This window comes from Catellatospora coxensis, assembly GCF_016862635.1.
In the GTDB taxonomy this organism is placed as follows: domain Bacteria; phylum Actinomycetota; class Actinomycetes; order Mycobacteriales; family Micromonosporaceae; genus Catellatospora; species Catellatospora coxensis.
In genome coordinates, this window is record NZ_BONI01000048.1 from 1 (window position 1) to 54,324 (window position 54,324).

A 54,324-nucleotide genomic window follows, 5' to 3' on the forward strand; every position below is an offset into this window, starting at 1 on the left:
GACGCCGTGGCTCATCTCGTGGCCGGCCACGTCGAGGGAGACCAGCGGGCGGCTGTTGCCCGAACCGTCGCCGTAGGTCATCTGCGCGCCGTCCCAGAACGCGTTGACGTACGCGTTGCCGTAGTGCACCCGCGACGGCACGCCGGTGCCGTTGCCGAAGATGCCGTTGCGGCCGTGCACGTTCTTGAAGTAGTCGAACGTCGCCGCGGCGCCGAAGTGCGCGTCGACACCGGCCGACTGCCGGTTGGCGTTCGTGCCGTTGCCCCACGCGTTGTCCGCGTCGGTGAACGTGGTGCAGGTCGACGTGCCGTTGTTCATGTCGCAGGTGCGGCCGTTGCCGTGCGACGGGTCGATCATCGAGTACGTCGAGCCCGACAGGGTCGTGTCGACGGTGACGGTGCCGGAGTAGATGCTGGCGCCGGTGCCGTTGACCATCTTCACCTCGTCGAACGAGCCGAGGTGTGCGCCGGTCAGCGCGTCGGTGATGACGTGCAGCTCCGACGGGGTCTGCTGGTCGGGGCGCATGCCGGTGACGACGGTCTCCCAGGCCAGCCGGCCCTTGCCGCTGCTGGCGTCGACGAACAGCTCGGGGGAGCCGACGGTGGCGACGGTGCCGGAGAACCGGCCGCGGGCGGCCTGCGCGGCCTTGGCGGCGGTGACCTTCGGGGTGGTGGACAGGGTCAGCGGGGCCTCCAGACCGACCGACGATCCCTTGTAGACGCCGTTGGGGGCGGTGTGCACGACGAAGTCGCCGCCGTACACCCGCAGGCCGTGGAACGTGCGGGCGTAGCGCACGTGGGTGCCGCTGCCGTCGCTGACGGTGCGGTCGATGCGGTACGCGTCGCCGCCGGCGGCGCGTACGTCCGCCGGGTGCTCGGCGAGCGCGCGTTCGGCGGCCGCGAGGCCGACGGGCGACGAGGGGCCGCTGGGCGCGGCACTGCCGGAGGTTGCCGACACCGACAGCATGGCGCCCACGAGTAGGGCGACACTGCCGGTCGCGAGGGTTCTTTTCACGAGTCCTCCCCGACTCAGTGGAGTGTGACGGTAGTCACTGAAAGCCATATATATAGAAGTCGGGAGAACTTTGGAAGTCCTTCACATCCTTATCTGTCGATGAAAGATGTTTCGTGAACGCCGGTCTGGGCGGCCGGTAAGGGGCGCTGTCTCGGAATCGCGTGATCGACTCGGGGCGACGGGTGGATCGCGTGTCCGGTAGGTGACAGCGGGGGAGTGACGTCGCAAGATTGTAGAGAAAGCTTTCTAAAGCTATCTTTAGCATGTGACCGAACCCGTGGTGGACCTCACCGACCCCGTCGCCATGCGCGCGTACGCCCACCCGCTGCGCATCTCCCTGGTCGGCCTGCTGCGGCGGGAGGGTCCGATGACCGCCACCCAGGCCGCGAACCGGCTGGGCGAGAACGTGCCCAACTGCTCCTTCCACCTGCGCCAGCTCGCCAAGTACGGCCTGGTCGAGCGGGCCGAGGGGGCCGACGCCCGGGAGAGGCCGTGGCGGGCCACCGCCCTGATGACCCGGTGGGGCCGCGAGTCCGACGACGCCGAGACCCGCGCCGCCGTCGACCAGCTCGACGCGGTGATCATCCGCCGCTTCTACGAACGGGCCATGACCTGGCTGGCGGGCCGCGCCGACGACCCGCCGGAGTGGCGCGCCGTCACGGGCCCCGGCGACGACCTGGCCTACCTCACCGCCGAGGAACTCGCTGAGCTGTCCCAGCGCATCGACGCCCTCTTCGAGGCGTACCGGCCCCGCCGGACCGACCCGTCCCTGCGGCCGCCGGGCGCGCGGACGGTCCACGTCAGCTACTACGTGACCACCATCGACCAGCAGCCCTGACCCCGGAGGCGCACACCCCCATGACCGCCACCGCCACCCCCGCCACCCGCCGCTGGCTGCCCCCGCTGCTGCGGCAGACCCCGTTCCGGCGCTACTGGACCGGCCAGAGCGTCTCCCTGCTCGGCGACCAGATCACCGAACTGGCGCTGCCGCTGTTCGCGGTGCTCGTCGCGCAGGCCGGCCCTGCCGAGATGGGTTACCTGACCGCTGCCGCGCTCGCCCCGAACCTGCTGTTCTCGCTGCTGTTCGGCGGCTGGGCCGACCGCCGGCCGTACAAGCGGACCATCATGGTCGCCGCCGACGTCGCCCGCGCGGTCGCGCTGCTCGCCGTGCCGGTGCTGTACCTGCTCGACGCGCTCACCATGACCCAGCTCTACCTGGTCGCGTTCACCGTCGGCACGTTCAGCGTGCTGTTCGAGGTGTGCCGCACCACTCTGTTCGTCTCGCTGGTGCCGCGCGAGGACTTCCTGCCCGCCAACGCGCTGCTCAACGGCTCGCGGGCGTTCTCGTCGGTGGCCGGGGCGAGCCTCGGCGGCCTGCTGGTGCGCCTGGTCGGCGCGCCGTTCGCGCTGCTGCTCGACGCAGTGTCGTTCCTGTTCTCCGCGGTGATGATCGCCCGGGTGGAGGTCACCGAGCCGACGCCGAGCCCCCGGCGCGGCCTCGGGCTGCGCGAAGGCCTGTCCTTCATCGCCCGCCACCCGGTCATGCGGGCGGCCGTGAGCGCCAGCAGCACCCTCAACCTGTTCAACTTCATGTACCTCGCGCTGGTCATCCTGTACGTCACCACCGAACTGCACATCACCCCCGACGTGCTGGGCCTCGGGCTGGGCCTGGCGGCCGTCGGCGCGCTGATCGGCGCGGCCGTCGCGCGGCCGGTGGCCGAGCGCTTCGGCGTCGGACCGCTGTACGTCTTCGGCTACCTGCTGTTCCCAGCCCCGCTGATCCTGATCCCGCTGGCCCAGGGACCGCACTGGCTGGTGCTGACGATGGTGTTCTGCGCCGAGTTCCTCTCCGGCCTCGGCGTGATGCTGCTGGACACCGCGGGCGGCTCGCTGCAGGCCAGCGTCATCCCCGACGAGCTGCGGGCCAGGGTGACGGGCGCGCACCGCACCATCAACTACGGCATCCGCCCGATCGGCGCGGTCATCGGCGGCGCGCTGGGCACCGCCCTGGGCGTACGCGAGACGCTGTGGATCGCCACCGTCGGCGCGCTCCTGGGCGTGCTCTGGCTGCTGGCCTCACCCATCCCGCGGATGAGACGCCTCTGAGCCGGTGCTCGCCCACTGGGATGGATATTGTCATGTGGGAATCGATCGATCTAATCTTGGACGCGTCCGGGCAACGACATCAGGCTTCACCCTGAGGAGACCTTCATGTCCTCTGCCCGATTCGCCGCCGTGACCCTGGCCCTGTTCCGGGTCGTGCTCGGCCTGCTGTTCGCGTTCCACGGCGCGGCATCCCTGTTCGGCGTGTTCGGCGGCAACCGCGGCTCCGGCCACGCCGTCGAGTTCGCCGCCTGGCCCGGCTGGTGGGCGGCCCTCATCCAGCTCGCCGGCGGCATCCTCGTGATCACCGGCCTGGCGACCCGCCCCGCGGCCCTGCTCTGCTCCGGCTCCATGGCGTACGCCTACTTCGTCGTACACCAGACCCAGAGCCTGCTCCCACTGAACAACGGCGGCGAAGCGGCCGCCCTGTTCTGCTGGTCCTTTTTCATCATCGCGGTCCTCGGCCCCGGCGCCTTCTCCCTCGACGCCCTCCTGCGCCGCCGCGACCCCGCCCAACCCGCCCCCCTCGCCACCGCCTGACCCAAGCGAAAAGAAGGGCACCTTCACAACGCTCCGCGTTGTGAAGGTGCCCTTCTTAACCTCATCCCGCCCTGACCAGCCAGTTCCTGGCCGGTCAGGCGAGGGCGGGCTCCGGTGCCGCGGCTTGCGTCCGAGCCCGCCGCGCCCAGCGCACGGTGGCCGGCACCGCTGCTCCGCTGGCCGCGAAGACCAGGCCGAACAGCAGCCAGCCGGGCCAGCCCCAGCCGACGACGACAGTGGCCAGCAGGGCGGGCGCGACCACGCCCGCCAGCGCGAACCCGGTGCCGTACAGGCCCTGGTACTGGCCCTGGGCGTGGTCCGGCGCGAGGCTGAACGAGATGCCCCACGAGCCCGCGGCCTGGCGCAGCTCGCCGAGCACGTGCACGAGCGCCGCCGCGACCAGGGCGGCGGTGGCGACCCAGGCGGTCTGCCCGGCCGCGAGACTGTAGAGCAGGCACGCGCCGAGCAGCAGCACCCCGGACGTCCGCTGCGCGACGGCGGCCCCTTCGGCGGTGGCGGTGCCCCGGCTGGCGCGGATCTGGAACAGCACCACGACGGTGGCGTTCAGCAGGCCCAGCATGGCGACGACCCAGGCCGGCGCATTGGTGCGCTCGACGACCCAGAGCGGCACGGCCACGTTGAGCATGCCGTAGTGGATGCACAGCACGCCGTTGAGCGCCGCGAGCGCGAGGTACGGCCGGTCCCGCAGCACGATCAGCGCCGGACCGGACGCGCGCCGGGGCTGCGGCTCGACCTTGGGCACCCGCATGACCAGCGAGGACGCCAGCGTCGCCAGGCAGGCGCAGAGCACGAGCACGGCGACGTACGCGGGCCTGGTGTCGTACTTCAGCGCCACTCCGGCGAACAGCGCGCCGACGCCCCAGCCCACGTTCGTGACCGCCCGCAGCATGGCGCGGGTGCGCACCCGGTCCTCGGCCGGGATCGACCCGGCGATGAGCGCCCCGTTGGCCGCGCCGAAACCCGCCTCCAGCAGCTGCACCCCGGCGGCGACGACGACGAAGCCGGTGAAACCCTGCACGGCCAGGTAGCCCAACATGAGCGCCGCCCGCGCCAGCCCGAAGCCGACCATCACCCGGCGCGGGCCGACCCGGTCGGCCAGATGCCCGGCGGGCACCCCGGCGAGCAGGCCGACCACGGCGGCGACGGTCAGCCCGAGGCCCACCTGCCCGGCGGACAGTCCCACCGAGCGGGTGAAGAAGATGACGCTGATCGTGATGAACAGACCGCGTGACGTCGAACCGGCGAGGGTGCTGAAGACCAGGGCACGGGTGGCCGGGTGGGCGGGCAGCAGGTTGATCATCCGGGAGAGCACGCTGGGCAGGCTAACCCGGATGCCCGGCCCGCACGCACCGGTTTTCCGTGCTCCTCGTCACGCGGGGGAGTGCGCCTGCGGTCGAACGAAGATCGCCGTTCCCGGCCGGAACCCGCGGTGGCACCCGAGGTTCTGACCGGAAACGGCGATCACGGACGGGCCGCCGCCGCAGACGGTGGCGGCGGCGGCCCGTGGCGCGTCAGCGCGCGCCGAGCAGGTGCTCCAGGGCGAGCTGGTTGAGCTGGACGAACGCGCCGCCCTTGGCGGCCTGGGCGTCGACGTCGAAGTCCTCGAACGACGACCGGTCGGCGAGCAGGTCGCTGTAGGTCTCGCCTGCGCCCAGGGTCGGCACGCCCAGCTCGTCGTAGCGGGCGGCGGCACGGGCCTCGGCGACCCGCGGGTCGGCCCGGAACGCCGCGGCGCGCTCCTTGAGCAGCAGGTACGTGCGCATGTTCGCGGCCGCCGACGCCCACACCCCGTCGAGGTCCTCGGTGCGGGAGGGCTTGTAGTCGAAGTGGCGCGGGCCGGTGTACGCCCGGCCGCCGTCGGCCGCCCCGAACTCCAGCAGGTCGACCAGGAAGAACGCGTTGACGATGTCGCCGTGGCCGAACACCAGGTCCTGGTCGTACTTGATGCCGCGCTGGCCGTTGAGGTCGATGTGGAACAGCTTGCCGTGCCACAGCGCCTGCGCGATGCCGTGCAGGAAGTTCAGGCCCGCCATCTGCTCGTGCCCGACCTCGGGGTTGAGGCCGACCATGTCGCGGTGCTCCAGGCTGTCGATGAACGCGATCGCGTGGCCGATCGTCGGCAGCAGGATGTCGCCGCGGGGCTCGTTCGGCTTGGGCTCCAGCGCGAACTTCAGCCCGTAGCCCCGGTCGATGCTGTACTGCGCGAGCATGTCCAGGCCCTCGCGGTAGCGCTCCAGCGCGGTGCGCACGTCCTTGGAGCCGTCGTACTCGGTGCCCTCGCGGCCGCCCCACAGCACGTAGGTCTGCGCGCCCAGTTCGGCGGCCAGGTCCATGTTGCGCATGACCTTGCGCAGCGCGTACCGGCGCACGGCGCGGTCGTTGCTGGTGAAGCCGCCGTCCTTGAAGACCGGGTGGGTGAACAGGTTGGTGGTGGCCATCGGCACGACCAGGCCGGTCTCGGCGAGCGCGGCCTGGAAGCGCTTGATGATGCGCTCGCGCTCGCTGTCGTCGGAGCCGAACGGGATCAGGTCGTCGTCGTGGAACGTCACGCCGTACGCGCCCAGCTCGGCGAGGCGGTGCACGGACTCGACCGGGTCGATCGCCTCGCGGGTGGCGTCGCCGAACGGGTCGCGCCCCTGCCATCCCACGGTCCACAGGCCGAACGTGAACTTGTCGGCCGGAGTCGGCTGCGTCATGTCATCTCCCTGAAATCTTGTTTGTTCAGCCATTGAACTTATAGGGTGTGGCATTGTCAAGACCATGCCGCCCCGCCCGCCGCGCCGAGACGATCCGGTGCGCCAGCGCAGCCTGCGCGACCACAACCTCGCGCTGGTCCTGCGCCATGTCACCGCCGCGAACCGGCCGCCGTCCCGGGCCGAGATCGCGGCGGCCAGCGGGCTGACCAGAGCCACCGTCTCCACCATCGTCGACGAGCTGATCGCCGGCGGGCTGGTCGCCGAACTGGAGCCCGTGTCGCGCTCCGGCGTCGGCCGCCCCGGCACCGGCATCGTGCCCGCGGGCACCGGCCCGGCCGGGCTCGGCATGGAGGTCAACGTCGACTACCTGGCCGTGTGCGCGGTGGACCTGACGGGAGCCGTACGCCATCGGCAGGTGCGGCGGCTCGACCAGCGCGAGCACCGCCCGGCGCAGACCTGGCAGGCGCTCGCCGAGCTGGCCGACCAGGCGGTGGGCGCGGTCACCGCCCTGGGCCTGACCCCCGCGGGCGGCGTGATCGCGGTCCCGGGCCTGGTCGAGGGCGACACCATCCGGATCGCCCCGAACCTCGGCTGGCAGCAGGTCGCCCTGCCCCGGCCCGCCGACCTGGGCGGACTGCGCGACCTGCCGCTCGACGTCGCCAACGAGGCCACCCTCGCCGCGCTGGGCGAGCGGCACGCCACCGGGCTGCGCAGCTTCCTCTACGTCTCCGGCGAGATCGGCATCGGCGGCGGCATCGTGCTCGACGGCGAGCTCTTCGGCGGCTCGCACGGCTGGGCGGGGGAGATCGGCCACGTCACCATCGACCCGCAGGGCCCCGACTGCCACTGCGGCTCCCGGGGCTGCCTGGAGCAGTACGCGGGCGAGGAGGCCATCCGGGCCGCCGCCGGGCTGCCCGCCGGCGCGGCCGTGCTCGCCGACCTGGTCGGCGGTGCCCGCGCGGGCCGGGGGCCGGTGCTGGACGCCCTCGACCACGCCGGTACGGCGCTCGGCGTGGCGCTGTCCGGGGCGGTGAACCTGCTCGACATCGGCACCGTCGTGCTCGGCGGGCACTACGCCGAGCTGATCGACTGGCTGCGCCCGGCCATCGAGCGCGAACTGTCCCGGCGCGTGATCACCGCGCGCTGGTCCCCGGCGAAGGTGCGCGCGTCGGCCCTGGGCTCGGATGCCGCCCTGGTCGGCGCGGCGCGCGCGGTCACCCAGGCCATCCTCGACGACCCGGCCCGCTTCCTGGCGACCCGCGCGGCGCCCGCCGCCTAGGCCCCGGTCACGGCTGCCTGCCCGTCCGTGGTGGCGGCGGCACGCGCGCCGGAACGGTTCAGTAGCCGAGTCCCGCGGACCACTCGCCCCGGCCGCCGGGGGTGAGATCGAGGACGTGCCACACCGGGCACAGCAGATCGATGCCCCGCTCGTCGAGGTCGTCGGACATCCGCGGATGGGCCGAGTAGACGTGCCGCACCGAACCGTCGCCGTCGCGGGTGAACACCGACACGGTCGAGTCCTGCTCCCCGTCGGCGTCCTCGCTGCCCAGGTCGTACTTGAAGCTGCTCGCCCCGGCGCTGAGCAGGCGCAGACCGGTCCATCCCCGCGACCGGGCATGCGCCCGCAGCGCGGGTGGATCCGCCGCCGCGACGACCGCGAAGTCCACGGTCTGCGCCACGTGCCGGGCGACGCCGTTGAGCCCGTCGAGCCACATCGTGCACATGGGGCACGGCTGCGTCTGCCGCTTGCCGTACATCATCTGGTAGACGACCAGGTCCCGGTCTGGCGCGGTGAACAGCTCGCTCAGCCGGACGGTCGTCACCGGCTCGTCACCGGCGGCCAGGTCCACTGGGCCGGTCAGGAATTCGTAGTCGTCCACGACCGGGCCCGGTGGCAGCCGTCGGCGCAGCTCGGCCACCTGCTCCCGGTGTCGCATCAGCTCGATCTCGGCCAGCCGCAGCCGCTCCCGGGCCTGCACGTAGTCGGCCGACTCCGCGGCGAGATTCGTCTGGCGCATGATCATCCTCCACGGGCTGGCGGCCGCGGCCCCGATGACCGGCGACGGCGGACCGGCTGCGGTTCGGCGGGATGTCCGCCGCCCAACCTATCGCTGGTGCGCGGCCGAAACCGCCGAACGCCCGATCCGGCTCCGGGGTCGCCGACCAGGCCTCGGCGCGGCCGCGGCGGGCATAGCCTGTAACCATGGGTGCGATCACGGTTCTGCGACCGCTGGCGCTGGGCATGGCCACCGGGATGCGCTCGCAGCTCGGGCTGGCCGCACTCGCGGTGGCGATGAGCCGGGGCGGCAAGAAGGGCAGGAAGGGCCACGGTTTCGCCTCGATGGTGCAAGGCCAGGTGCTGTCCAGCCCGCTGGTCCGCAAGAGCCTGGTCGCCACGGCCGCCACCGAACTCGTCGCCGACAAGCTGCCCAGCACGCCCAGCCGCCTCAACCGGGGCTCGCTGGCGGCCAGGCTGGCCCTCGGCACCCTGGCCGGCGGGCTGCTGGGCTGGTCCGACGATCGCGGATTCGGCCGCGCGGTGGCCGGTGCGGCGCTCGGCGCGGCGGGCGCGGGCCTGGGCGCGTTCGGCGGCTACCACCTGCGCGCGGCGCTCGACCAGCGGACCAACCTCCCCGACCGGTACTGGGCCGTCGCCGAGGACGTCACCGCCGTGGGTCTGGCCGCGTTCGCCGTCGCGGTCACCGACGACAGCGACACGCGGCAGACCGAATCGCTCCCGGCCCGCCTACGCGACCCCGAGTACGCGGACGCGTCCTGGGCTTGACCCGGCCTGACGCCTTGCCGTGGCACCGGAGCGCGGTGCCGACAACGCGGCCGTCCCCGCGTCACGGGCCGCCGGCCGACCATTGTGCACACCCGCCGGAGCTCCCGTGGTACGCCGTCGGTGTCCACTTGGTGACCATGGGCGAGTTCGCGATCTCGATTCTGTTGTGTCCGGCAACAAAACGGTAACCGGCGTTGACAGGCCTGTGACGAGGGGGGAAGTCTGGGCTGGCGCGTGAGACAACGATGTCAAGACTCAGATGGAGGAAGCATGCGTCTTTCCAGGCGAGTGGCAGCCCTGGCCGTCGCTTTCGGAACGATGTTCGCGACCGTGGCCTGCAGCAGCACTGAAGAGCCCGGCGCCGGCAGCAAGAAGGTCGAGGTCTTCACCTGGTGGGCCGACGGCGGTGAGAAGGCCGGTCTCGACGGCCTGGTGGGTGTCTTCAAGACCGACTGCGCGGACTACGAGTTCGTCAACGGCGCGGTCGCCGGCGGCGCGGGCAGCAACGCCAAGCAGGTGCTGGCCTCGCGGCTGCAGCAGAACGAGCCGCCGGACACGTTCCAGGCCCACGCGGGCGCGGAGCTGTCCGACTACATCAACGACGACCAGCTCGAGGACCTGTCGGCGCAGTACACCGAATGGGGTCTGGGCAACGCCTTCCCGAAGGGCCTGATCGAGAACCTGACGGTCGACGGCAAGATCTACTCGGTGCCGGCCAACATCCACCGCGCCAACGTGCTGTGGAGCAACAAGACGGTGCTGGCCAAGGCCGGCATCACCAAGGACGCCGACACCCTCGACGGCTTCTTCGCCGACCTGGACAAGCTCAAGGCCTCCGGGGTGGCCACGCCGCTGGCGCTGGGCAAGGACTGGACGCAGCAGATGCTGTTCGAGGCCCTGCTGATCTCCAAGCTCGGCCCGGAGAAGTTCAACGGGCTGTGGAACGGCGGCACCGACTGGAAGGGCGCCGACATCACCGCGGCGATCAACGACTACAAGAAGCTGCTGACGTACACGAACAAGGACCGCGACACCTTCGACTGGACCGACGCCGAGAAGCTGCTCATGGACGGCAAGGCGGCGTACCAGCTGATGGGTGACTGGGAGGCGGCCGACCTCGACGCCAAGGGCTTCAAGGACTACGGCTGGTCGGTGTTCCCGGGCAACGGCAACGTGTTCCAGTGGCTGGCCGACTCGTTCGTGCTGCCCAAGAACGTCAAGAACGCCGAGGGCACCAAGTGCTGGCTGAAGACGGTCGGCAGCGCCACCGGCCAGGCCGCGTTCAACCAGAAGAAGGGCTCGATCCCGGCCCGCACCGACGTCGGCACGGACGGCTTCCCGGCGTACCAGCAGGCCGCCATGGGCGACTGGAAGACCGCGACCCAGGTGCCCAGCTGCCCGCACGGGTCGGCGTGCGCGCAGGGCTGGCAGGGCGCGGTCGGCTCGGCGCAGGGCAAGTTTTCCGCCGACGGTGACGTCGCCGCGCTGCAGACGGCGCTCGCGGCCGCCGCGGCGGAGTTCGGCTCGAAGAAGTAGTCCGCCGCAAGGCCGAGAAGGGCGCCTTCCATAAGGAGGGCGCCCTTCCTTACCGAGGAGGTCGCGTTGCGCCACCGGAGGCGGACCTGGATACCCGGGCTGCTGCTCATCTCACCGTCGCTGATCCTGCTGGCCGTGTTCGTGTACGGCCTGATCGGCTGGACGGTCAACCTGTCCCTGCAGGACCGCCACAACGCCCGCCCCGCCAAGGGCTACGTCGGGCTCGACAACTACACCAAGCTGTTCACCAGCGACATCAACGACCGCTTCGCCCACTCGCTGCAGAACCTGGTCGTCTTCACGCTGGTGTTCATGGTCGGCACGATCGTGCTCGGCCTGGTCTGGGCGCTGCTGCTGGAGCGCCGCGCCAAGGCCGAGGGCTTCTGGCGCACCGTCTACCTGTTCCCGATGGCGGTGTCGTTCGTCGCCTCCGGCGTGGTCTGGCGCTGGCTGATGAACACCGGGCAGGGTGACGACGCGGGCGGCATCAACGCGATCTTCCACGGGCTCGGGCTGGGCTTCCTGGAGAGCCCGTGGTGGACCGACCCCGACTGGGGCATGGCCGCGATGGCGATCCCGGCGATCTGGCAGCTGTCCGGATACGTGATGGCGCTGTTCCTGGCCGGGTTCCGCGGCATCCCCGAGGAGCTGCGCGAGGCCGCCGTCGTGGACGGGGCCACCACCTTCCAGCTGTACCGGCAGGTGCTGTTTCCGCAGCTGACGCCGACCATCCTGTCGGCGCTGATCATCACCGGGCACATGTCGATGAAGATGTTCGACCTGATCATGTCGGTGTCCGGGGCGCAGTGGCTGACCGAGGTGCCGGCCGTGTACGTCTGGCAGACCCTGCTGACCCGCGACTACGCCAAGGCCGCCGCGATCTCGGTGTTCCTGCTGCTGATCGTCGCCGTGGTGGTCGTGCCGTACCTGATCCACGTCAACCGCTCGGAGAAGCGCTCATGAGCACCGAGACCGTCGCCGCCCCGCCCGCCGCCGCGCCGCCGCGTCCGGCGCCCGCGCCGCACCGGGGCCTGCCGAAGCCGGTGGCCCGCGCCCTGCGGTACGGGCTGCTGATCCTGTTCGTGCTGATCGTGCTCATGCCGCTGTACGTGCTGCTCGTGACGAGCTTCAAGTCCGGCCGCGAGATCGGCGTCAACGGGCAGTGGAACCTGCCCGAGACGTGGACCTTCACGTCCTGGGAGAAGGCGTGGACCTCGCTGGGCCCCTCGTTCGGGCGCACGTTCCAGCTGGCGGTCCCGGTCGCGCTGATCTCGTCGCTGATCGGCGCGGCGAACGGCTTCGTGCTGTCGCGCTGGCGCTTCCCCGGGGCGGACGTGGTGTTCACGCTGATCCTGTTCGGCATGTTCATCCCGTACCAGGCGGTCATGATCCCGCTGCGCGAGGTCGTGCTGTGGCTGGGCATCGCGCCGGGCATCCCGACGCTGATCTTCGTGCACACGGTGTACGGCATCCCGATCTGCACGCTGATCTTCCGCAACTACTACGCGACGATCATCCCGGAGGAGCTGATCGAGGCCGGGCAGATGGACGGGGCCGGGCTGCTGCGCACGTTCCGGTCGCTGATCCTGCCGGTGTCGCTGCCGGGCTTCGTGGTGACCGTCATCTGGCAGTTCACCTCGTCCTGGAACGACTACCTGTTCGCGATCTTCCTGTCGAACACCCGCAACGGGCCGATCACCATCGCGCTCAACGCGCTGGCCGGGGCCCAGTCGCCCGACTACGCGGCGGCGATGGCCGGTGCGCTGATCACCTCGCTGCCGACGCTGCTGGTGTACGTCCTGCTCGGCCGCTGGTTCATCGGCGGCATGATGGCGGGCTCGGTCAAGAGCTGAACCCCGGATGCGGGACGCCCGAGCGGCGTCCCGCATCCGGCGCGGGACACTAGCCGCGCCGGGGCCAGACGGGGCCCTGCTCGGTCCAGCTGACACCCCTGTTGCGGCAGAGGCAGAACGGGTGGCCGACGGGGTCGGTGTAGACGCGGAAGCCGTAGCCGTCGGGGCCGGCGTGGTCCCGCTGCAGGGTCGCGCCGAGGGCCAGGACGCGGCGCTGCTCGGCCTCGATGTCGTCGACCTCGAAGTCGAGGTGGAACTGCTTGGGGTGCTCGCTGTCGGGCCACTGCGGGGCGCGGTAGTCCGCCACCCGGGTGAAGGCCAGTTCGAGCTCGCCGAACCGGATGCCGGCCCAGTGCTCGTCACTGCCCTCCTTGACCGGGAGCCCCGTCACCTCGGCGTAGAAGGCGGCCAGCTTCATCGTGTCCGGGCAGTCGATGATGAAGTCGGTTAGTCGTAGCATCCCGTGATCTTGTCACAGGGCAGGATGAGCCGGGCAGGCCTAGTCGAGCAGCCAGACGAGCAGGGTCTGCGCCTGCGGGGTCAGCGACGCCGCGACGACGAGCACGGACAGCAGGGTGCTCGCCGCCAGCGCCCGCCAGATGCGGCGGTCGGCGCGCAGCCGGGCGGAGGCGAGCTGGACGGCCGCGTACAGCGCGGTGAGCCCGGCGAGGATCGGCGCGATGCTCAGCACGAAGGTGATCGCGAGCCATGCCGCGCCCAGCGCGCCGGGCCAGATGTCGGCGTTGCCGGTGGCCTCGTCGCCCTGGTGCGGCAGGTAGAGCCGCCCTGCCAGCTGCGCCGCCCGGCCGAGCGCCACGGCGACGGCCAGGAAGTACGCGGCGGCGAGCACGAACTGGACCCGGGCCGCGACGCGGCCGGACAGGCTAGCCGTGCCGCTGGCGGCGGCGGCATCGAGTTCGCTCGACATGGCCGCAGTCTACCGACCACCCCGCCTGTCTGCTGTCCCGCAGCCGGCGCCGGGCGTCGCGTTAAGAAGGTGCCCTTGCGCCACGTATTCCGATGTGAAGGTGCCCTTCCTTCGGTGGGTGTAAGGGGTGGAGGGCGGTGCGGTACTGTCTGCGGCATGGCGGAGCAGCGATTCCACACCGGTAGCCACGACCTGCCCGTGTCGGCGGCACTCGACGAGTTCATGCGCACGGGCTGGCTCGACTCGGAGCAGCACGACCTGCCGCGGGCCGAGGTCGCGGCGTGGACGCCGGCTCGGCGGGCGCGGCTGCACCAGGCGTTCCCGGGGCACCGGATCGTGGTGCCGGCGGGCTCGTTCAAGGCGCGGTCCAACGACCAGGACTACCGGTTCCGGGCGCACTCGGCGTACGTGTGGCTGACCGGGGACCAGTCCAGCGACGGGGTCGTGGTCGTGGAGCCGGACGGGGAGAGCGCGCTGTACCTGCGGCCGCGGTCGGCGCGCGACAACGGCGAGTTCTTCCGGGACCGCCGCTACGGGGAGCTGTGGGCCGGACGCCGGCCGACGCTGGGGGAGAGCACCCGGGCGCTGGGCGTGACCACCCGGCACCGCGACGAGCTGGCCGCCGCGCTCAAGCCGGACACCCCGACGCTGGTGCTGCGCGGCCTGGACGCCGAGGTCGACGCGGCGGTCGCGCCGGTCGACGGCGACGCCGAGCTGAAAGCCGTGCTGGCCGAGCTGCGGCTGGTCAAGGACGCGTGGGAGATCGCCCAGCTGGAGGAGGCCGTCGCGATCACCACCCGCGGCTTCGCGGACGTCGTGCGCGCCCTGCCGCAGGCCAAGGCCACCTCCGAGCGGCTGCTGGAGGGCGTGTTCTGGCAGCGCGCCCGGCTGGAGGGCAACGAGGTCGGCTACCACTCGATCGTCGCCGCCGGGGCGCACGCCGCCACGCTGCACTGGATCGACAACGACGGCCCGGTCCGCGACGGCGACCTGCTGCTGCTCGACGCGGGCGTGGAGACGCGCTCGCTGTACACCGCCGACATCACCCGGGTGCTGCCGATCTCGGGGCACTTCACGCCGCTGCAGCGCGACCTGTACGAGCTGTGCCGCAAGGCCAACGACGCCGCGCTCGCCGCGCTGGTGCCGGGTGCGGCGTACCGCGACTTCCACCGCGCCGCGATGCGCGTCTACGCGTACGGCCTCGCCGACCTGGGCATCCTGCCGGTCTCCGCGGAGCAGGCCCTGGACGAGGACAGCGGCTTGTACCGGCGCTGGACCCTGTGCGGCTCGGGGCACATGCTCGGCCTGGACGTGCACGACTGCGCCGCCGCGCGGGCCGACCACTACCTCGACGGGACGCTGACCCCGGGGCACGTGCTCACCGTGGAGCCGGGCATCTACTTCCAGCCCGACGACGGGCTGATCCCGGCCGAGCTGCGCGGCATGGGCTTCCGGATCGAGGAGGACCTGCTGATCACCGAGACCGGCTACCGGATGCTGTCCGACGGCCTGCCGCGTACGGCGTCCGACGTGGAGTCCTGGATGCACCGGCTGGCTTCTTAACATTTCGTTCACGGGTCGGCAATGGACTGACGTGGTCAGCATGCTGACTGCGTAGCGGGGCTGCCGCGGGGGACCGTGGAGACCGCGCCGTCACACGGCGTGACTCCCGGTCCCCGACGAAAGCGAGCGCCTGTGAAGACCGTACGACGTCTGTTGTCCGTATCGGTGGCTGCCGCCACCGCGCTGGTGGTGGCGCTGCCCGCCGCGCCGGCCTCGGCCGACGGCGGGCTGCACGCCGTCGACCTCGGCACCCTGACCGGCACGTGCTGCAGCCAGGCGATCGCGATCAACGACCACGGCGTGGTGGTCGGCGAGAGCCAGGTCGGCACCGGCGAGAACCCGCCGAGCCGCGCCTTCCGCTGGAAGGACGGGGTCATGACCGACCTCGGCACGCTGGGCGGCCCGACCTCGGCGGCCACCGCGATCAACAACAACGGCTGGATCGTCGGCTACAGCACGCTGGCCGACGGCGTCACCACGCATGCGTTCCTGTGGCGGCCCGGTCTGGGCATGATCGACTTGGCTCCGTCGACCGTGACCAGCCTGGCGTCCGGCGTCAACGACAGCGGCATGGTCGTCGGGCGGTACGTCACCGGTGGCGAGCTGCGCGGCTTCCGCTGGGTCAACGGGGTGTTCAGCGACCTGAACACGCCGGACGGATCCGGCTTCGACGCCAACGCCGTCAACAAGCACGGCAAGATCGCCGGCACCCACGTCAGCCAGCCCGCCACCTGGAAGAACGGCATCACCGTGCTGTCCGGGCTGGTCGGTGAGGGCATGGCGATCAACGACAGCGGCGACGTGACCGGCCATTACAGCCTGTCCGCGGCCGGGGTGTTCCTGTGGCGGGCCGACGGCACGGTCCTGGCGCAGACGCTGCCGCCGAACACCGCCGTCGCGCGCGCCACCGGCATCAACGAGAGCCGGCACACGGTGGGCTACCGGATGACCCCGAGCGGCAACTTCCGGGCCGTGTACTGGTCGGAGTTCGGCACGCCGAACCTGCTGCCGGGGCTCGTGCCGGGCGGGCAGTCGATGGCGTGGGGCATGAACCGGCTCGGCCAGACCGTCGGCCTGGCCCGCCTGAACACCACCGGCAGCGAATACCACGCGGTGCTCTGGACCCGCTGACACCAGCGCGGACGGCCCGCCGAGCGGGAAGGCTCGCCGGGCCGTCCGCGCGTCCGGGTCTGCCCGGCGCAGGAATCCTCCATCGGGCGGCCTGGTGCTTAACATTTCTGTCACATGTCGGCAATGGACCGTCGTGGTCAGCATGCTGACTGCGCGAAAGGCGTCCGGCAGGGGACTGTGGGGGTTCACGCCGTCACACGGCGTGATCTTACGTCCGATCCGAGAAAGCGAGCGCCTATGAGAACAGTCCGAAGGCTGCTGTCCGTGTCCGCCGCGGTCGTTCTGGCGGCGGTGACCCTGACGGCCGCCCCGGCGGCCGCGGCCGGCCCGCACATCGTCGTGCTGGGCACCCTGACCGGCAGCTGCTGCAGCCAGGCGTTCGCCATCAACGACCACGGCGTCGTGGTCGGGCAGAGCCAGGTCGGCACCCAGGAGAACCCGCCCGAGCGGGCGGTCCGCTGGCAGAACGGCGTGATCACCGACCTCGGCACGCTGGGCGGGTCCCGGGCGGTGGCGCTCGCGATCAACAACAACGGCTGGATCGCCGGTTACAGCGAGCTGGCCGGCGGCGCGGTCCACGCGTTCCTGTGGCGGCCCGGCCTCGGCATGACCGACCTCGGCACGCTGGGCGGCGACAGCGTCGCCACCGGCGTCAACGACGGCGGTGTCGTGGTCGGCCGGTCCGTCGTCAACGGCCAGCTGCACGGCTTCCGCTGGGCGAACGGCGTGATGTCGAAGATCGTCACGCCTACCGGCGAGGGTTTCGACCCGGCCGGGATCAACAAGAACGGCAAGATCGGCGGCTCTCTCAACGGGGAGTACTCCGGTCAGCCGGCCTGGTGGAAGAACGGCCAGACGGTCGCGTCCGGGCTGGTCGGCCACGCCGGCGCGATCAACGACAGCGGCGACGTGGCGGGCACGTACTGGGATGGGACCCAGGGCGCGTTCGTGTGGCGTGCCGACGGCACCGTGCTGAACCTGACGATGCCCGCCGGGGCGAAGTTCGCCGAGGCGGCCGGGATCAACCTCAGCCGGCACGCGGTCGGCCGCCGCACCACCGAGGACGGGCACGTCCGCGCGGTGTACTGGTCGGAGCTCGGCACGCCGCGCCTGCTGCCCGGACTCGTGCCGGGCGGGCAGTCCTCGGCGTTCGGGGTGAACCGGCTCGGCCAGACCGTCGGCCAGGCCAACCTCGGCGCCACGGGCGGCGGGTACACCGCGGTTCTCTGGACCCGCTGAACGCCGCGCGTCAGCCGGGCGTCCGGGCCCGCCGCCACGGCGGCCGTCCGGGCGCCCGGCCCCTGTCATCAACCGAAAGGCCGAGCTGCCTGTCGACAATGGATGGTGGGCCCGGTCGGCAATCCGATTGCGCGGTAGACGGATCGGAGGAGACTTCGTGGATCAGGCCCCACGGGGGGCGTGAGTCTCCGTCCGACTCGAGAAAGCGACAGCCTGTGCGTAGACCTCCACTTCGCGTGCTCATCGCGACCCTGTCCGTGCTCGCCGCCGGCGCGGTGGCCCTGCCCGCCTCGCCCGCCGCCGCCGCGACGCCGCGGGTCGTCGACCTCGGCACGCTCGGCGGCGCCTGCTGCAGCACCGCGACCGCCGTCAACGACAACGGCGTGGTCGTCGGCTACAGCGGCGCGCCGAGCCAGACCGCCCCGATGCGCGCGTTCCGCTGGAAGAACGGCGTCATGACCGACATCGGCAGCCTGGGGGGCACGCGCACCTACCCGGCCGACATCAACAACAACGGCTGGATCGTCGGCTTCGGCACGCTGGCCGACAACGTCACGATGCACGCGTTCCTGTGGCGGCCCGGGGTGGGCATGACCGACCTCGGCGCGCTGGACAACAACTACAGCTCCGCCACCAGCGTCAACGACAGCGGCGTGGTGGTCGGCCGGGCGATCGTCGACGACACCTCGACGAGCTTCCGCTGGGCGAACGGCGTGATGACCGAGCTCGACCACGACGCCGCCGGCTATGGCCTGGATTTCGACGCCATGGACGTCAACAACGGCGGCGTCGTCGCCGGTGATCTCGGCGACGGGATCGCCAGGCTGGTCAACGGCGTGTCGACGCCGATGCCGACGCCGCCGGGCAACGGCTCGTACACCGAGGGGATGAACAACGCGGGCGACATCGCCGGCCAGTACTACGGGATGAGCGAAGCCTCCTTCGTGTGGAAGGCCGACGGGACCATGGTGGCACTCGGCGTGCCGGCCGGGGCCACCTCCGCGTACCCGTCCGGCATCAACGACGACGGTGACACCGTGGGCACGAGCCTGACCACCGGCAGCCCGGACCGGGCCGTGTACTGGTCCGAGACCGGCGTGCCGCACCGGCTGCCGAGCCTGGTCACCGGCGCGGGCGCGCGGGCGCACGGGGTAAACAAGTTCGGCGTGACGGTCGGCACCGCCCAGGTGTCGGTCGGCGGCGACTGGCACGCGGTGATCTGGACCAGCTGACACCGCGCGCAGGGCCCGGCCAGGCGACACCGCACGCCTGGCCGGGCCCTGCGGCAGCACGGAAACGGCGCGGCGCGGCCGGACCCGCTCGACTAGGCTCGCCGTTCGTGACCGTGGTGTTCTGCTCCGATCCGCTCACCCCGACCCGCGTCGACGCGCACTTCGCCGCCCAGGCGCGCGCCGTGCGTGACACCGGCGCCGCCGTCGCCCTGCTCGACCATGACGCTCTGCTGTCCGGCGACCCGGCCACCGCCGTCCGCCGCGTGCCGCGCGACCTCGGCGACGTCTGGTACCGCGGCTGGATGATCCCGGCCGACCGCTACACCGAACTGGCCGACGCGCTCGCCGGGCGCGGCGTCACCCTGCGGGTGCCCCCGGCCGCCTACCGTGCGGCACACGAGCTGCCCGGCTGGTACGCCGCCCTGGCGCAGGTCACCCCGGACAGCGTGTGGACGCCGTGGCAGCCGGGGAAGCAGCCGACCGTGGACCAGGTCGCCGAGCTCGTCGCCCCGCTGGGCGGCGGACCCGCGATCGTCAAGGACTACGTGAAGTCGCGCAAGCACGAGTGGGCCGAGGCCTGCTTCATCCCCGATCTTGCCGACGTCGCGCAGGCGCACCAGGTCGTGGCCCGCATGGTCGAGCTGCAGGAGGAGTCCCTGCAGGGCGGCATCGTGGTACGCCGGTTCGAGCGCTTCGCGCGGCAGGACGGCCGCACCGCCGAGGCCCGGGTCTGGTGGGTGCACGGCGAACCGGTGCTGATCGGCCCGCACCCGGACACGCCGGGCCTGTCCTGCGACCCCGACCTGACGGCGATCGCCCCGCTGGTGGCCGCGTTCGGGCACCCGTTCGTCACCACCGACGTCGCGTTGCGTGACGACGGGACCTGGCGCGTGGTCGAACTCGGCGACGGTCAGGTGAGCGATCTGCCGACCGGCGTCGATCCGTCGGCCGTCCTCGACCATCTGACCTGAGTATCAGCAGGTCACAGCTCCGGTACCGGTTCCGTGGCCAGTGCGGAGGTCCGGAAGGCGGGCAGCTCCGCGGTGCGGGCCGCACGCCGGTTGCGCTGGCCCGGGATGCGTCCCACCGGCGGCGTGCTACCCCGGATGACCAGGGAGGTCTCGAACACCTCCGGCTCGTCGGAGCCGGGCTCGCCGCGCAGGCGATCGATGAGCGAGCGCGCCGCGGCCCCGCCCATCTCCTCCCACGGCACCCGCACCGTGGTCAGCGCCGGCACGGTGTACGCGGCGGGCGGGACGTCGCCGAAACCGACCACGGCGACCTCGCCGGGCACCTGCCGCCCGGCCTCCTGCAGCGCCCGCAGCGCGCCCGCGGCCATCGCGTCGCCGTGCGCGAACAGGCCGTCGAAGAACAACCGCGCACGTAGCAGCCGCTGCACCGCGTCGTAGCCGCCCTGCTCGGTCCCGTCGGCCTCGGTCACGTGGCTGGCCCGCAGCACCGCGCCGGTGCCGGTCAGCAGGTCGGCGAAGCCGTCGGCGCAGGCGGCCCCGGTGGGCTCCTCGGCGGGTCCTGTGATCATGGCGAGGCGCAGCCGGCCCGCGGCCAGCAGCAGTTCCGCCGCGCGGCGTCCGCCGTCGGCGTAGTCCGCGCCGACCGACGGCAGCGGCGCCCGCGCGCCGACGGTGTCCACCACGACCACCGGCAGGCCCTGCCGGTGCAGGTCACGCAGGTGGTCCAGGGCCGCGCCGGGGTCGACGGCGAGCACGCCGTCCACCGCGTGGCCGCGTACGCTCGCCGCGAACCGCTCCAGTGCCGGGCCGCCGCCCGCGGCCGAGTGCAGCAACAGCCCGTAACCGGACGGCTCCACGACGTCGGCGACGCCCTGCAGCAGCTCCGGCATCCACGCCGTACGCAGCGTCGGGGCGAGCACCCCGACCGTCCGGGTACGCCCGCGGGCCAGGTCGACGGCGCGGGAACTGGGCACGTACCCGGTCTCGGCCATGATCTCCTCGATGCGGGCCTGGGTGGCCCCGTCGACGTCGGGCCGGCCGTTGAGCACCCGCGACACCGTCGCCTTGCTCACTCCGGCCAGCCGGGCGACGTCGGCGATCGTCACGCGCATGTGGACCTCCGAGAAACCACGCCGTCTCGCGGTACCGGTACCGGACCGGTGGCGGCTACACACGGTAAGCGGCCGCGAGGCGACGCTGTCAAGACCGCTCGGTTATCCGGTCGGCGGGAACCGCCTACCCGGCTAGGGTGGCCGCCATGCCGTACATCTCCTCCGTCGTCATCCACTGCCGCGACCCGTACCTCATGGCGCCCTTCTGGAGCCTGGTCACCGGCCTGCCCGTCGTCGACGAGGACGCGGTGAAACTCGCCGAGCGCGGCCTGGCGGAGGGCGAGTCGGTGCTGCTGCACGACCCGTCGGGCACCGAGCCGGACGTGTGGATCGCGCAGGCGGTCGACCTGCTCCCGGTCGGGCGCATCCACCTCGACATCGTGGCCGACGACGAGGAGCGGGCCGCGATCCTCGCCGCCGGCGCGACGCTGCTCCGCGAGCAGGAGGACCTCACCGTGTACGCCGACCCGGAGGGCAACGAGTTCTGCCTGCTCCGCGAGCGCCACTGAGCCGCGCGCCGCACCGATCCCGGCGACCGGGGCGCAGCGCCCCGACTACGATGATCACATGCGCGCAACGGTGATCTACGGTCCGCACGACGTGCGGGTCGAGGACGTGCCCGATCCGGTCCTGGTGCACCCCACCGACGCGGTGGTCCGGGTGACGCACGCCTGCGTCTGCGGCAGCGACCTGTGGGCTTACCAGGGCGTCGCCAAGCGCGAGCCGGGCCAGCGCATCGGGCACGAGTTCCTCGGCGTCGTCGAGTCGGCCGGCGCGGACGTCACCGGCGTCAAGCCCGGCGACACGGTGGTGGCCCCGTTCGTGTGGTCCGACGGAACCTGCGAGTTCTGCCGGGAGGGCCTGCACACCTCCTGCCCGGTCGGCGGCTTCTGGGGACAGCCCGGCTCCGACGGCGGCCAGGGCGAGGCGGTGCGCGTCCCGTACGCCGACGGCACCCTGGTCAAGCTGCCGTCCGGGCTCGGCGACGCCGACCTCGTCAAGATCCTCGCGCTGTCCGATGTGATGTCCACCGGCCACCACGCCGCGCTCGCCGCCGGGGTGCGCAAGGGCGGCACGGTCGCCGTCGTCGGCGACGGCGCGGTCGGCCTGTGCGGGGTGCTCGCCGCGCACCGCCTCGGCGCGGAGCGCATCATCGCGCTGGGCCGCCACGACGCGCGCACCGCGCTGGCCAGGCGGTTCGGCGCGACGGACGTGGTGCCCGAGCGCGGGGACGAGGCCGTCGCCGTGGTGCGGGAGCTGACCGGCGGCCAGGGCGCGCACGCGGTCATCGAGGCCGTCGGCACCGAGCAGTCGATGCGCACCGCGATCGGTGTGGCCCGCGACGGCGGCGCGGTCGGTTTCGTCGGGGTGCCGCACGGCGGCTCGGCCGGGGTCGACATCGGCGACATGTTCGGCCGCAACGTCGCGCTGCGCGGCGGGGTCGCGCCCGCGCGGGCGTACATTCCGGAGCTGCTGGCAGACGTGCTGGCCGGGACGCTGGACCCGGCGCCGGTCTTCGACGTCTCGGTGGATCTGGACGGGGTGCCCGGCGGATATGCCGCGATGAATGATCGGAAAGCGCTGAAAGTGCTGGTGCGCCCGGACGGCGGGGCGGTGTAGCTTGAGCGCCGTGGAAGAGACCGACCAGGCCATCGTTTCGGCCCTGACCGCTGACGGGCGCATGTCGTACACGGACCTGGCCGAGAAGGTCGGGCTGTCCGTGTCCGCCGTCCACCAGCGGGTACGCAGGCTGGAGCAGCGCGGCGTGATCACCGGGTACGGCGCGCGGGTGGACTACAACGCGATCGGGCTGCCGCTGACGGCGTTCGTGGCGATCCGCCCGTTCGACCCGGCGCAGCCCGACGACGCCCCCGAGCGCCTGGCGCACCTGTCGGAGATCGAGTCGTGCTTCTCGGTGGCCGGCGAGGACTTCTACATCCTGCTGGTACGCGTCGCGTCACCGGTGGACCTGGAGCGCCTGTTGCAGGAGATCCGCACGTCGGCGAACGTGACCACGCGCACGACCGTGGTGCTGTCCACCCCGTTCGAGCAGCGCGCCCCCCGCATCCACCTGGCCGACTGAGCCACGCCCACTGCCGGCCCGCACGCGCAGCGGCCCTTCCGAGTCACCAGGGGCAGCAGGGCAGCGGCGCGGGCAGGAACAGGGCGGTGAGCCCGATCGCGGCCAGTCCGGTCGACGCGGTGGCGACCCCGGCCACGAGCCCGGTCACCGCGGCCCGCCGGCGCGGCGGCATCCGGCGCACGTGCCGGACCCCGGCCGCCACGGCGCAGGCCAGGGCGATCCCCCCGGCCAGCAGCACCGGCACTCCCCAGCGGTCGTGGACGTCGTACCCCCGGAACAGCAGCGGCCGGGCGGCCATCAGCAGCAGGCCGGTCAGCGGCGCGAGCGCGGCGCAGGCCTGCGCCCATACCAGCCAGGCCCGCTCGGCCCCCACGCCGTAGCCGCCCTGGTGGGTCAGCTGCACCGACAGCATGCCCAGGCCGGCCGGGAGCAGCGCCGCCGCGGCGATGTGCCACAGCCAGTACCGCACGATCGTGTCCGGGTCCGAGCGCAGCACCACCCCCACGGCCGTCCACCCGATCGCCGCGAAGATCATGGCACCGCCGACCGCGGCCACACCCCCGAAGGCAGGGTGTACCAGCCGCCGTGCCGTGGTGGTCAGCCAGGTGAGCGCGACCAGGTGCGGTTCCGTCGTGGTCGTCGCCGGTTCGGCCATGTCACCACCGCTTCGCTCCCGACCGCCGGTTGCGGTCACCCTGGTGGAGTCTGTCCAACGTGGTGTTAGCGGACCGTTAGCGTTCGCCGGGGAACCCGACCGTCATCCGGACCAGCCCGTCCCGGCCGATCAGCAGCCCTTCGTAACCGGTGCCCGCCAGCAGGTCCAACCCGGAGACCCCCTTCGCGGCGACCGCGGTGGCGTACACATCGGCCCAGCACAGTGACGGTCCGACGACGGTCACGGCCACCACCTCGCCTGTCGGCGTCCCGAGGTACGGGTCGACGATGTGCGCGCCCCGCCGGGCGGTGCCCGAGGTGGCCGCCGCACCCGCCGCCAGGGTCACCATCTCGACCAGCCGCGACGGGTCCAGCGGGTCCTCCACTCCTACCCGCCACGGCGGATGGCCGGGCGCCGCCGACACGACCACGTCGCCTCCGGCGTTGAGACAGAAGTCGTGCCGCAACAGTTCCGCCGCCCGCTCCACCGCCCAGCCCTTGACCAGCCCCGACGGGTCCCACCGGCGCGCACCGTCCGGGCCGGGCAGCCAGGTGTCGAACCAGCCGCCGGTGCGCTCGCGGGCCTCGCCGCACCACGCCGAGACCTCCGCCACCCACGGATGCGCGTCCGCCACCGCCAGCTCGCCGCGGTTGATCCGGCCCACGTCACTGCCGGCCCGGTACGTGCTGAACACCGCGTCGGCCTCGCGCAGCAGCGCGAACACGGCGTCGACGGTGCGCCCTACCGGTGCCGAGTCCAGGCCGGGGCCGCGCAGGTGGAGGCTGATCGGCATACCCATGATCTGCTCGACCCAGGCTCGGCGCGGCGGTGCGAGAGTGCTCACCGGGTGTGCGCCCGGTCGATCGCGGACTGCAGCGAGTCCAGGTACGCCCGGCTGGTGGCGGTCGCGCCGGTGACCGTGTCGACGTCGGCCGACTGAGCGGCGAGCACCCGCTCACGCAGCTGCGGCAGGGCGAACTCGTTCAGCACCAGCGAGTGCTCGTGCACCGTGTGCTTCTGCAGGATCACCACGTCGGTGATGCGCCCGCCCGCGAAGGCGACCCGCACCCGCACCGTGCCGTAGTCGGTGACCACCGCGTCGCCGTCGACGATCCGCTCGCCGGCGATCAGCCCCGGGGCGGGCGCCGTCGTCGCCCCGTCCGCCGAGCGCGGCACCGCCTCGCCGAGGCTGGTGCGGTAGCTGAACAGGCCGACCAGGCCCGCGACAGTCGCCAGCACGAAGAAGGTGATCTTACGCATCGCTCACCACCCGAACCGCTCGTCGTGGACCTGCCGCGCGGGCACCCCGGCGGCTCGCAGCGCGGCGCGGGCCGCGGCCATCCAGGGCGGGGGACCGCACAGGAAGACGTCGCGCCCGGCCAGCTCCGGGACCAGGTCGGCGAGCGCCTCGTGGTCGGTGTAGCGATCGGCCAGCTCGGCGGTCAGCCACGAGGCTCGCCCGGACGGCGGGGGACCGGGCAGGTAGATCACCTGTGCGCCGCGCTCGGCCGCGATGGCGTCGATCTCGTCGCGCAGCACCAGCTCGTCGGCGCTGCGGGCGCGGTAGATCAGGGTCAGCTCGCTGTCGGCGTACCGCATGCCTTCGAGCAGGGCGCGCATCGGCGTGATGCCGATGCCCGCGGCCATCAGCAGCACCCGCTCGCCGCGGCAGCGGCCCTCGGTGAGCGTGCCGAACGGGCCTTCGATAAGCACCGCCGTGCCCGGCGCGGCCCCGGCCAGGCGTGCGCCGTCGTCGCCGGCGGCCCGAAAGGTGAACCGCAGCCGGTCCGCGCGCGGCGCCTCGGACAGCGAGAACGGGTGCGCCCGGCTCCAGCCGCGACCGGTGCGCAGCCGCCAGGTCAGGAACTGCCCGGGGCGGGCTCGCAGCCGGTCGAGCCGCCGTCCCGACAGGTACACCGAGTGCACGTCGGACGCCTCGTGGCGCACCTCGGCGACGGTGAGCCGGTGCCGGCGCGACAGCCACAGCGGTCGCCCGACCCGGAACACCAGCAGCGCGGCGGCACCCGCACCCCACAGCGTCCACCAGTACGCCGCGGCGGCGGGGGAGGTGACGAAGTGCGCGCCGTTCCACAGCTGGTGCGGCAGGGCCAGGCCCACCCCGAGGTAGGCGTACAGGTGCAGCAGGTGCCAGTTCTCGTAGCGCACCCGCCGCCGCGCCGCCCGCACCGACAGCGCCACGACCAGCACCAGCAGCACCGTGCCCGCCGCGGCGAGCAGCATGCCCGGGTAGCGCACGACCAGGTCGGCCAGCTGGGCGAGCACCCCGGTGCCGGTGGACGCGGCGTACCCGGCGACGACCAGCGCCACGTGTGCCGCCATCAGCCAGAATGAGGTGAAGCCGAGCAGGCGGTGGATCCGGGCCAGCCGGTCCTGCCCCCAGGCGCGCTCCACCCAGGGCACCCGCGCCATCGCGAGCACCTGCAGCAGGAGCAGGTCGGCGGCGACGAGCCCGGTGAGGCGGGCCGCGGTCACCAGTCCGGTGCCGTCGGCGTCCAGCCCGGCCGGACCGCCGGCGGACACCCACAGGGCTGCCACCACCAGCACGGTGGCGCAGGCCAGGGCCCCGGTGACGGCGCGTCCGAGCGCTCCGTGGCGGGGCCGGGGGAGGGGGAATCGGTCAGGGGTCACGCCACGGCGAGTCGCGAAAGGGGCGCGCAGTTCCCGGGATGACCCGGAAACCACGCGCCCCTGGCGACGCGAACTACTGGCCGCCGTCCGCGCGCTGCTGCTCGCGGTACTGCGGGACGGGCAGGCCGCCGCGGCCCCAGTTCTCGAGCTCGACCTCGTCGATGACGACGAACGTCGAGTCCAGCGGTTTGTCCAGCACGTCCAGCAGCAGCTGGCTGACCCCGGCGATGAGCGCCGCCTTCTGCTCGGCGGTCGCCGCCGTCGTGCCGGGCGTGCTGCCCTCGCGGGTGATCTGGATGTTGACGATGGGCATGGTCGGTCCTCTCGGATGGTCGGGACGGGTCAGTGGCCGGCGTTCTGTCCGCCGTCGACGTGCAGGATCTCGCCGGTGACGAAGGGCGCGGACTCCAGGTACAGGACGGCGCCGACGATGTCGCTCGTCTCGCCCATCCGCCCCACGGGGTGCAGCCCGGCGTACGTCTCGTGGTACTCGACCGGGTGCATCGGGGTCTTGATGATGCCCGGGGCGACCGCGTTGACCCGCACGCCGCGCGACGCGTACTCGATGGCCAGCGACTTGGTGGCCGAGTTGATGCCGCCCTTGGTCAGCGAGGCGAGCACCGACGGCACGTTCTTGTCGGCCTGATCCACCAGGGCGGTGGTGATGCTCACGATGTGCCCGCCGCCGACGGCGAGCATGTGCGGCAGCACGCGCTGGGTGAGGTGGAAGAAGCCGGCGACGTTGATCCCGGTGACCTGCGCGAGGTCGTCGGCGGTGTAGTCGGTGAACGGCTTGGCGATGAAGATGCCCGCGTTGTTGACCAGGGTGTCGATGCGCCCGAAGCGGTCCAGCGCGGCCCGGGTGGCCCGCTCGGCGGTGCCGGCGTCGGCGATGTCGCCCTGCACGGTCACGATGTCCGGATCGGCGGAGGCGGGGATGGTGCGGGAGGTGGCCACGACGCCGTAGCCGAGCTTGCGGTAGCCCTCCACGAGGCCGGCGCCGATGCCCTGGGAGGCGCCGGTGATGATGGCGACCTTCTGCGTGTTCTCGAAGCTCATGTGCCTGTTCCTTTGCTGTGTCGCGGCCAACTAGACGACCGGTCTACTAAAAGCTAGACGACTGGTCGTGTATCGTCAACGCCATGGGCAGGACGAGTGACGCGCGGAACAAGATCCTCGAAGCGGCCAGGACGCTCATCGAGCAGCGTGGCTACTCCGCGCTGGGCGTCGCCGAGATCTGCGCCGTCGCCGGGGTGCCGAAGGGCAGCTTCTACCACTTCTTCGCGTCCAAGCAGGCGCTCGCGCTGACCGTCATCGACGAGCACTGGGCGGCGCAGCGGCAGCAGTGGAGCGAGCTGCTCGGCAGCGGGCGGCCCCCGCTGGAGCGGCTGCGCGACCTGTTCACGGCGACCGAGGACTTCCAGCGGGCCGGTCGCCGGCAGGCGGGCCTGGTCGTCGGCTGCCTGTTCGGCAACCTCGCCGCCGAGCTCAGCAACCAGGTCCCGGAGATCCGCGACCGGCTGCAGGAGATCTTCGAGGCCCAGATCGACATGATCGAGAAGGTGGTGGTCGAGGCCAAGGACGCCGGGCAGGCCGGCCCCGCCGTCGACACCCGCGACGCGGCGCGCTCCATCGTCGCCCAGATCGAGGGCCGGGTGCTGCTGGCCAAGCTGCTCGACGACCCTGGCCAGCTCGGCACCCTCTGGCAGAACAGCGTCGGCCTGCTGCAGACTCCGGTCGACGCGCTGCCCGCCCGAGGCTGACGCCGCCGGTGCTCAGCTGTTCCAGCGCAGCAGCACCGGCTGCTCGCGCTCGAAGCCGAGCACGCTGAGCGTGGCCGTCTCCAGCCGGAACAGCGCGCCGTCCTGCGCGGGCAGGCCCAGCCAGCGGGCGGTGAGCGCGCGCAGCAGGTGGCCGTGCCCGACGAGGGCGACGTCGCCGCTGGCCAGCATCGTCCGGGCGCGTTCGAGGACGCGGTCGCAGCGGGCGCCGACCTGCGCCGCGGTCTCCCCGCCGGGGCAGCCGTACTGCCACAGCGTCCACTCGGGACGCTCCTGGCGGATCTCCAGCGTGGTGCGGCCCTCGTACGCGCCGTAGTTCCACTCCAGCAGGTCGTCGTCGGTGGCCGTGATCTCCAGGCCGGCCAGCGCGGCGGTGCGCACGGCGCGCTGCAGCGGGCTGCACAGCACCGCGGCGAACGCCCGCCCGGCCAGCCGCCCGGCGAGCCGGGTCGCCTGGCGTTCGCCCTCGGGGGTCAGCGACAGGTCGGTGAAGGAGGTGTGGCGGCCGGCCGCGCTCCACTCGGTCTGCCCGTGCCGGAGCAGCACGATCTCTCGCATGCCGATCCTCCCCGCTCGTGTTCCTGAGGACACGTTAGCGGTGGTCACCACCCGGACGGGCGGTTTCGCCCCGTGAGTCTGCCGGGCAGAGGTCGATCTTGACGGTTTCGCCTGCGCGGGCTTCGGGGCTCACAGAATTGAGGTATGACGGACGCGCCGCTCATGCCGCACTACGCGCGGGTCGACCAGAGCCCGCCGCAGATGCAGGCACGGCTCGTGGCATACCTCGACAAGGCGGCCGGCTACCGGGCGATCACCGAGATCCGGGCGCGGGCCGCCGAGACCATGCACGTCAAACCGGGGCACCACGTGCTCGACGGCGGATGCGGGCTGGGGGAGGAGGCGTGCGTGCTGGCGCTGCTGGTCGGGATGGACGGCCGGGTCGACGGCGTGGACAACTCGCGCAGCATGCTGTCGCTGGCCGCGCACCGCTACGAGCGCTGGCACCAGACCCACCCCGACGCCGGCGACGTGCGCTTCGTCGCCGGGGACCTGACCAGGCTGGACTACCCGGCTGACGTGTTCGACGCGGTGCGGTGCGAGCGTACGCTGCAGCACCTGCCGCAGGCCGAGGCCGTGATCGCGGAGCTGATCCGGGTGACCCGGCCGCAGGGGCGGATCTGCCTGGTGGACACCGACTGGGAGTCGCTGGTCTTCGACGGGCTGCCCGCGGAGGTGCTCACGCCGATGATGTGGCGGCTGCGGCACCACAGCGTGATGTGCAACCCGTCGATGGGCCGCACGCTGCGCAACCGGCTGCGCCGGCTGGGGGTGTACGAGCTGGAATGCCACCCGATGACGATGTGCTTCACCGATCCGGCCGAGGCGCAGCACGTGGTGCCGTACTTCGACCGTGACCTGCTGCTGCACATCGTGGGGGAGGAGGACGGCGACGCCACCGCGATGGTGGACCGCTGGCTGGACGCCGTGCGGGACGCCGACGCCCGGGAGGACTTCCTGGTGGCGCTGACGGTCTGGGTGGTCGCGGGCACGGTCCCGGCGTGAAACGGCGAAGGCCCCGCCTTGAGCTGTGGGAACAGCTCGGGCGGGGCCCCGGTCGTGCGGGACGGGTCAGGCCTGGGCGGCGAGCTGCTCGTCGAGCTGCTTGCGCCACCACTTCTGGCCGGACTCGGGCAGGGTGTCGATCGGGTCGTAGTACGCGTAGCGCTGGGACAGCACGTCGACGTTCTGGTCGGCCTCGATCGAGGTGCGGTAGTTCTTGGTCCAGTACGAGATGCCGTTCTCGCGGTCGTACTCGGTGACCATGTGCACCCAGCGCTTGCCGACGAACGGCACGTCGCAGACGATGCGCGGGGTCGCGTAGCCGGGCAGGTAGCCCATGATGTCGTGCTGCAGCGCCTGGGCGTGGCCGACGGAGACGCGCCAGTGCTCGGCGTTGGGGATCATGTCGCACATGTAGAAGTAGTACGGCAGGATGTTCGCCTCGCCCTGCAGCGCGAAGCACAGGTCGAGCAGGTCGGGCGAGGTGGCGTTGACGCCGCGCATGAGCACGCCCTGGTTGCGCACGTCGCGCACGCCGACCTCGAGGGCCGTCTTCGCGGCCTTGGCCACGGTCGGGGTGATCGAGTTGGCGTGGTTGACGTGGGTGTGGATCGCCAGGTTCACGCCGCGCCGGCGGGCGGTGCGGGCGACCCGCTCCAGGCCCTCGACGACCTCGGGCTGCAGCCAGTGCTGGGGCAGGCCCATCAGGGCCTTGGTGGCCAGCCGGATGTCGCGGATGGTGTCGATCTCCAGGAGGCGCATCAGGTACGACTCGAGGTTCTTCCACGGGACGTTGGCCACGTCGCCGCCGGACACGACGACGTCGCGCACGCCCGGGTGGGCCTTGAGGTAGGCGATGTGCGCGTCGTAGCGGTCGACGGGCTTGAGGGTCAGCTTGAGCTTCTCGACCGCCGGGGTGGAGTTGCCGACCAGGTCCATGCGGGTGCAGTGGCCGCAGTACTGCGGGCAGGTGGACAGCAGCTCGGCGAGCACCTTGGTGGGGTAGCGGTGGGTGAGGCCCTCGGCGACCCACATGTCGTGCTCGTGCAGGCTGTCGCGGCTGGCGTGCGGGTGGCTGGCCCACTCGGTGAGGCGGTCGGAGGCGACCGGGATCATGTAGCGGCGCACCGGGTCGGCGTAGAACGCCTCGGTGGTCAGCTCCTCCCGCGCCATCGTGTTGATCATCTGCGGGGGGACCAGCATCGACATCGTGGCCAGAGCCTTCTGGTCGGCCTCGAGGTCGGCGTAGAAGCGCTCGTCGACGGTGTCGCCGAGCACGGCGCGCAGCTGCTTGATGTTCTTGATGCAGTTGACGCGCTGCCACTGCGCGGACTCCCACTGCGCAGGCGTGACATCGCGCCAGCCCGGGAACCGGGTCCAGTCCGGCTCGATCAGCTCTACGCGTCGGTACTCGTAGGGTTGCCCAGCGTTCATCGGTGGCCTCTCCTTTGCGGTCGCCGTTGACCATACTGGAAGTTCTCCGGCGTACCAACTAGTCTGCCGTAGAATTTCCCGCACGCATCAAATCTAACCGCAATTTTGGTTTTGATCTCGCGGGTGGACTTCACTTTTTAGGAGAACCGGACAATGACGTCACCGATCGGCCTGCACCGGGTCCTGGAACCGAGCGGGGTATTGCCCCAGGCGGCACTTCGCTTGGACAATTCGCCCGAGATCGGGGCAGACGAGGTGCGGATCGCCGTCGAGCGGCTCAACCTCGACGCGGCGAGCTTCCGCCAGCTGTCGACCAAGCACGCGGGCGACGGCGCGGCGGTCCGCGGTGAGGTCCTGGAGATCATCGGTGCCCGGGGCAAGATGCAGAACCCGGTCACCGGCTCCGGCGGCATGCTGATCGGCACCGTGGAGGCCGTCGGCCCGCAGTCCCCGCTCGGCCTGAAGGTCGGCGACCGGGTCGCCACGCTGGTCTCGCTGACCCTCACCCCGCTGTCGATCAGCGACGGACTCAAGCACTGGGACGGCGGCAGCGAGCAGGTCCCCTGCGAGGGCCACGCGATCCTGTTCGCGCGCTCCATCGCCGCGGTGCTGCCCGCCGACCTGGACCCGGAGCTGGCCCTGGCCGTGATGGACGTGTGCGGCGCACCGGCGCTGACCGCCCGGGTGGTGGCGCAGTACGACGACCCGACCGTCGCCGTGATCGGCGGCGCGGGCAAGAGCGGCTCGCTGTCGCTGGCCGCCGCGAAGGCCGCGGGCGCGAGCCGGACCGTCGGCGTCGTCCCGGTCGAGCGCGAGCGCACGGCGCTGGAAGGCGCGGGCCTGGCCGACGCCGTCGCGCTCGCCGACGCCCGCAACCCGGTCGCGCTGGCCGAAGCGGTGACCGCCGCGCTCGGCGGGCGGGCCGCGGACGTGACCGTGGTCTGCGTGGACGTGCCCGGCTGCGAGCACGGGGCGATCCTGTCGACCGCCGACGGCGGCACGGTGATCTTCTTCTCGATGGCGACGAGTTTCGCGGCCGCGGCGCTCGGCGCGGAGGGCCTGGCCGCGGACGTGACGATGCTGGTCGGCAACGGGTATGTGCCGGGGCATGCGGCGTACGCGCTGGATCTGCTGCGGCAGGCGCCGGCGGTGCGGGCGATGTTCGAGTCCCGTCTGCACCACGAGGCCTCGCGTGCCGCGTCCGGCACGGCAGACTGAGCCCATGCAGATCTCCGCCTTGCCGGCCGAGCGCACGACGCTCTGGCACAACGCCGTCGTCCGCAGCCCCGCCGATCCCGGCGCCACCGCGCTGCTGACCCGCGGCCAGCACATCGTCTGGCTCGGGCCGCTGGCCGACGCCCCCACCGCCGACCTGCGCGTCGACCTGGGCGGGGCCCTGGTCACGCCCGCGTTCGTCGACGCTCACGTGCACGCCACCGACACCGGCCTGGCCCTGGCCGGGCTGGACCTGTCGTCGGTGCGCGCCGCATCCGAGCTGCTCAAGGCTGTGGCCGAGTTCGCGTCCGGGCTGGGCCCGGAGGCCGTCGTGCTGGGGCACGGCTTCGACGAGAGCACGTGGGGCGCGGCGCAGACCCCGCCGACCGCCGCGGAGCTGGACCGGGCCGCCGGCGGCCGCAGCGTGTACCTGTCGCAGGCGTCGATCCACTCGGCGCTGGTGTCGTCGGATCTGCTGGCCCTGGCCGCCGACGCGCCGGGGTATGACGCGTCGGGCTGGGTGCGCCGCGACGCGCACCACGTGGTGCGGGCGGCGGCGTTCGGGCAGATCACCATCGTGCAGCGGCGGGACGCGCAGATGCGGATGCTGCGCCATGCCGCGAGCCTGGGCATCGCCGCGGTGCACGAGTGCGGCGGGCCGGGCACGTCCAGCGAGGACGACTTCACCGAGCTGCTGCGCCTGTCGGGGCAGGGGCTGCCGGAGGTGTACGGGTTCTGGGGCGAGCTGCTGGGCGCGGCCAAGGCCCGGGAGCTGGGTGCGGTCGGCGCGGGCGGTGACCTGTACGCCGACGGGGCGCTCGGCTCGCGGACCGCGCACCTGGGCGAGGACTACCTCGACGGCGAGCGCGGCTGCGGCCACGGCTACGTGACCGCCGAGCAGGTGCGCGATCACCTGCTCGACTGCCACCGGCACGGTATGCAGGGCGGCTTCCACGCCATCGGCGACGCGGCGATCTCGACGGTGGTGGCCGGGTTCGCGGCCGCCGACGAGGTCCTGGGCACCGACGCGCTGCGCGACGCCCGGCACCGCGTCGAGCACGCCGAGATCATGGACAAGCGGCTGATCGCCGCGTTCGTGGAGTACGGCATCGTCGCGTCGATGCAGCCCGCGTTCGACCGCCTGTGGGGTGGCGAGCACCAGATGTACGCCCAGCGGCTCGGGGTCGCCCGGAGTCTGGCGTCGAACCCGATGGGGCAGATGCACAACACGGGTGTGGCGCTGGCGTTCGGGTCGGACAGCCCGGTGACGCCGCTGGACCCGTGGGGCAGCGTCCGGGCGGCGATGCAGCACTTCAACACCCATCAGCGGATGAGCGCCAAGTCGGCGTTCGCGGCGCACACCCGGGGCGGCTGGCGGGCCGTGCACAAGGACGCCGAGGGCGTGCTCGTGCCCGGCGCACCGGCGACGTTCGCGGTGTGGCGCACCCCGGCCGGCCTGTCCGGCACCCTTCCCAGCCTTGAGCAGCACGACGAGCTGCCGGTCTGTGTCCGTACGGTACTGCGTGGAGAAACGATCTATGAGCAGCAATAAACTCGGCCTCGACCCGGCGCTGGTGCACCGGGCGCGGGCGCTGGCGGCCAAGGCCGGGCGGCCCGTGGTGGACATGGCCCGCTCGCACACCACCGTGTCGGTGGAGCGGGCGGTGCTGCGGCTCGCCGGGGTCACCGGCGCCGACCCGGACGGCATCCCGTGGGTGAACCGGCTGGTCGACGCGGTGCGCAACGACGTCGGTCTGGGCCACGGGGTGGCGCTGCCGGTGTTCCACGCCCTCGCCGAGCACGGCCTGGAGCCGACCGCGGCGGAGCTGACGCTGCTGGCGCAGAAGGCCGCCGCCGGTTCGGTGCGCTTCGACCTGCCCAGCGGCAAGGCGGTCACCGCGGCGAAGAAGGCGTCGCGCCGCCAGGTCGCCGCGGGGATCAAGCAGATCGACCGCAACCGCGCCGACCGCGACAAGATGATCAAGCGGTACGGCGACCCGAAGCAGCGGCCGTGGATCTACCTGATCGTGGCGACCGGCGACATCTACGAGGACATCCCGCAGGCGCAGGCGGCGGCCCGCGCGGGCGCGGACGTCATCGCGGTGATCCGGTCCACGGGGCAGTCGCTGCTGGACTACGTGCCCGAGGGCGCGACCCGGGAGGGTTTCGCCGGCACGTACGCCACCCAGGAGAACTTCCGCCTGATGCGCGCGGCCCTGGACGAGTCCAGCAAGGAGCTGGGCCGCTACGTCCGCCTGACCAACTACGCGTCCGGCCTGTGCATGCCCGAGATCGCGACCCTGGCCGGGCTGCAGCGGCTGGACATGATGCTCAACGACTCGATGTACGGCATCCTGTTCCGCGACATCAACCCGATCCGCACGTTCGTGGACCAGCGGTTCTCCCGCCAGATCCACGCCCGCGCCGGGATCATCATCAACACCGGTGAGGACAACTACCTCACCACCGCCGACGCGGTCGAGGCCGCGCACACCGTCACCGTGTCGCAGCTGCTCAACGAGTACTTCGCGCACGAGGCGGGCCTCGCGGACTGGCAGCTGGGCCTCGGGCACGCGTTCGAGATCAACCCGGACCTGCCCGAGTCGTTCCGGCTCGAACTGGCCCACGCGCTGCTGGCGCGGGAGCTGTTCCCGGACGCGCCGCTCAAGTGGATGCCGCCGACCAAGCACATGACCGGCGACGTGTTCCGCGGCAACCTGCTCGACGGGTTCTTCAACCTGGTCGGCGCGCTGACCGGGCAGGGCATCCTGCTCGTCGGCATGATGACCGAGGCCGTCGTCACGCCGTGGCTGTCCGACCGCGACATCGCCCTGCAGAACGTGCGGTACGTGCTCGGCGCGGCCGGCAACCTGCACGAGGACTTCGTGCCCGCCCCGGACGGGTTCATCCAGCGCCGCGCTCACCAGGTCCTCGACGAGGCCATCGACCTGCTCGAGAAGATCGAGGACGACACGCTGCTGAACGCGATCGCCGACGGCACGTTCGGGATCATGAAGCGGCCCGCGGACCGGGGCAAGGGCCTGGACGGCGTCGCCAAGCACGACGACGGCTACTACAACCCGGCCACCGAGATCCTGGAGACCCCCGCCAAGGAGGAGCAGTGAAGACGGTCGTCCGCCCGTACGGCGACACCACCGGCGACGGCATGACCCAGGTGAGCTTCACCCTGCCGCTGCCCCACGACAAGAAGGCCGAAGGCGCGGCGCTGCAGCTCGCGGCGAAGATGGGCCTGGAGCCGGCGATGCTGGTGCACGCCAAGCAGATGGGCGACGGGTTCACCTTCTTCGTGGTCTACGGCAGCGTCCGGCACCTGGTCGAGCTCGACAAGGTCCAGGTCGTCGAGCGCGACTTCCCGCTGCTGACCGCGAAAGAGGTCAACACGGTCGTCAAGCAGAAGATGCGCCGCAAGCTGTCGGTGGTCGGGGCGTGCATCGGCACCGACGCGCACACCGTCGGCATCGACGCGATCCTCAACCTCAAGGGCATCGCCGGCGAGAAGGGCCTGGAGTACTACCGGGAGCTGAAGGTCGTCAACATGGGCGCGCAGATCACCGTGCCGGAGCTGGTGGCGGCCGCGAAGGCGGAGAAGGCCGACGCGGTGCTCGTCTCCCAGGTCGTCACGCAGCGCGACGCGCACCTGCACAACACCCGGGAGATGTCGGCGGCGTTCCGGGAGGCGCTGCCCGCCGACAAGCGGCCGCTGCTGATCGTCGGCGGGCCGCGCTTCGACGAGCTGATGACCGACGAACTCGGTGTCGACCGGATCTTCGGCCGCGGCACCACCCCGCGCGAGGTGGCCAGCTACCTGGTCCACGCGCTGATCACCAACAAGGCCGAGCGGAAGAAGGCAGTCGCAGCATGAGTGTGGGCTACACCGTCACCCACCGGAAGTATGTGCCCTACAGCCACGCGCACTACGCGGGCAACCTCGTCGACGGGGCGTACGCCCTGGCGGCGTTCGGGGACGTCGCGACCGAGGTGTGCATCCAGCTCGACGGCGACGAGGGCCTGTTCGCGTCGTACTCCGACGTGCAGTTCAAGGCCCCGATGCGGGCCGGGGACGTGCTGGAGGTCGTCGCGACCGTGGCCCGGATGGGCACCCGCAGCCGCACCATCGACTTCGAGGCGCGCGTCGTGTGCCGGGGCCGCCCGGACCGGTCGGAGTCGGCGGCCGAGGTCCTCGACCCGCCCGTCGTCGCCGTGACGGCGACCGGCACCGTGGTGGTCCCGCCCAAGTGAGCCTGCTGTGCTGTGTCGACGTCGGGTCGACGTTCACCAAGGCGGCCCTGGTCGACACCGGCAGCGGCGAACTCGTCGCGACCGGTTCGCACCGCACGACCGTCGGCACCGACGTCCTGCACGGCCTCGACGCGGCCGTGGCCGCGACCGGGCGGGACCCGGACGGGCTGCTGGTGTGCTCGTCGGCCGGCGGCGGGCTGCGGCTGGCCGTCGTCGGCTACGAGCGCCTGGTGACCGCGCAGGCCGGCCACCGGGTCGGGCTGTCGGCCGGGTCGCGGGTCGTGCACGTCGCCGCGGGACGCCTCGACCGGGCCGGGCTCGCCGAGCTGCGCGCCGCCCGGCCGGACGTGGTGCTGCTGGTCGGCGGGACCGACGGCGGCGACACCGAGACGATCACCCACAACGCGACCCGGCTCGCCAACGCCCGCTGGCGGGTGCCGACCGTGCTGGCCGGCAACGCCGACTGCCGCGAACAGCTCGCCGCGCTGCTGGCCGGGGCGGGGGTGCCGGTGGTGGCGGTCGACAACGTGCTGCCCGCGATCGGGGTCCTCGACCCCGGTCCGGCCCGCGCCGCGATCCGGCGGGTGTTCCTGCAGCACGTCATCGGCGGCAAGAAGCTGTCCCGGGGGCCGCGGTTCGCGTCGCTGGTGAAGGCGGCGACCCCGGACGCGGTGCTGTCGGGCGTGGAGCTGCTAGCGGCCCGTGGCGCCGAGGATCTGCTGGTGGTCGACGTCGGCGGGGCGACGACCGATGTGTACTCGGTGCTGACCCCGGACGCCGAGCAGCTCGCCGGGGTACGCGACGAGGTCGCCGGGGTGCTGTGGGCGGCCCGTACCGTAGAGGGTGACCTGGGGATGCGCTGGTCCGCGCCCGGGGTGGTGGCCGCCGCGGCCCTGGAGAAGATCATCGGGCCGGACGAGGCGCAGGTGCTGGAGCTTGCCGCGGCCGCCCGCGCCGAGCATCCCGGATTCGTCGCCGACGACGGCACCGAGCGGGCCGTGGACCAGCGGCTGGCCGAACTCGCCGTCACCGTCGCGCTGCGGCGCCACGCGCGCGGGGAGGCCGTCGTGGCGGGCGGTCCGCGCCGCGGCGGGCGTAACCTGAGAGCCGTGCAGACCGTGATCGGGTCCGGTGGGGTGCTGCGGCACAGCCCGCCGCAGGTCGCCGCAGCGGTGCTCGGCGCGGGGCTGGGGGACACGGCCGGTGGCTGGGCGCTGCCTCGGGCGGCCCGCACCGCCGTCGACGTGTCCTACATTCTGGCCGCGGCAGGACTCCTGTCGGTGGAACATCCCGCCGCCGCCGCCGCCCTGCTCGCCGCTGAACTGGGCTGATGCCCTGAACTGCGGTGCTCGTCACGGTCGGTGACCACATCGTGAAATTGACCGTGCGAGCCCGCGCCGGTACCGTCGTGAGGTCCTCCACCGTGCCTGCCGCCGTTCCCCGGCGGGCGTCGCCGTCCGGCGACCGGGCACGGCAGGCGGCAGCACCGATCAGTAGAAAACGATCGGCCCCCGGTTCAGGCACCGGAAGCCGATCGGCCCGAAGGTCGGCTGGTGCCGCCGTAGGAGTTGGGAGTGCGGGGCGCGGTCTCTCCAGACCGCGCCCCGGCCTTTTCCCCCACCCCACCCCACCCCCCGAAGCTCACGACGATCTTGCGTGAGCTGTGGGGGCGACACGCCCATATCGAACAAAACGGCAACCGTTCACGCAAGATCGTCGCGATCTTGGGGTGGGGGTGAGGGTCGGGGGGTGTCGGCGGGTGGGATGTGTAGCCTTGCAGCGGCACCCGGGCGGCGATCTTGGCGTGGGTGGTATGTGTGCGCGCGCGGCGGCGAAAGATTGGTGACGTGGTGACTGTGCAGACCCTCGCTCCGGTGGACGGCGGCCAGGCCGGCCCGGGTGGTGTGGCCGGTGGCGAAGCGGCCGGTGGGCGTGGGCCGTTGCGGCTGCCTGTCGCGCTGGTCGTGGCGGTGCTTGGCGGGGTGGCGCTGCTGGTGGCGTTCCCGCTTTACGGGCTGTGGTGGGCTGCTCCGGTCGGGGTGGCGCTGCTGGCCGTCGCGGTGAAGGGGCGGCGGCTGAGGAGCGGGTTCGGGCTCGGGCTGGTGGCCGGGGCGGTGTTCTTCGGGCCGTTGCTGGCGTGGACGAACATGCACGTCGGGTACACGCCGTGGATCCTGTTGACGCTGTTCCAGGCGACCTACCTGGGGCTGCTCGGGCTGGCGCTGGCATGGGTCAGCACGCTTGCGGCGAAGCGGCCGTGGGTGTGGCCGGTGGGCATCGCGCTGTTGTGGGTCGCGCAGGAGGCGTTGCGGGATCGGGCGCCGTTCGGGGGGTTCCCGTGGGGGCGGCTCGCGTTCAGCCAGGCTGACGCGCCGACGCTGGCGCTGGCGGGGTACGGCGGTGCGCCGCTGGTGACGTTCGCCGTCGCGGCGGCCGGGGGGCTGCTGGCGTACGCCGTCGGGGAGATGGTCGTCGCACGGGCCTGGGCGCGCGGTGCGGCCGCGACCGGTGGGGCGCTCGCGGTCATGGTGGTCGGGCTGGTGCTGCCGGGCACGACCCCGGCCGGGCCGGTGGTGAGCGTCGCGGTCGTGCAGGGCAACGTGCCCCGCCTGGGCCTGGACTTCAACGCCCAGCGGCAGGCCGTGCTCAACAACCACGTCGCCGCGACCGTCGCGCTGGCCGAGCGGGTCCGCAACGGGCAGGCCAAGCAGCCCGACCTGGTCGTATGGCCGGAGAACGCCTCCGACATAGACCCGCTGCGCAACCCGAGCGCCGCCGGGGCGATCAACACCGCCGCGCAGGCGATCGGCGCGCCGATCCTGGTCGGGGCCGTGCTGTCCGGGCCGGGGGAGGGCGAGTCGCGCAACGCGGGCATCGTCTGGCCGACCGACCTCGCTCCGGGCGCGCAGCCGCAGCAGATGTACCTCAAGCAGCACCCGGTGCCGTTCGCCGAGTACCTGCCGCTGCGCCCCATCGTCGAACCGATCGCGCAGGCCATCACCAACCAGGCCAAGCTGCTGCGCACCGACTTCGTCGCCGGCACCGCGCCCGGCGTGCTCACCCTGGGCCCGGCGAAGGTCGGCGACGTGATCTGCTTCGAGGTCGCCTACGACGACGTCGTACGCGACACCGTCCGCGAGGGCGCGCAGCTGCTCGCCGTGCAGACCAACAACGCCACGTTCGACGAGTCCGAGGCGATGCAGCAGATGGCCATGGTGCGGCTGCGGGCGGTCGAGCACGGCCGCGACAGCCTGATGGCCTCGACAGTCGGTGTGTCCGGATTTGTAACTGCCGACGGAAATGTGCATGATGCTACTGGTTTCAATACCGACGCGGTGATCGTGCGCGACCTGCGCCTCGGCTCCGGCACCACGCCGGCGACGCGGCTCGGGGCGTGGCCGGAGTACCTGCTGACGGCGGCGGCACTCGCGCTGCTGGTCGCGGCGGGCGTGGCGCGCAGGCGCCGGACCGTGCCGGTGGAGGACACTGGACAGACGGCAACGGCGTAGTGGAGGCCCCGGTGAGCGGCAACGAGGCGGAGATCGGGTACCCCGGCGTGGGCCGGGTTCTGGTGATCATCCCGACGTACAACGAGTCGGAGAACGTGCGCCTCATCGTGCCCCGGGTGCGCCAGGCCACGCCCGACGTGGACATCCTCATCGCCGACGACAACAGCCCCGACGGCACCGGCGCGATCGCCGACGAGATGGCCGCCGCCGACGACCACGTCAAGGTCCTGCACCGGCCCGGCAAGCAGGGGCTGGGCGCGGCGTACATCGCGGGCTTCGACTGGGCCCACGAGCACGGCTACGACGCCGTCGTCGAGATGGACGCCGACGGCTCGCACGCCCCGGAGGAGCTGCCCCGGCTGCTGGACGCGCTGCGCGGCGCGGACGCGGTCATCGGCTCGCGCTGGGTGCGCGGCGGCAAGGTGATCAACTGGCCGGTGCGCCGGCTCATCCTGTCGCGCGGGGCGAACCTGTACACCCGCATCGTGATGGGCATGGGGGTCAAGGACGCCACCGGCGGCTACCGGGCCTACCGGCTGCCCGTCCTGCGCAAGATCGACGTGGAGACGGTGACCTCGCGCGGGTACAGCTTCCAGGTCGAGCTGACCCACCGCACCCACATGAACGGCTTCCGCATCGTGGAGGTGCCGATCACGTTCGCCGAGCGCGAGCACGGCGTGTCCAAGATGAGCGGCTCCATCATCAGGGAGGCGCTGTGGAAGGTCACGGTGTGGGGTGCGCAGTCCCGCCGCGACTCGGTGCGGCGTATGTTCAAGCCGAGTGACCGCTGGCCGTGATCCCGTGCCGGCCGGACCGGCTGGAGGTGATCGGATGCGCAAGCTGCGGTGGGTGCCGCTGGCAGTGCTGTGCCTGGGCGTGGTGGAGTTCGCCGTGTTCTGGGGCGTCAGCCGGGTGATCGGCTTGGGCGCGACGCTGCTGCTGGCCGTCGGCCTGATGCTGCTCGGCGTGGTGCTGCTGCGCCGGGAGGGGCTGTCGGCGTGGCGGCGGCTGCGCGAGGCCAGGCTGGCCGGGCAGGCCCGCGGCGAGCAGGCCGTCGACGGCGTGGTGGGGCTGATCGCGGCCCTGCTGCTGGTCATCCCGGGACTGCTGACCGCCGCCGTCGGGTTGCTGCTGCTGATCCCGCCGGTGCGGCGGCTGGCCCGCGGGCGGGTGCGCGCCGCGACCGAGAAGCGGATCCCGGCCTCGGCCGCCAACAGCGTGTTCGGGCCGCGGAAGGTCCGGGTCAGCACCCCGCACGACCCGCACCACCAGTCGCGGGAGCGGCACCGGCCGCCCGGGGCGGGCACGTCCGGGCCGGGCGAGGTCATCGAGGGCGAGATCGTCGACTGACATGCGAAAGGCGCCCACCCCGAGGTGCGGGGTGGGCGCCTTTCGTATGTGCTCAGCGGCCGCGTCTGGTGCGCACGTCGGCCAGGCGCTCGTTGAGGATGTCGTCAAGCTCGGTCATGGAACGCCGCTCCAGCAGCATGTCCCAGTGCGTACGCGCGGGCTTGACCTTCTTCTCCTCCGGTTCGGTGCCGTCGACGAGGCGCGCCACGCTCCCGTCGAACTTGCACTCCCAGGTGGCGGGCACTTCGGCTTCGACCGCGAACGGCACCTCGAAGCGGTGGCCCTGGGCGCACAGGAACTCACGCATCTGGCGCGGCGCGAGTTCGGTGTTGCGCTCGGACTCGTAGCTGACGGCCCCCAGGCGGCTTCCCCGCAGCATCCGATCGCCCATGTCAGCTCCTCAGCAGTCGTTTGGCTTCCGGGTGATGCAACGACCCGGGCGGCGCGACGATTCCCCGCCGTGACCCACGCCGCTGCCGCCGCCGATTCCGGAGAGCTCCTCATGTGTGCCCAGGCGGCGCGATATCGTCCGATTGGACCACTTTTGCGGGTTACATCACATCCGGGGGTAACGCGATGGCCACCACGGCGGTGCCGGCCTCGGGCAAACCGGTCAAAACCTGGCTGGGGCACCCCGGTGGCCTGGTCGTGCTGTTCCTCACCGAGATGTGGGAGCGGTTCAGCTTCTACGGCATGCGGGCCATCCTCACCCTGTTCCTGGCCACCGAGCTGACCGACGGCGGCTTCGGCATGGACGACGTCGCCGCCGCCTCGCTGTACTCCATCTACAACTCGATGGTGTACTTCATGGCCCTGCCCGGCGGCTGGATCGCCGACCGGGTCATGGGCACCCGCCGCAGCGTGCTGTGGGGCGGCATCATCATCGCCCTGGGCCACTACTCGCTGGCGTTCTCCGCCCGGTCGATGTTCTACCTCGGCCTGGTGCTCATCGTGCTCGGCACCGGCCTGCTCAAGCCCAACATCTCCGCCATGGTCGGCGAGCTGTACGACAAGCACCCGGAGATGCACGAGTCCCGCCGCGACGCCGGCTTCACGCTGTTCTACCTCGGCATCAACCTGGGCGCTTTCATCGCCCCGCTGCTGACCGGCATCTTCGCCGCCCGCAAGGACTGGCACGTGGCGTTCGGCATCGCTGCGGTCGGCATGACCATCGCCGTGATCCAGTACGTGCTGGGCTACCGCCGGCTCGAAGGCGTCGGCCTCAAAGCGCACAAGCCCCTGCAGCACCACGAACGCGACAAGATCCTGAAGATCGCCGGGATCTGCCTGGCCGTCGTGGTCGTGCTGCTGGCGATCGATGTCGCCGCGGGCACCTTCAAGGCCGACCACGTCAAGAACGCGCTCACCATCCTGGCGCTGGTCGTGCCCGCCCTGTACTTCATCATGATGTTCCGCGACCGCACGCTGACCCACCAGGAGCGCTCCCGGGTCAGCGCCTACGTGTGGATCTTCATCGGGGCGGCGCTGTTCTGGATGATCTACGACCAGGCGGGCAGCCTGGTCAACCTGTTCACCAACGAGAAGGTCGACCGGCAGGTCGGCAGCTTCGAGATCCCCACCGCCTGGTTCCAGTCCGTCAACCCCGTGCTGATCCTGCTGCTCGCGCCCGTGTTCGCCTGGATGTGGACCAGGCTCGACCGCCGCCAGCCCGGCACCCCGGTCAAGTTCTCCCTAGCGCTGCTCGGCATCGGCGTGTCGTTCCTGGTGATGGGCGCCGCCGGCGCGGCCGCCGCCCGCGGGCTGATCTCGCCGTGGTGGATCGTGCTGGTGTACTTCATCCAGACCTGCGCCGAGCTGCTGCTGTCCCCGGTCGGGCTGTCGGTCACCACCAAACTCGCCCCGCTGCGCTACGCCAGCCAGGTGATGGGCCTGTGGTTCCTGGCCACCGCCGCCGGCAACGCCCTCAACACCTGGGTGACGCCGCTGAGCGGCAAGCTGTCCGACGCCGCGTACTACGGCAGCCTGGGCCTGCTGGCGATCATCGTGGGCGTCTGCTTCTGGTTCGGCGCCCGCCGGATCGGCGAACTGATGTCCGGCGTGCACTGAGAGGCGACACCGATGACGACCCTTGCCGACACCATCACCGTCGAGCAGCTGCGCGACGACGTCACGTCGCTGGCCGGGCGGTGCCTGTGCGACCCGGTGACCGAGCTGTTCGGGCCGCTGCTGGAGGTCCAGGAGCGCGTCTTCAACCGCCTGGAGAACGACCCCGAACCCGACCACGCGCACGAGCTGTACCTGCTCGCGGCGCTGGTGTCCGGGATGCTCGCCAAGGCCCACCACGACCTCGACCGCGAGCACCAGGCGATGTCGCTGGCCCGGATGGCGTACGTGTGCGCCGACAACATCGGCCACCCCGGGCTGCGGGCGTGGAGCCGGGGCCTGCAGAGCCTGCTGGCGTACTCGGCGGGCCGGCCGCAGGAGGCCGCCGCGTTCGCCGACTGCGGCGCGCGCATCGCCGACGGGCAGAACGGCTCGGTGACCTCGTGGCTGGCCTGCTCGCAGGCCCGCGCGCAGGCGCGGCTCGGCGCGGCCGAACCGGCCCGGCTGGCCCTGGTGCGCGCCGACGACATGCGTGAACACCACGTGCACGACGACCTCGACGCGATCGGCGGGATCTTCTGGTTCGCCCCGCCCCGCCAGCACCACTACGCCGCCGACGCGTACGCGTGCCTGCCCGGCCAGTCCGAGCGCGCGGTGCACGAGGCCACCCGGTCGATCGCCCTGTACGCGGCCGCCGCGCCCGAGCAGCGCTCCTTCGGCGACGAGGCGGGCGCGCGCTGCGTGCTCGCGCTGACCCGGGTGTGGGCCGGCGACGCGGCGGCGGCCCGGGACACCCTCGGGCCGGTGCTGCGCCTGGACCTGCCCAGGCGTACCGCCGAGGTGATGGCGGGGGTGTCCCGGGTCGGCGACGCGCTGCGCGACTCCCGCTTCACCGACGTGCCCGAGGCCCGCGACCTGCGTGCCCAGATCGAGTGGTTCGCCCAGCGCCCCGCGTCCGCACTGGCGAGCTGACGACGTCCCGGTCGAGATCCGGCGCGGCTACGCGGTGGTCGGGCCGGACCGTCACGACACGGGCGCGCCGACCGGTTCTCAGGCGCCGTCGGGCAGTGCTGCGGCCATCCGGGTGACCGCGGCGTGGGCCTGGGCGACGATCTCCGCGTCGGTGCGGTCGTGATGGTGCAGGACGGCCGCGGCGTCGCCGGCGGCCAGCAGCGCGAGCACCGGCTGCCCGAGGCCGCCGGTCAGGTCGGCCCACTCGCACCAGGTGGCGGCGTCCTCACCCCACCACAGGTAACCCCCAGGGGAGATCGGCCAGAACCGCTCCGGATACCGCAGCAGCACCTTCTCCGCCCGGCCGGTGCCGATCCGGGCCAGCGCCGTCCGGTGCCCGGCCGGCAGGTCCACGGCCAGGTCCGCGAGCACCGCCAGGGGCAGCGCGAGCACGGCCCGCTCGGCGCGCAGCGCGCCCCACGGACCGGACACGGTCACGCCGTCGCCGTCGTGGCGCACCTCGGTCACCGGGTGGTCGAGGGCGATGTCGAGCCCGGCCGCCAGCCGCGCCGGTACCACGCCCAGGCCACCGGGCAGCCAGCGGTCGCCCTCGCCGACCCCGGGCTCGCCGAACGTGCCCCGGGCCGAGGCCAGCCGCAGGTCCAGCCCGGATTCCAGGACCACCCCGGCCTCGACGGCGTACGCCAGCACGCGGCGCGCCGGCTCGTCGAGCGTGGCGGCGTGGGCGGCGATCACGTCGCCGAGCGGCCGGTCCGCGGTCCCGGTCAGCACGTGCGCGGCTGCCGCCAGCGCGTCCAGGGCCTCCGGCGCGCCGTGGACCGGCCCGGACGCCGACAGGGTCAGCGGGTTCGTGAAGTCCGTCGCGACGGTCGGCAGCCCCCACCCGCGGGCCAGGGCGGCCAGGCTGTTGCCGGCGTACTGCTGCAGCCACGCCGCGCCCAGGTCGGCGGCGACACCGCCCAGGTCCACCGTGTGCACCCGCCCGCCGACCCGCCCCCGGGCCTCCACCACCCGCACCCGGCGGCCGTGCCGGTGCAGCTCCCGGGCCGCGGCCAGGCCCGCGACGCCCGCGCCGACGACCGTGACCTGCTCGCCGGGACGGCCCGCGCCGAGCAGGTGCCCGGCGGCGGTCAGGCCCGACTCGTACGCGCCGTGCGCCATCGCCGGCCGGGCCGGGTGCACGCCCTCCCCGGCCAGCACGAGGCGGTCCGACACGGGCGCTGCCAACCGGGCCCGGTCCGCGCCGGTCCCGCCGACCAGCAGGCCCGTCCACGCGCCGCGCGACCACGGGTCGGCGCTCCAGCGCGACACCGCCCACGCGACCGGCCGGGGCGCGCGCACATCAGCCCAGCGTCAGCCAGGTGATGCCGAGTTCCCGCAACCGGGCATGCTCGGCGGCCGACAGCGGTGTCCGCCCGGTGGCGCGGCGCAGCAGCCCGGCCCGGTCCACGCCCAGCTCCTCGGCTGCCCGCGGCGCGGCCAGCCCGAACAGCAGGCCTTCGACGACCCCGGCGGCCTGCGCGGTCAGCCACGGCGCGACGCCGAGCGCGTCGGCCAGGTCCAGGCCGTGCACGGCCAGTTCCACGACCCGGGTGACCTGGAAGTCGGTCAGCCGCATCGGGTCGCCGTGGCGGGTGGTGACCAGCCGCGACCCCTGCGTCCCGGCGACCCGGGCCACGACCTGCGCCGACATCTGCTCGAACCAGTCGATCAGCTCCGCCGGGGTGCGCTGCTCGGCGTACTCCTGCGCGATGTCGACCCGCTGCCGGTCGGTCGCGGGGCTGAACCGCTCGTCGGGGGAGTAGTAGCGGGCCGTGTCGACCGGCGGGCCCGCCGGCGCGGGCGCGTCGAGCATCGCCAGGGTCCGCGACAGCGCGATCGCGGCGTGCGCGAACTCGCCGCGTACCGTCCACGGCGGGCAGCACGTCGGCCGGTCCAGGTCCGCGACCGGGGCCGCGCGCAGCGCCGCGACCAGCGCGGCCGACTCGGCGGCGACCGCCGCGCCGACCGTGGCCTCGTCCGGGACCAGCGACACGACCCGGAACCGCTCGGCGACAGCGACGGTGTCGTCGTCGACCGTGAAGTCCGGCCGCCCGAGGTAGTCGCGCAGCTGCTGCGAGTGCCAGAAGTTCTCATGCGCGGCCCGCCAGCCCGCGACGCTGGTGTAGCCCTCGCCCTCGTCGATCGCGTGGGCGAGGTCGATCTCGCCGAGCGGCACCTGCCGCACCTCGGTGACCTCCAGGACCGCGACCGGCTGCCCGCCGGAGTCGATCAGCGCCGACCGGTGGCCGGGTAACGGCAGCGGCTCGCCGTCGAGCTCGTACCCGATGAGCAGCCCCGTCGTGGCGGTCTTGCTCCCGTCGAGCACGGCGGCGACGAGCTTGTCCCGCAGCGGCCCGGGGAAAGCCAGCTCGTAATCACTCAACGCGTCGTAGACCACGCCGTCAGCCTAGATCCACCGGCCCCCCCAGGTCTCGCCGCGCACCCCCGGTCAGCCGGGCTCGGCCGGGGTGAGCGGCGCGGCGAGCAGGGCCAGCGCGCCCGCCAGGGCGAACGCTGCGCCGTAACCGGCCGGGGCGATGAGCAGGCCGAGCGCGGCCGGGGTCAGGGCCGCACCGACGTTCTGGACCGTGTTCTGCGTGCCCAGGGCACGCCCCGCCCAGACCGGCCCGGCGTGCTCGGCGACCGCCGTGTACGACAGGCCGTTGCCGCTCATCGACACCGCGACCGCGAGCACCAGCAGCGGCGCGGTCAGCCCCGACCCGGCCTGCGTCGCCCCGGCGACCAGCAGCACCACGGCGGCGTTGACCACCGCCAGCTGCCGCATCGGCCGCAGCCTGCTGGCCACCGCGTCCGACCAGCGCCCGCACACCAGCCGCCCCGCGCCGCCGAGCAGGTAGGCCGCGGCGGCCGCCCGCCCCGCCGCGCTCTCCGACCAGCCGCGTTCACCCACCAGGTACGCCACGGCGAAGACGCTGGTCGTGAACTGCGGCACGACCAGCAGCAGGCTCGCCCCGTGAATGCGCCACAACCCCGCCGTCCGGTACGGCGACCCCGCCGCGGCCACCACCGCCGGCTCCGGCCGGGGCGGATCGACCACGAACACGCCCACCGCGACCGCCGACACCAGGCAGACCGCCGCGCACACCAGCAGCACCCCGCGCACCCCGTGCGCCTGCGCGACCAGCGGCGTGCCCAGCCCGGCCAGCGCGCCGGAGACCGGCAGCGCGGTCTGGCGCAGCCCCATCGCGAACCCGCGCCGCTGCGGCGGGAACCAGCCCAGCACCACCCGCCCGCTGGCCGCGTTGCCCGACGCGCACGCGGCTCCGGCCAGTGTCAGCGCCGCCCCGAGCGCCGCCAGGCCGGTCGCGTACGCCGCCAGGGTCAGCGTCAGCGTCGCGCAGGCCAGCCCGGCGGTCATGGTCAGGCGCTCGCCGTACCGGTCGGCGCACCAGCCCCAGGCGATCAGCGCCAGCACCATGCCCGCGCTCGGCGCGCCCAGCAGCAGCCCCACGTCGCCGAGCCCGTACCCCTGTGCGCGCAGCGCCGGCACCAGCAGGATCAGCGCACCGGTCGGCAGGTAGCAGGCCCCCTGGGCGAGCATGCCCAGCCCGAGCATCAGCCAGCGGTTCGGCGCCCCCATCGGCTGACGGTAGACGCCCGGCGGCCAGCTCCGATACGTGATCCTCGTCGCGGCGACCCGGTCGCGGATCGCAGGGTTATCGGCTTGACTCTGACGTAGCGGGAGACTCGAACCTGGTTCTCGGAAGGGAGAGAACCGTGGCTTACACCGTGGGCAAGGTCGCCGAACTCGCCGGAGTGACCGTCCGGACGCTGCACCACTACGACGAGATCGGCCTGCTGTCGCCCAGCGAGCGCTCGTCCACCGGCTACCGCCGGTACGTCGACGCCGACCTGGAGCGGCTGCAGCAGATCCTGTACTACCGGGAGCTGCAGTTCTCGCTGGAAGAGATCGCGGCCATCCTCGACGACCCGCAGTCCGACGCGACGGCGCACCTGCGCCGCCAGCACGAGCTGCTGACCGGGCGCATCAAGCGGCTGCAGGAGATGGTCACCGCGATCGAGTTCGCGATGGAGGCGAGCAAAGTGGGAGTCAACCTCACCCCTGAGGAGCGTTTCGAGGTCTTCGGGGACTTCAACCCCGACGACTACACCGAGGAGGTGGAGCAGCGCTGGGGCGGCACGGACGCCTACCGGGAGTCCACCCGCCGCACCGCCCGCTACACCAAGGACGACTGGCTGCGTAACAAGCAGGAGAACGAGGACTGGGGCCGCCGCTTCACCGCCCTGATGGACTCCGGCACCCCCGCCGAGAGCCCCGAAGCGATGGACCTGGCCGAGGAGCACCGCCAACTCATCAGCCGCTGGTTCTACGAGTGCAACTACGAAATCCACACCGGCCTCGCCGACATGTACCTGGCCGACGAGCGTTTCATGGCCACCTACGAGGCCATCAAACCCGGCATGACCCAGTACCTCCACGACGCGATCCACGCCAACGCCGTCGCCCGCGCGTGACAAGATCACGACGATCTTGCGTGTACTGCGGGTACGACACGCGCCAATGGGGCGAACCCGCAACAGTTCACGCAAGATCGTCGTGATCTCGGGCAGGTCAGGTTGTGGTTTTGATGTGTGTGTCCGGGCCTGGGTAGAGGATTCCCTCGTGTTGGTCGTCTTCCCAGCGGACCGTGTACGGCGGGCTGCCGTCCTCGTGCGGCACCGCGGTGATGACCCCGATCCTGCGGTGGTCCCCGACATGTGTGCCCTCGACGACGATCGTGTCGCCGACCTTTGCCTTCATGGCCTCCACCTCCTCGTCCATTGTCCGGACGAATCGGGGCCGGATGCACGTTTCGCGCAACCACGGCACGGGCCGGGCTGTGCCAGACTCCGGGCCATGGCCGTATCGCTGGTGTACGAGACGCACTCGCCGACGCTGGACAACGAGGCGGGTTTCGCGACCGGCTGGCTGCCCGGCGAGCTGTCCCCGGCCGGCCTGGAAAGGGCGGCGGAGCTGGGCGAACGCCGCCGCGGGGAGCACCTGGACCTGGTCGTCAGCTCGGACCTGCGGCGGGCGGTGCAGACGGCGCGGATCGCGTTCGGGGGCAGCGGGGTCGAGCACCGCACCGACGCGCGGCTGCGCGAGATCAACTACGGCGAGCTCAACGGTATGCCGGTGGCGCGGCTCGACGCGGAGCGGGCCCGCCGCGTCGACGCGCCGTTCCCGGGCGGGGAGTCCTACCGGCAGGTCGTGGAGCGCACCGCGGACCTGCTGGAGGAGCTGGCCGCCACCCACGACGGGCGGCGGGTGCTGCTGGTGGCGCACGCGGCCAACCGGTACGCCCTGGCCGTGCTGCTGGGCGGCGCGGACCTGGCCGAGCGGGTCGGCGCGCCGTTCACGTGGCAGCCGGGATGGGAGTACACGCTGCCCGCGGGCTGGGTCAGGCCGGCGCCAGGACCCAGTGCAGCGGGCTCTGCTCGGTGAAACCGGTCCGGCGCAGCACGTTCGCGCTTGGCTGGTTGTCGTATTCGAGGGTCGCGACGATCTGCCGCGCGCCGAGCCGGAACGCCAGCGCGACCAGCGCGGATGCGGCCTCGGCGGCGTAACCCTGGCCGCGCGCGGACTCGGCCAGGCCGTACCCGATCTCGACCGTGCCGGCCTCGTCGGGCGCGCCGTGGAAACCCACCCCGCCCACGACCAGGCCGCTCGCGCGGACCTCGATGGTGTACGGCACCCACGGCCCGGCGGGCGCGCCCGCCCGCAGATAGCCCCGGGCCGCGGACTGGTCGCCCTCGAACGGGAAGTCGTCGGCCCAGCGCTGCTCGCGCGGCGCGCCGTCGGCGATCCGCGCCGCCAGGATCGGGGTCAGTGGGCGCAGCAGCAGCCGCTCGGTCTCGATCACAAGTCCAGCAGCGTACCGGCGCGGCGCACCCCCGTCTCGCCCACCGGGGACGAAACAGGCATCATGCCTCACATGACGTGGACCGCGCCCCAGATCACCCGCACCGACGAGCCGTACGCCGCCGACGAGCGCACCCTGCTGGACGGCATGCTCGACCGGCACCGCGCCACGCTGCTGCACAAGTGCGCCGGGCTCACCGGGCAGCAGCTCATGCGGGCGTCCGCGCCGCCGTCCACGCTGACCCTGCTCGGCCTGGTCCGGCACCTGGCCGACGTGGAGCGCACCTGGTTCCGCCGCCGGGTCCGCGGCGAAGCCGTCCCGGCGCTCTACGCCCACCCCGACGGCCGCCCCGGGGCCGCGTTCGACCTGGCCGACCCGGCCCGCGCCGAGGCCGACCTCGCCACGCTGGCCGCCGAGCAGCAGGCCTGCCGCGACGCCGTGGCCGGCGCGTCACTGGACGACACGTTCACCCACGAGCGCCTCCAGGAGCCGATGACCCTGCGCTGGGTGTACCTGCACATGATCGAGGAGTACGCCCGCCACAACGGCCACGCCGACCTGATCCGCGAGGCCCTCGACGGCGTCACCGGCGAGTGAACACGCCCGCTAGGCTCGGAAGCGACCGCCAGAAGACCAGCTCAGGAGCCGTCGTCGTGTCCAGCGCCCCACCCGCCGAGACCTGGCGTGAGCGCCTGCACGCCGACTGCTCGCGCTGCTTCGCGCTGTGCTGCGTCGCGCCCGCGTTCGCCCGGTCCAGCGACTTCGCGATCGACAAACCCGCCGGCACCGCCTGCCCGAACCTGCGCGCGGACTTCCGCTGCGGCATCCACACGCAGCTGCGGGAGCGCGGCTTCGCCGGGTGCACCGTGTTCGACTGCTTCGGGGCGGGCCAGCAGGTCGCCCAGGTGACCTTCGGCGGCCGCGACTGGCGTGCCGAACCCGCCACGGCCCGGGACATGTTCGCCTCGTTCACGGTCATGCGGCACCTGCACGAGCTGCTCTACCTGCTGCACGAGGCGGTGTCGCTGCACCCGGGCGGCCCGCTGGGCGCGGACCTGGCCCGGGTGCTGGCCCAGACCGAGCAGCTGACCGGCGGCACGCCCGCCGAGCTCGCGGCGATCGACGTTGACGCGCGCCGCCGCGAGGCCGCCGACCTGCTGCGCCAGGCCAGCGCGGCGGTCCGCGGGCGCGGCGGGCCGCTCGGACCCGACCGGTCCGGGGCCGACCTGATGGGCGCGGACCTGCGCGGAGCCGACCTGCGCCGGGGGAGCCTGCGCGGGACGTACCTGATCGGCGCCGACCTGCGCGGCGCGGACCTGCGCGGAGCCGATCTGCTGGGCGCGGACCTGCGCGGGGCCGACCTCCGCGGCGCGGACCTCACCGGCTGCCTGTACCTGCTCCAGTCGCAGCTCGACGCCGCCCGCGGCGACCTCGGCACGGTCCTGCCGCCGACACACACCCGCCCGGCCCACTGGCCCGCCACGCACACCGCCACCGGCGACGCCGGCAGCCGCGCCCGCCCATCGCGCCCGGCCCGCAACCGCCCCACTCGCCGCCGCTGACCCCACCCGATGCCGGGTCACTCGGTGGCGCGGCCCGCGCGCCCGCGCCACCGATCACACTCGCCGCAGCGACGGCCGGTGGCGCGTGGCCGCGCCGCTTCGCCCCCGCGACGGCGTTCGCCCAGGTCACCGATCTTGTGTTCACCGCCGGGCGACGGCGGGGGCCGCGTGGCTGTTCCGGCGGGTCCGGTAGCCGCTACCCTCAGTGTGTGGACCGCCGCGATCGCCGCAGTGCCGCGCCCCCTAGCGCGCGGCCGGGCCGCCGTGCGCTGGTGGCCCCGGACCTGACCGCGCTGACCGGGCCGACGTCCGGTGTCGCGGTGCTGCCGCACCGGCTGTTCTGGCAGGCCGACCGCCGCGTCGAGCTGGACAACCCGCACCTGCTGCAGTGGATGTACGAGACGGTGCTGCGCGAGGCGGGCACCACCGAGGAGCTGCGGGCCTGGCTCGACGGGCCGACCCTGGTCCGGCTGTGGCCGCAGCTGTTCCTGCCGCGCGGGGTGCGCCAGGCCTGGGAGCAGCGCCACCCGGCGCTGCGCGCCGCCGACCGGCGGGCGATGACGGCCACCGGATGACGGTCGAGGAACTCCAGGTCGAGGTCGCGCGGATCGCGCTGGGTGTGGCGCAGGCGCACGGGTTCGCCCTCGGCGGCGGGCACGCGCTCAACCTGTACGGCATCGTGCACCGCGCGACCGAGGACGTCGACCTGTTCACCGACGTCGACGGCGGCGTGCGCGCGGCCGGCGCACTGGTCGCGCAGGCGCTGGCCGCGGCCGGGCTGGACGTCACCGCGTACGGCGACGACCTCGGCGAGGTGTTCGGCGGCCTCGACGACGAGCTGGTCGAGTTCCAGATCACCCGCGCCGACGCGGTGATGCGGCTGACCCTGGCCCGCTTCGACCGCAACCGCGGCGCCGTCGTCATGGACATCGGCCCGGTGCTGCACGTCGAGGACGTGCTCGGCGGCAAGGTCGCCGCGCTGGCGACCCGGGCCGAGCCCCGCGACTACATCGACGTGGCGGGCGCGCTGCGCGACTACCCCCGCGAGCAGCTCGTCGAGCTGGGCCTGCGCGCCGACCCGACCCTGTCCGACGAGGACTTCACCGCCGCCATGGACCGCCTGGACCGCCTGTCCGACGACGTCTGGCGGCAGCTGTACGGGCTGACCCCGCAGGCCTGCGCCACCGTGCGCGCCGCCTTCGCCGACTGGCCCCGCGACCGCGGCTGACCGCGCGCCGGGTACACGCCCCGCCGACCAGCGCCGCATCCACCTGGAGCAGATCTACCCCGAACTGGGCGCCGCCGTCTACGAAGCCTGGCAGTCCAAACCCGACCACCACCCCTACTGAGCACGAAGCACGAAGGAAGGGCACCTTCCACACGGACGTCCGTGTAGAAGGTGCCCTTCCCATCCCCGCACCGGCGGGCGCCGGATCAGTGCAGGGAGTCTGTGGTGCGGATGCGGGTGACCAGCTGTTCCAGGGCGGCGATCTCCTGGCGGAGGGCGGTGGCGCCCTGGCGGGTCAGCTTCAACCAGGTGCAGGGCTTGCGGCCCGCGTACCCCTTGCGGATCTCGACCAGTCCCGCGTCCTCCAGCACCCGCAGGTGCCGGCTGAGGTTGCCGTCGCTGAGCTGGAGCTGGTCGCGCAGCGCGGTGAACGAGCACTCGGCGGTCTCGGCGAGCACGGCCATGATGCCCAGCCGGAACCGCTGGTGGACGGTCTCGTCCAGCGCCAGCGCCGGGTGGACCGGCTCGCCGTCGGTCACTTCATCGCTCCGCGGCTGCGTACGGCCCGCACCGTGGCGAAGACCAGCAGTGGCAGCGCCATCAGGATCAGCGTCGGACCGGGGCGGTTGAGCCCGAACAGGGTCAGCTGCCCGCCCAGCGCCGGACCCTCGAACCCGCCGAGCACCCATGCCTGCCAGCCTGCCAGCTGCCCGAGACCCTGCGAGCACTGCCACCAGGTGATCGCGCCGACCCAGACGCCGGACAGCGCCACGGCCCGGCTGCGCTCGGCCCAGCCGAGCACCACGATCGCGAGCGCGATCGGCATCACCGGCGTGAACAGCCCGAGCCTGACCTGCTCGACGATCGGCACGCCCGGATAGTTCTTCACCAGGTCGTGATCGGCGGGCAGGTCGGCCCGCATCGCCGCGAGCACCGCCAGCGCGAGCAGGGCGCCCAGGGCCGTGATCGCGAACCAGCGCCAGGGCACCCGGACGCCGACGCGGCGGGCGCGCCAGCGGTACCAGACGCCGATCAGCGTGATGGTCAGCGGCGTGCCGATGAACCAGAACAGGTAGGACGCCTGCGCGCTGCGCTGCTCGTCGGGCAGCCCGGCCCAGCGGGAGGTGACCGCCAGCTGGTCGACCTGGGCGAACGGCACCAGGTAGAGGCTGATGCTGGCGAGCAGCAGCACCGCCAGCGCCGCCACCGGGAACCATGCCCCGGCGTGGGCCTGCCTGCGTGCCTGCTCGCGAAGTCGGCGCACCTCGTCGAGCAGCTGCTCGGGTAACGCGGTTGCCGGTGTCGTCATCGACGGACTCCTCTCTACGGTCGCCAAGGACTTTGTAATGCA

58 protein-coding genes and 1 pseudogene are annotated in these 54,324 nt (G+C 72.6%); 35 read left to right on the top strand and 24 right to left on the bottom strand.

Annotation, left to right across the window (positions count from 1 at the left end; genetic code table 11):
- A partial coding sequence (locus Cco03nite_RS25675; protein WP_373314322.1) for a M4 family metallopeptidase occupies positions 1 to 1,014 on the bottom strand: 1,014 nt, incomplete at its 3' end.
- Positions 1,015 to 1,279: 265 nt separating this feature from the next.
- On the opposite strand from Cco03nite_RS25675, the gene Cco03nite_RS25680 reads away from it, so the two are divergent.
- The 3 genes from Cco03nite_RS25680 (at position 1,280) to Cco03nite_RS25690 (ending at position 3,657) form a co-directional block, all read left to right on the top strand.
- Positions 1,280 to 1,852, top strand: coding sequence for a helix-turn-helix domain-containing protein (locus tag Cco03nite_RS25680; protein ID WP_239167657.1), 573 nt, complete (start codon positions 1,280 to 1,282; stop codon positions 1,850 to 1,852).
- Positions 1,853 to 1,872: 20 nt separating this feature from the next.
- Entirely contained in the window at positions 1,873 to 3,120 is a 1,248-nt protein-coding gene (locus Cco03nite_RS25685; protein ID WP_203694773.1) for an MFS transporter, read from the top strand.
- Between the two features lie 105 nt (positions 3,121 to 3,225).
- Positions 3,226 to 3,657 (top strand): DoxX family protein, encoded by a 432-nt coding sequence (locus Cco03nite_RS25690; protein WP_203694774.1) that lies wholly within the window; start codon positions 3,226 to 3,228, stop codon positions 3,655 to 3,657.
- A gap of 94 nt (positions 3,658 to 3,751) precedes the next feature.
- On the opposite strand, the gene Cco03nite_RS25695 is transcribed toward Cco03nite_RS25690, so the two are convergent.
- Positions 3,752 to 4,990 carry an MFS transporter gene (locus Cco03nite_RS25695; RefSeq protein ID WP_239167658.1) on the bottom strand — a complete coding sequence of 413 codons (1,239 nt, stop codon included), beginning with the start codon at positions 4,988 to 4,990 and terminating at the stop codon, positions 3,752 to 3,754.
- A 199-nt stretch (positions 4,991 to 5,189) separates the two neighbouring features.
- Entirely contained in the window at positions 5,190 to 6,374 is a 1,185-nt protein-coding gene (gene xylA, locus Cco03nite_RS25700; RefSeq protein ID WP_203694775.1) for a xylose isomerase, read from the bottom strand.
- A 64-nt stretch (positions 6,375 to 6,438) separates the two neighbouring features.
- Between xylA and Cco03nite_RS25705 the strand changes: the two genes are divergently transcribed.
- Positions 6,439 to 7,653 carry an ROK family transcriptional regulator gene (locus Cco03nite_RS25705; RefSeq protein ID WP_203694776.1) on the top strand — a complete coding sequence of 405 codons (1,215 nt, stop codon included), beginning with the start codon at positions 6,439 to 6,441 and terminating at the stop codon, positions 7,651 to 7,653.
- Between the two features lie 58 nt (positions 7,654 to 7,711).
- Here Cco03nite_RS25705 and Cco03nite_RS25710 read toward each other — a convergent pair whose 3' ends face one another.
- Positions 7,712 to 8,392 carry a DUF899 family protein gene (locus Cco03nite_RS25710; protein WP_203694777.1) on the bottom strand — a complete coding sequence of 227 codons (681 nt, stop codon included), beginning with the start codon at positions 8,390 to 8,392 and terminating at the stop codon, positions 7,712 to 7,714.
- A gap of 185 nt (positions 8,393 to 8,577) precedes the next feature.
- Between Cco03nite_RS25710 and Cco03nite_RS25715 the strand changes: the two genes are divergently transcribed.
- From Cco03nite_RS25715 to Cco03nite_RS25730, 4 genes are all read left to right on the top strand, one after another.
- Entirely contained in the window at positions 8,578 to 9,159 is a 582-nt protein-coding gene (locus tag Cco03nite_RS25715; protein WP_203694778.1) for a DUF4126 family protein, read from the top strand.
- 270 nt (positions 9,160 to 9,429) lie between these two features.
- On the top strand, positions 9,430 to 10,695 hold the full coding sequence (locus Cco03nite_RS25720) for an ABC transporter substrate-binding protein (RefSeq protein WP_373314323.1): 1,266 nt from the start codon (positions 9,430 to 9,432) through the stop codon (positions 10,693 to 10,695).
- A 66-nt stretch (positions 10,696 to 10,761) separates the two neighbouring features.
- On the top strand, positions 10,762 to 11,658 hold the full coding sequence (locus Cco03nite_RS25725) for a carbohydrate ABC transporter permease (RefSeq protein WP_203694779.1): 897 nt from the start codon (positions 10,762 to 10,764) through the stop codon (positions 11,656 to 11,658).
- Positions 11,655 to 12,548: a carbohydrate ABC transporter permease gene (locus Cco03nite_RS25730; protein WP_203694780.1), complete on the top strand. Its 894-nt coding sequence runs from the start codon at positions 11,655 to 11,657 to the stop codon at positions 12,546 to 12,548. The genes Cco03nite_RS25725 and Cco03nite_RS25730 overlap by 4 nt, the downstream gene beginning before the upstream one ends.
- A gap of 49 nt (positions 12,549 to 12,597) precedes the next feature.
- Here the strand turns inward: Cco03nite_RS25730 and Cco03nite_RS25735 are convergent, their stop codons facing one another.
- Together Cco03nite_RS25735 and Cco03nite_RS25740 are read right to left on the bottom strand one after the other, a co-directional pair.
- The gene (locus Cco03nite_RS25735) at positions 12,598 to 13,008 is read right to left on the bottom strand and encodes a VOC family protein (RefSeq protein ID WP_203694781.1); all 411 of its coding nucleotides are present in this window, start codon (positions 13,006 to 13,008) and stop codon (positions 12,598 to 12,600) included.
- A gap of 39 nt (positions 13,009 to 13,047) precedes the next feature.
- Positions 13,048 to 13,476 carry a hypothetical protein gene (locus Cco03nite_RS25740; protein WP_203694782.1) on the bottom strand — a complete coding sequence of 143 codons (429 nt, stop codon included), beginning with the start codon at positions 13,474 to 13,476 and terminating at the stop codon, positions 13,048 to 13,050.
- A gap of 156 nt (positions 13,477 to 13,632) precedes the next feature.
- Between Cco03nite_RS25740 and Cco03nite_RS25745 the strand changes: the two genes are divergently transcribed.
- The 5 genes from Cco03nite_RS25745 to Cco03nite_RS25765 all read left to right on the top strand — a co-directional run bounded on the left by Cco03nite_RS25745 (position 13,633) and on the right by Cco03nite_RS25765 (position 19,612).
- On the top strand, positions 13,633 to 15,039 hold the full coding sequence (locus Cco03nite_RS25745; RefSeq protein WP_203694783.1) for an aminopeptidase P family protein: 1,407 nt from the start codon (positions 13,633 to 13,635) through the stop codon (positions 15,037 to 15,039).
- Between the two features lie 153 nt (positions 15,040 to 15,192).
- The gene (locus Cco03nite_RS25750; RefSeq protein ID WP_203694784.1) at positions 15,193 to 16,170 is read left to right on the top strand and encodes a hypothetical protein; all 978 of its coding nucleotides are present in this window, start codon (positions 15,193 to 15,195) and stop codon (positions 16,168 to 16,170) included.
- A 237-nt stretch (positions 16,171 to 16,407) separates the two neighbouring features.
- Entirely contained in the window at positions 16,408 to 17,409 is a 1,002-nt protein-coding gene (locus Cco03nite_RS25755; protein ID WP_203694785.1) for a hypothetical protein, read from the top strand.
- A 236-nt stretch (positions 17,410 to 17,645) separates the two neighbouring features.
- On the top strand, positions 17,646 to 18,641 hold the full coding sequence (locus tag Cco03nite_RS25760) for a hypothetical protein (protein WP_203694786.1): 996 nt from the start codon (positions 17,646 to 17,648) through the stop codon (positions 18,639 to 18,641).
- Positions 18,642 to 18,748: 107 nt separating this feature from the next.
- A complete protein-coding gene (locus Cco03nite_RS25765; RefSeq protein ID WP_239167659.1) occupies positions 18,749 to 19,612 on the top strand; it encodes an ATP-grasp domain-containing protein in 864 nt (287 codons plus the stop codon).
- Between the two features lie 11 nt (positions 19,613 to 19,623).
- Here the strand turns inward: Cco03nite_RS25765 and Cco03nite_RS25770 are convergent, their stop codons facing one another.
- Positions 19,624 to 20,724, bottom strand: coding sequence for a LacI family DNA-binding transcriptional regulator (locus Cco03nite_RS25770; RefSeq protein ID WP_203694787.1), 1,101 nt, complete (start codon positions 20,722 to 20,724; stop codon positions 19,624 to 19,626).
- Positions 20,725 to 20,870: 146 nt separating this feature from the next.
- Between Cco03nite_RS25770 and Cco03nite_RS25775 the strand changes: the two genes are divergently transcribed.
- From Cco03nite_RS25775 to Cco03nite_RS25785, 3 genes are read left to right on the top strand one after another with little or no spacing between them, the layout of a single operon-like run.
- Positions 20,871 to 21,233 (top strand): VOC family protein, encoded by a 363-nt coding sequence (locus tag Cco03nite_RS25775; RefSeq protein WP_203694788.1) that lies wholly within the window; start codon positions 20,871 to 20,873, stop codon positions 21,231 to 21,233.
- A gap of 58 nt (positions 21,234 to 21,291) precedes the next feature.
- Positions 21,292 to 22,344 carry a zinc-dependent alcohol dehydrogenase family protein gene (locus tag Cco03nite_RS25780; protein ID WP_203694789.1) on the top strand — a complete coding sequence of 351 codons (1,053 nt, stop codon included), beginning with the start codon at positions 21,292 to 21,294 and terminating at the stop codon, positions 22,342 to 22,344.
- Positions 22,345 to 22,354: 10 nt separating this feature from the next.
- Positions 22,355 to 22,807, top strand: a complete 453-nt coding sequence (locus Cco03nite_RS25785; protein ID WP_155368639.1) for an Lrp/AsnC family transcriptional regulator — start codon at positions 22,355 to 22,357, stop codon at positions 22,805 to 22,807.
- A 43-nt stretch (positions 22,808 to 22,850) separates the two neighbouring features.
- Here the strand turns inward: Cco03nite_RS25785 and Cco03nite_RS25790 are convergent, their stop codons facing one another.
- The 6 genes from Cco03nite_RS25790 to Cco03nite_RS25815 form a co-directional block, all read right to left on the bottom strand.
- Positions 22,851 to 23,462, bottom strand: coding sequence for a hypothetical protein (locus tag Cco03nite_RS25790; protein WP_203694790.1), 612 nt, complete (start codon positions 23,460 to 23,462; stop codon positions 22,851 to 22,853).
- A gap of 76 nt (positions 23,463 to 23,538) precedes the next feature.
- Positions 23,539 to 24,306 carry an FAD:protein FMN transferase gene (locus Cco03nite_RS25795; protein ID WP_203694791.1) on the bottom strand — a complete coding sequence of 256 codons (768 nt, stop codon included), beginning with the start codon at positions 24,304 to 24,306 and terminating at the stop codon, positions 23,539 to 23,541.
- Positions 24,303 to 24,722, bottom strand: a complete 420-nt coding sequence (locus Cco03nite_RS25800) for an FMN-binding protein (protein WP_203694792.1) — start codon at positions 24,720 to 24,722, stop codon at positions 24,303 to 24,305. The genes Cco03nite_RS25795 and Cco03nite_RS25800 overlap by 4 nt, the downstream gene beginning before the upstream one ends.
- Before the next feature lie 3 nt (positions 24,723 to 24,725).
- Positions 24,726 to 26,111: a ferredoxin reductase family protein gene (locus Cco03nite_RS25805; protein WP_239167660.1), complete on the bottom strand. Its 1,386-nt coding sequence runs from the start codon at positions 26,109 to 26,111 to the stop codon at positions 24,726 to 24,728.
- A 73-nt stretch (positions 26,112 to 26,184) separates the two neighbouring features.
- Complete coding sequence (locus Cco03nite_RS25810) at positions 26,185 to 26,424, bottom strand: tautomerase family protein (RefSeq protein ID WP_203694793.1); 240 nt, start codon at positions 26,422 to 26,424, stop codon at positions 26,185 to 26,187.
- Positions 26,425 to 26,453: 29 nt separating this feature from the next.
- Positions 26,454 to 27,170, bottom strand: a complete 717-nt coding sequence (locus tag Cco03nite_RS25815) for an SDR family NAD(P)-dependent oxidoreductase (protein ID WP_203694794.1) — start codon at positions 27,168 to 27,170, stop codon at positions 26,454 to 26,456.
- An 83-nt stretch (positions 27,171 to 27,253) separates the two neighbouring features.
- Here Cco03nite_RS25815 and Cco03nite_RS25820 point away from each other — a divergent pair, with 83 nt between their 5' ends.
- Positions 27,254 to 27,874: a TetR/AcrR family transcriptional regulator gene (locus Cco03nite_RS25820; RefSeq protein WP_203694795.1), complete on the top strand. Its 621-nt coding sequence runs from the start codon at positions 27,254 to 27,256 to the stop codon at positions 27,872 to 27,874.
- A gap of 12 nt (positions 27,875 to 27,886) precedes the next feature.
- Here the strand turns inward: Cco03nite_RS25820 and Cco03nite_RS25825 are convergent, their stop codons facing one another.
- Positions 27,887 to 28,450, bottom strand: a complete 564-nt coding sequence (locus Cco03nite_RS25825; RefSeq protein WP_203694796.1) for a histidine phosphatase family protein — start codon at positions 28,448 to 28,450, stop codon at positions 27,887 to 27,889.
- A gap of 144 nt (positions 28,451 to 28,594) precedes the next feature.
- On the opposite strand from Cco03nite_RS25825, the gene Cco03nite_RS25830 reads away from it, so the two are divergent.
- Positions 28,595 to 29,455 carry a methyltransferase domain-containing protein gene (locus tag Cco03nite_RS25830; protein ID WP_203694797.1) on the top strand — a complete coding sequence of 287 codons (861 nt, stop codon included), beginning with the start codon at positions 28,595 to 28,597 and terminating at the stop codon, positions 29,453 to 29,455.
- Positions 29,456 to 29,521: 66 nt separating this feature from the next.
- Here the strand turns inward: Cco03nite_RS25830 and Cco03nite_RS25835 are convergent, their stop codons facing one another.
- The gene (locus Cco03nite_RS25835) at positions 29,522 to 30,886 is read right to left on the bottom strand and encodes a KamA family radical SAM protein (protein ID WP_203694798.1); all 1,365 of its coding nucleotides are present in this window, start codon (positions 30,884 to 30,886) and stop codon (positions 29,522 to 29,524) included.
- Positions 30,887 to 31,039: 153 nt separating this feature from the next.
- Here Cco03nite_RS25835 and kdd point away from each other — a divergent pair, with 153 nt between their 5' ends.
- The 9 genes from kdd to Cco03nite_RS25880 all read left to right on the top strand — a co-directional run bounded on the left by kdd (position 31,040) and on the right by Cco03nite_RS25880 (position 41,220).
- Entirely contained in the window at positions 31,040 to 32,104 is a 1,065-nt protein-coding gene (gene kdd, locus Cco03nite_RS25840; RefSeq protein ID WP_203694799.1) for an L-erythro-3,5-diaminohexanoate dehydrogenase, read from the top strand.
- A 4-nt stretch (positions 32,105 to 32,108) separates the two neighbouring features.
- Positions 32,109 to 33,653, top strand: coding sequence for an amidohydrolase (locus Cco03nite_RS25845; RefSeq protein ID WP_203694800.1), 1,545 nt, complete (start codon positions 32,109 to 32,111; stop codon positions 33,651 to 33,653).
- The gene (gene kamD, locus Cco03nite_RS25850) at positions 33,640 to 35,226 is read left to right on the top strand and encodes a lysine 5,6-aminomutase subunit alpha (RefSeq protein WP_203694801.1); all 1,587 of its coding nucleotides are present in this window, start codon (positions 33,640 to 33,642) and stop codon (positions 35,224 to 35,226) included. Before Cco03nite_RS25845 ends, kamD begins: the two co-directional genes overlap by 14 nt.
- Positions 35,223 to 35,984, top strand: coding sequence for a lysine 5,6-aminomutase subunit beta (kamE, locus tag Cco03nite_RS25855; protein WP_203694802.1), 762 nt, complete (start codon positions 35,223 to 35,225; stop codon positions 35,982 to 35,984). Before kamD ends, kamE begins: the two co-directional genes overlap by 4 nt.
- On the top strand, positions 35,981 to 36,361 hold the full coding sequence (gene kal, locus Cco03nite_RS25860; RefSeq protein WP_203694803.1) for a 3-aminobutyryl-CoA ammonia lyase: 381 nt from the start codon (positions 35,981 to 35,983) through the stop codon (positions 36,359 to 36,361). The genes kamE and kal overlap by 4 nt, the downstream gene beginning before the upstream one ends.
- Positions 36,358 to 37,692 carry a glutamate mutase L gene (locus tag Cco03nite_RS25865; RefSeq protein WP_203694804.1) on the top strand — a complete coding sequence of 445 codons (1,335 nt, stop codon included), beginning with the start codon at positions 36,358 to 36,360 and terminating at the stop codon, positions 37,690 to 37,692. The genes kal and Cco03nite_RS25865 overlap by 4 nt, the downstream gene beginning before the upstream one ends.
- Before the next feature lie 573 nt (positions 37,693 to 38,265).
- Positions 38,266 to 39,870: an apolipoprotein N-acyltransferase gene (lnt, locus tag Cco03nite_RS25870; protein WP_239167668.1), complete on the top strand. Its 1,605-nt coding sequence runs from the start codon at positions 38,266 to 38,268 to the stop codon at positions 39,868 to 39,870.
- Positions 39,871 to 39,881: 11 nt separating this feature from the next.
- On the top strand, positions 39,882 to 40,667 hold the full coding sequence (locus tag Cco03nite_RS25875; RefSeq protein ID WP_239167661.1) for a polyprenol monophosphomannose synthase: 786 nt from the start codon (positions 39,882 to 39,884) through the stop codon (positions 40,665 to 40,667).
- Between the two features lie 34 nt (positions 40,668 to 40,701).
- On the top strand, positions 40,702 to 41,220 hold the full coding sequence (locus Cco03nite_RS25880; RefSeq protein ID WP_203694806.1) for an FxsA family protein: 519 nt from the start codon (positions 40,702 to 40,704) through the stop codon (positions 41,218 to 41,220).
- Positions 41,221 to 41,272: 52 nt separating this feature from the next.
- On the opposite strand, the gene Cco03nite_RS25885 is transcribed toward Cco03nite_RS25880, so the two are convergent.
- Complete coding sequence (locus Cco03nite_RS25885; RefSeq protein WP_203694807.1) at positions 41,273 to 41,611, bottom strand: RNA polymerase-binding protein RbpA; 339 nt, start codon at positions 41,609 to 41,611, stop codon at positions 41,273 to 41,275.
- 185 nt (positions 41,612 to 41,796) lie between these two features.
- Between Cco03nite_RS25885 and Cco03nite_RS25890 the strand changes: the two genes are divergently transcribed.
- Together Cco03nite_RS25890 and Cco03nite_RS25895 are read left to right on the top strand one after the other, a co-directional pair.
- Positions 41,797 to 43,287 (top strand): peptide MFS transporter, encoded by a 1,491-nt coding sequence (locus Cco03nite_RS25890; protein WP_203694808.1) that lies wholly within the window; start codon positions 41,797 to 41,799, stop codon positions 43,285 to 43,287.
- 12 nt (positions 43,288 to 43,299) lie between these two features.
- On the top strand, positions 43,300 to 44,256 hold the full coding sequence (locus Cco03nite_RS25895; protein WP_203694809.1) for an XRE family transcriptional regulator: 957 nt from the start codon (positions 43,300 to 43,302) through the stop codon (positions 44,254 to 44,256).
- A gap of 78 nt (positions 44,257 to 44,334) precedes the next feature.
- Here the strand turns inward: Cco03nite_RS25895 and Cco03nite_RS25900 are convergent, their stop codons facing one another.
- The 4 genes and pseudogenes from Cco03nite_RS25900 to Cco03nite_RS25910 all read right to left on the bottom strand — a co-directional run bounded on the left by Cco03nite_RS25900 (position 44,335) and on the right by Cco03nite_RS25910 (position 47,899).
- Positions 44,335 to 45,597: a flavin monoamine oxidase family protein gene (locus Cco03nite_RS25900; RefSeq protein WP_203694810.1), complete on the bottom strand. Its 1,263-nt coding sequence runs from the start codon at positions 45,595 to 45,597 to the stop codon at positions 44,335 to 44,337.
- A 1-nt stretch (position 45,598) separates the two neighbouring features.
- Positions 45,599 to 46,291, bottom strand: coding sequence for a maleylpyruvate isomerase N-terminal domain-containing protein (locus tag Cco03nite_RS42525; protein ID WP_239167670.1), 693 nt, complete (start codon positions 46,289 to 46,291; stop codon positions 45,599 to 45,601).
- Positions 46,286 to 46,681: pseudogene (locus Cco03nite_RS42530) on the bottom strand (ASCH domain-containing protein); the annotation flags it as partial. The pseudogene Cco03nite_RS42530 and the gene Cco03nite_RS42525, both read right to left, overlap by 6 nt.
- A 66-nt stretch (positions 46,682 to 46,747) precedes the next feature.
- The gene (locus tag Cco03nite_RS25910) at positions 46,748 to 47,899 is read right to left on the bottom strand and encodes an MFS transporter (protein ID WP_203694812.1); all 1,152 of its coding nucleotides are present in this window, start codon (positions 47,897 to 47,899) and stop codon (positions 46,748 to 46,750) included.
- A 137-nt stretch (positions 47,900 to 48,036) separates the two neighbouring features.
- Here Cco03nite_RS25910 and Cco03nite_RS25915 point away from each other — a divergent pair, with 137 nt between their 5' ends.
- Positions 48,037 to 48,795, top strand: coding sequence for a MerR family transcriptional regulator (locus Cco03nite_RS25915; protein WP_203694813.1), 759 nt, complete (start codon positions 48,037 to 48,039; stop codon positions 48,793 to 48,795).
- 97 nt (positions 48,796 to 48,892) lie between these two features.
- Here the strand turns inward: Cco03nite_RS25915 and Cco03nite_RS25920 are convergent, their stop codons facing one another.
- A complete protein-coding gene (locus Cco03nite_RS25920; RefSeq protein ID WP_239167662.1) occupies positions 48,893 to 49,102 on the bottom strand; it encodes a DUF1918 domain-containing protein in 210 nt (69 codons plus the stop codon).
- Between the two features lie 75 nt (positions 49,103 to 49,177).
- On the opposite strand from Cco03nite_RS25920, the gene Cco03nite_RS25925 reads away from it, so the two are divergent.
- Positions 49,178 to 49,765: a histidine phosphatase family protein gene (locus Cco03nite_RS25925; protein ID WP_203694814.1), complete on the top strand. Its 588-nt coding sequence runs from the start codon at positions 49,178 to 49,180 to the stop codon at positions 49,763 to 49,765.
- Here the strand turns inward: Cco03nite_RS25925 and Cco03nite_RS25930 are convergent.
- Positions 49,722 to 50,183, bottom strand: coding sequence for a GNAT family N-acetyltransferase (locus Cco03nite_RS25930; protein WP_203694815.1), 462 nt, complete (start codon positions 50,181 to 50,183; stop codon positions 49,722 to 49,724). The two genes, Cco03nite_RS25925 and Cco03nite_RS25930, sit on opposite strands and share 44 nt — an antisense overlap.
- A 72-nt stretch (positions 50,184 to 50,255) precedes the next feature.
- Between Cco03nite_RS25930 and Cco03nite_RS25935 the strand changes: the two genes are divergently transcribed.
- The 4 genes from Cco03nite_RS25935 to Cco03nite_RS25950 all read left to right on the top strand — a co-directional run bounded on the left by Cco03nite_RS25935 (position 50,256) and on the right by Cco03nite_RS25950 (position 52,973).
- Positions 50,256 to 50,780 carry a DinB family protein gene (locus Cco03nite_RS25935; RefSeq protein ID WP_203694816.1) on the top strand — a complete coding sequence of 175 codons (525 nt, stop codon included), beginning with the start codon at positions 50,256 to 50,258 and terminating at the stop codon, positions 50,778 to 50,780.
- A gap of 56 nt (positions 50,781 to 50,836) precedes the next feature.
- Complete coding sequence (locus Cco03nite_RS25940; RefSeq protein ID WP_203694817.1) at positions 50,837 to 51,745, top strand: pentapeptide repeat-containing protein; 909 nt, start codon at positions 50,837 to 50,839, stop codon at positions 51,743 to 51,745.
- A 209-nt stretch (positions 51,746 to 51,954) separates the two neighbouring features.
- On the top strand, positions 51,955 to 52,320 hold the full coding sequence (locus Cco03nite_RS25945; RefSeq protein ID WP_203694818.1) for a hypothetical protein: 366 nt from the start codon (positions 51,955 to 51,957) through the stop codon (positions 52,318 to 52,320).
- Positions 52,317 to 52,973, top strand: coding sequence for a nucleotidyl transferase AbiEii/AbiGii toxin family protein (locus tag Cco03nite_RS25950; RefSeq protein WP_203694819.1), 657 nt, complete (start codon positions 52,317 to 52,319; stop codon positions 52,971 to 52,973). The genes Cco03nite_RS25945 and Cco03nite_RS25950 overlap by 4 nt, the downstream gene beginning before the upstream one ends.
- A gap of 206 nt (positions 52,974 to 53,179) precedes the next feature.
- On the opposite strand, the gene Cco03nite_RS25955 is transcribed toward Cco03nite_RS25950, so the two are convergent.
- Positions 53,180 to 53,512, bottom strand: coding sequence for a winged helix-turn-helix domain-containing protein (locus Cco03nite_RS25955; protein WP_239167663.1), 333 nt, complete (start codon positions 53,510 to 53,512; stop codon positions 53,180 to 53,182).
- Positions 53,509 to 54,282, bottom strand: coding sequence for a hypothetical protein (locus Cco03nite_RS42535; protein ID WP_239167664.1), 774 nt, complete (start codon positions 54,280 to 54,282; stop codon positions 53,509 to 53,511). The genes Cco03nite_RS25955 and Cco03nite_RS42535 overlap by 4 nt, the downstream gene beginning before the upstream one ends.
- Between the last annotated feature and the right edge of the window lie 42 nt (positions 54,283 to 54,324).

Excerpts from the sequence above, each read along its gene's own strand:
- Cco03nite_RS25685 (WP_203694773.1), top strand. The coding sequence starts at position 1,873 with ATGACCGCCACCGCCACCCCCGCCACCCGCCGCTGGCTGCCCCCGCTG.
- Cco03nite_RS25690 (WP_203694774.1), top strand. The coding sequence starts at position 3,226 with ATGTCCTCTGCCCGATTCGCCGCCGTGACCCTGGCCCTGTTCCGGGTC.
- xylA (WP_203694775.1), bottom strand. The coding sequence starts at position 6,374 with ATGACGCAGCCGACTCCGGCCGACAAGTTCACGTTCGGCCTGTGGACC.
- Cco03nite_RS25705 (WP_203694776.1), top strand. The coding sequence starts at position 6,439 with ATGCCGCCCCGCCCGCCGCGCCGAGACGATCCGGTGCGCCAGCGCAGC.
- Cco03nite_RS25710 (WP_203694777.1), bottom strand. The coding sequence starts at position 8,392 with ATGCGCCAGACGAATCTCGCCGCGGAGTCGGCCGACTACGTGCAGGCC.
- Cco03nite_RS25715 (WP_203694778.1), top strand. The coding sequence starts at position 8,578 with ATGGGTGCGATCACGGTTCTGCGACCGCTGGCGCTGGGCATGGCCACC.
- Cco03nite_RS25720 (WP_373314323.1), top strand. The coding sequence starts at position 9,430 with ATGCGTCTTTCCAGGCGAGTGGCAGCCCTGGCCGTCGCTTTCGGAACG.
- Cco03nite_RS25730 (WP_203694780.1), top strand. The coding sequence starts at position 11,655 with ATGAGCACCGAGACCGTCGCCGCCCCGCCCGCCGCCGCGCCGCCGCGT.
- Cco03nite_RS25735 (WP_203694781.1), bottom strand. The coding sequence starts at position 13,008 with ATGCTACGACTAACCGACTTCATCATCGACTGCCCGGACACGATGAAG.
- Cco03nite_RS25740 (WP_203694782.1), bottom strand. The coding sequence starts at position 13,476 with ATGTCGAGCGAACTCGATGCCGCCGCCGCCAGCGGCACGGCTAGCCTG.
- Cco03nite_RS25745 (WP_203694783.1), top strand. The coding sequence starts at position 13,633 with ATGGCGGAGCAGCGATTCCACACCGGTAGCCACGACCTGCCCGTGTCG.
- Cco03nite_RS25755 (WP_203694785.1), top strand. The coding sequence starts at position 16,408 with ATGAGAACAGTCCGAAGGCTGCTGTCCGTGTCCGCCGCGGTCGTTCTG.
- Cco03nite_RS25770 (WP_203694787.1), bottom strand. The coding sequence starts at position 20,724 with ATGCGCGTGACGATCGCCGACGTCGCCCGGCTGGCCGGAGTGAGCAAG.
- Cco03nite_RS25775 (WP_203694788.1), top strand. The coding sequence starts at position 20,871 with ATGCCGTACATCTCCTCCGTCGTCATCCACTGCCGCGACCCGTACCTC.
- Cco03nite_RS25780 (WP_203694789.1), top strand. The coding sequence starts at position 21,292 with ATGCGCGCAACGGTGATCTACGGTCCGCACGACGTGCGGGTCGAGGAC.
- Cco03nite_RS25790 (WP_203694790.1), bottom strand. The coding sequence starts at position 23,462 with ATGGCCGAACCGGCGACGACCACGACGGAACCGCACCTGGTCGCGCTC.
- Cco03nite_RS25800 (WP_203694792.1), bottom strand. The coding sequence starts at position 24,722 with ATGCGTAAGATCACCTTCTTCGTGCTGGCGACTGTCGCGGGCCTGGTC.
- Cco03nite_RS25810 (WP_203694793.1), bottom strand. The coding sequence starts at position 26,424 with ATGCCCATCGTCAACATCCAGATCACCCGCGAGGGCAGCACGCCCGGC.
- Cco03nite_RS25815 (WP_203694794.1), bottom strand. The coding sequence starts at position 27,170 with ATGAGCTTCGAGAACACGCAGAAGGTCGCCATCATCACCGGCGCCTCC.
- Cco03nite_RS25820 (WP_203694795.1), top strand. The coding sequence starts at position 27,254 with ATGGGCAGGACGAGTGACGCGCGGAACAAGATCCTCGAAGCGGCCAGG.
- Cco03nite_RS25825 (WP_203694796.1), bottom strand. The coding sequence starts at position 28,450 with ATGCGAGAGATCGTGCTGCTCCGGCACGGGCAGACCGAGTGGAGCGCG.
- Cco03nite_RS25830 (WP_203694797.1), top strand. The coding sequence starts at position 28,595 with ATGACGGACGCGCCGCTCATGCCGCACTACGCGCGGGTCGACCAGAGC.
- Cco03nite_RS25835 (WP_203694798.1), bottom strand. The coding sequence starts at position 30,886 with ATGAACGCTGGGCAACCCTACGAGTACCGACGCGTAGAGCTGATCGAG.
- kdd (WP_203694799.1), top strand. The coding sequence starts at position 31,040 with ATGACGTCACCGATCGGCCTGCACCGGGTCCTGGAACCGAGCGGGGTA.
- Cco03nite_RS25845 (WP_203694800.1), top strand. The coding sequence starts at position 32,109 with ATGCAGATCTCCGCCTTGCCGGCCGAGCGCACGACGCTCTGGCACAAC.
- kamD (WP_203694801.1), top strand. The coding sequence starts at position 33,640 with ATGAGCAGCAATAAACTCGGCCTCGACCCGGCGCTGGTGCACCGGGCG.
- kal (WP_203694803.1), top strand. The coding sequence starts at position 35,981 with ATGAGTGTGGGCTACACCGTCACCCACCGGAAGTATGTGCCCTACAGC.
- Cco03nite_RS25880 (WP_203694806.1), top strand. The coding sequence starts at position 40,702 with ATGCGCAAGCTGCGGTGGGTGCCGCTGGCAGTGCTGTGCCTGGGCGTG.
- Cco03nite_RS25885 (WP_203694807.1), bottom strand. The coding sequence starts at position 41,611 with ATGGGCGATCGGATGCTGCGGGGAAGCCGCCTGGGGGCCGTCAGCTAC.
- Cco03nite_RS25890 (WP_203694808.1), top strand. The coding sequence starts at position 41,797 with ATGGCCACCACGGCGGTGCCGGCCTCGGGCAAACCGGTCAAAACCTGG.
- Cco03nite_RS25895 (WP_203694809.1), top strand. The coding sequence starts at position 43,300 with ATGACGACCCTTGCCGACACCATCACCGTCGAGCAGCTGCGCGACGAC.
- Cco03nite_RS25910 (WP_203694812.1), bottom strand. The coding sequence starts at position 47,899 with ATGGGGGCGCCGAACCGCTGGCTGATGCTCGGGCTGGGCATGCTCGCC.
- Cco03nite_RS25920 (WP_239167662.1), bottom strand. The coding sequence starts at position 49,102 with ATGGACGAGGAGGTGGAGGCCATGAAGGCAAAGGTCGGCGACACGATC.
- Cco03nite_RS25925 (WP_203694814.1), top strand. The coding sequence starts at position 49,178 with ATGGCCGTATCGCTGGTGTACGAGACGCACTCGCCGACGCTGGACAAC.
- Cco03nite_RS25935 (WP_203694816.1), top strand. The coding sequence starts at position 50,256 with ATGACGTGGACCGCGCCCCAGATCACCCGCACCGACGAGCCGTACGCC.
- Cco03nite_RS25950 (WP_203694819.1), top strand. The coding sequence starts at position 52,317 with ATGACGGTCGAGGAACTCCAGGTCGAGGTCGCGCGGATCGCGCTGGGT.
- Cco03nite_RS42535 (WP_239167664.1), bottom strand. The coding sequence starts at position 54,282 with ATGACGACACCGGCAACCGCGTTACCCGAGCAGCTGCTCGACGAGGTG.